Annotated in this window: 50 protein-coding genes (2 of these 50 running past the window's edge); 25 read left to right on the forward strand and 25 right to left on the reverse strand. The window is 66.1% G+C overall.

Translation table 11 applies throughout. The features are described from left to right. On the forward strand, positions 1-437 hold the final stretch of the coding sequence (locus PNI01S_RS19275) for an SdiA-regulated domain-containing protein (RefSeq protein WP_065086549.1). 487 nt of this gene lie to the left of the window's left edge; the window shows 437 of its 924 coding nt (coding positions 488-924); its start codon lies beyond the left edge, outside the window; the stop codon is at positions 435-437. A 21-nt stretch (positions 438-458) separates the two neighbouring features. Here PNI01S_RS19275 and PNI01S_RS19280 read toward each other — a convergent pair whose 3' ends face one another. From PNI01S_RS19280 to rpiA, 3 genes are all read right to left on the reverse strand, one after another. Then, a complete protein-coding gene (locus PNI01S_RS19280) occupies positions 459-2,402 on the reverse strand; it encodes an autotransporter outer membrane beta-barrel domain-containing protein (RefSeq protein ID WP_084358812.1) in 1,944 nt (647 codons plus the stop codon). 213 nt (positions 2,403-2,615) lie between these two features. Continuing rightward, complete coding sequence (locus PNI01S_RS19285; RefSeq protein WP_024762168.1) at positions 2,616-2,948, reverse strand: YegP family protein; 333 nt, start codon at positions 2,946-2,948, stop codon at positions 2,616-2,618. Positions 2,949-3,039: 91 nt separating this feature from the next. Further along, entirely contained in the window at positions 3,040-3,711 is a 672-nt protein-coding gene (gene rpiA, locus PNI01S_RS19290; RefSeq protein WP_024762169.1) for a ribose-5-phosphate isomerase RpiA, read from the reverse strand. A 202-nt stretch (positions 3,712-3,913) separates the two neighbouring features. Between rpiA and ilvA the strand changes: the two genes are divergently transcribed. The 3 genes from ilvA (at position 3,914) to PNI01S_RS19305 (ending at position 6,442) form a co-directional block, all read left to right on the forward strand. Further along, positions 3,914-5,428, forward strand: coding sequence for a threonine ammonia-lyase, biosynthetic (gene ilvA, locus PNI01S_RS19295; protein WP_084358813.1), 1,515 nt, complete (start codon positions 3,914-3,916; stop codon positions 5,426-5,428). 68 nt (positions 5,429-5,496) lie between these two features. Continuing rightward, positions 5,497-5,964 carry a DUF2269 domain-containing protein gene (locus tag PNI01S_RS19300; RefSeq protein ID WP_084358814.1) on the forward strand — a complete coding sequence of 156 codons (468 nt, stop codon included), beginning with the start codon at positions 5,497-5,499 and terminating at the stop codon, positions 5,962-5,964. A gap of 10 nt (positions 5,965-5,974) precedes the next feature. Continuing rightward, entirely contained in the window at positions 5,975-6,442 is a 468-nt protein-coding gene (locus PNI01S_RS19305; protein ID WP_084358815.1) for a DUF2269 family protein, read from the forward strand. 4 nt (positions 6,443-6,446) lie between these two features. Here PNI01S_RS19305 and PNI01S_RS19310 read toward each other — a convergent pair whose 3' ends face one another. Beyond that, the gene (locus PNI01S_RS19310) at positions 6,447-7,103 is read right to left on the reverse strand and encodes a histidinol-phosphatase (RefSeq protein ID WP_065086544.1); all 657 of its coding nucleotides are present in this window, start codon (positions 7,101-7,103) and stop codon (positions 6,447-6,449) included. A gap of 147 nt (positions 7,104-7,250) precedes the next feature. Between PNI01S_RS19310 and PNI01S_RS19315 the strand changes: the two genes are divergently transcribed. From PNI01S_RS19315 to PNI01S_RS19325, 3 genes are all read left to right on the forward strand, one after another. After that, positions 7,251-7,730 (forward strand): RNA pyrophosphohydrolase, encoded by a 480-nt coding sequence (locus tag PNI01S_RS19315; RefSeq protein ID WP_017520843.1) that lies wholly within the window; start codon positions 7,251-7,253, stop codon positions 7,728-7,730. A 30-nt stretch (positions 7,731-7,760) separates the two neighbouring features. Beyond that, positions 7,761-10,040 (forward strand): phosphoenolpyruvate--protein phosphotransferase, encoded by a 2,280-nt coding sequence (gene ptsP, locus PNI01S_RS19320; RefSeq protein WP_024762172.1) that lies wholly within the window; start codon positions 7,761-7,763, stop codon positions 10,038-10,040. Positions 10,041-10,125: 85 nt separating this feature from the next. Beyond that, complete coding sequence (locus PNI01S_RS19325; RefSeq protein ID WP_065086543.1) at positions 10,126-11,151, forward strand: sensor domain-containing diguanylate cyclase; 1,026 nt, start codon at positions 10,126-10,128, stop codon at positions 11,149-11,151. On the opposite strand, the gene PNI01S_RS19330 is transcribed toward PNI01S_RS19325, so the two are convergent. After that, the gene (locus PNI01S_RS19330; protein WP_084358816.1) at positions 11,148-11,894 is read right to left on the reverse strand and encodes an NRDE family protein; all 747 of its coding nucleotides are present in this window, start codon (positions 11,892-11,894) and stop codon (positions 11,148-11,150) included. The genes PNI01S_RS19325 and PNI01S_RS19330 overlap by 4 nt on opposite strands. A gap of 114 nt (positions 11,895-12,008) precedes the next feature. Here PNI01S_RS19330 and PNI01S_RS19335 point away from each other — a divergent pair, with 114 nt between their 5' ends. Together PNI01S_RS19335 and lgt are read left to right on the forward strand one after the other, a co-directional pair. Then, positions 12,009-12,791, forward strand: coding sequence for a sulfite exporter TauE/SafE family protein (locus PNI01S_RS19335; protein WP_037012499.1), 783 nt, complete (start codon positions 12,009-12,011; stop codon positions 12,789-12,791). 20 nt (positions 12,792-12,811) lie between these two features. Further along, positions 12,812-13,612 carry a prolipoprotein diacylglyceryl transferase gene (lgt, locus tag PNI01S_RS19340; RefSeq protein ID WP_024762176.1) on the forward strand — a complete coding sequence of 267 codons (801 nt, stop codon included), beginning with the start codon at positions 12,812-12,814 and terminating at the stop codon, positions 13,610-13,612. A 131-nt stretch (positions 13,613-13,743) separates the two neighbouring features. Here lgt and PNI01S_RS19345 read toward each other — a convergent pair whose 3' ends face one another. Together PNI01S_RS19345 and PNI01S_RS19350 are read right to left on the reverse strand one after the other, a co-directional pair. Continuing rightward, a complete protein-coding gene (locus tag PNI01S_RS19345; protein ID WP_024762177.1) occupies positions 13,744-14,190 on the reverse strand; it encodes an NfeD family protein in 447 nt (148 codons plus the stop codon). Next, positions 14,190-15,116, reverse strand: coding sequence for an SPFH domain-containing protein (locus PNI01S_RS19350; protein WP_024762178.1), 927 nt, complete (start codon positions 15,114-15,116; stop codon positions 14,190-14,192). The genes PNI01S_RS19345 and PNI01S_RS19350 overlap by 1 nt, the downstream gene beginning before the upstream one ends. Positions 15,117-15,418: 302 nt before the next feature. Between PNI01S_RS19350 and PNI01S_RS19355 the strand changes: the two genes are divergently transcribed. Then, positions 15,419-16,642 (forward strand): glycosyltransferase family 4 protein, encoded by a 1,224-nt coding sequence (locus PNI01S_RS19355; RefSeq protein WP_084358817.1) that lies wholly within the window; start codon positions 15,419-15,421, stop codon positions 16,640-16,642. Positions 16,643-16,687: 45 nt separating this feature from the next. Here PNI01S_RS19355 and tfpB read toward each other — a convergent pair whose 3' ends face one another. Both tfpB and PNI01S_RS19365 read right to left on the reverse strand, forming a co-directional pair. Then, positions 16,688-18,472 carry a type IV pilus assembly ATPase TfpB gene (gene tfpB / locus PNI01S_RS19360; RefSeq protein WP_037012496.1) on the reverse strand — a complete coding sequence of 595 codons (1,785 nt, stop codon included), beginning with the start codon at positions 18,470-18,472 and terminating at the stop codon, positions 16,688-16,690. A gap of 55 nt (positions 18,473-18,527) precedes the next feature. After that, positions 18,528-19,892 carry a CYTH domain-containing protein gene (locus PNI01S_RS19365; RefSeq protein WP_038803547.1) on the reverse strand — a complete coding sequence of 455 codons (1,365 nt, stop codon included), beginning with the start codon at positions 19,890-19,892 and terminating at the stop codon, positions 18,528-18,530. Between the two features lie 187 nt (positions 19,893-20,079). On the opposite strand from PNI01S_RS19365, the gene argE reads away from it, so the two are divergent. Continuing rightward, positions 20,080-21,219: an acetylornithine deacetylase gene (argE, locus tag PNI01S_RS19370; protein WP_084358818.1), complete on the forward strand. Its 1,140-nt coding sequence runs from the start codon at positions 20,080-20,082 to the stop codon at positions 21,217-21,219. Between the two features lie 170 nt (positions 21,220-21,389). Continuing rightward, positions 21,390-22,688: an amino-acid N-acetyltransferase gene (argA, locus tag PNI01S_RS19375; protein ID WP_024762181.1), complete on the forward strand. Its 1,299-nt coding sequence runs from the start codon at positions 21,390-21,392 to the stop codon at positions 22,686-22,688. On the opposite strand, the gene PNI01S_RS19380 is transcribed toward argA, so the two are convergent. The 4 genes from PNI01S_RS19380 to PNI01S_RS19395 form a co-directional block, all read right to left on the reverse strand. Next, the gene (locus PNI01S_RS19380) at positions 22,689-22,949 is read right to left on the reverse strand and encodes a ribosome modulation factor (protein WP_084358819.1); all 261 of its coding nucleotides are present in this window, start codon (positions 22,947-22,949) and stop codon (positions 22,689-22,691) included. Positions 22,950-23,087: 138 nt separating this feature from the next. Continuing rightward, positions 23,088-24,674: a glutamate--cysteine ligase gene (gene gshA, locus PNI01S_RS19385; protein WP_065086538.1), complete on the reverse strand. Its 1,587-nt coding sequence runs from the start codon at positions 24,672-24,674 to the stop codon at positions 23,088-23,090. Positions 24,675-24,840: 166 nt separating this feature from the next. Continuing rightward, a complete protein-coding gene (locus PNI01S_RS19390; RefSeq protein ID WP_045216869.1) occupies positions 24,841-25,203 on the reverse strand; it encodes a PaaI family thioesterase in 363 nt (120 codons plus the stop codon). A 36-nt stretch (positions 25,204-25,239) separates the two neighbouring features. Beyond that, entirely contained in the window at positions 25,240-27,579 is a 2,340-nt protein-coding gene (locus PNI01S_RS19395) for a Tex family protein (protein ID WP_084358820.1), read from the reverse strand. A gap of 222 nt (positions 27,580-27,801) precedes the next feature. Between PNI01S_RS19395 and ompR the strand changes: the two genes are divergently transcribed. Next, positions 27,802-28,542, forward strand: a complete 741-nt coding sequence (gene ompR / locus PNI01S_RS19400; RefSeq protein ID WP_024762186.1) for an osmolarity response regulator transcription factor OmpR — start codon at positions 27,802-27,804, stop codon at positions 28,540-28,542. 61 nt (positions 28,543-28,603) lie between these two features. Beyond that, positions 28,604-29,923 carry an ATP-binding protein gene (locus PNI01S_RS19405; protein ID WP_024762187.1) on the forward strand — a complete coding sequence of 440 codons (1,320 nt, stop codon included), beginning with the start codon at positions 28,604-28,606 and terminating at the stop codon, positions 29,921-29,923. Positions 29,924-30,061: 138 nt separating this feature from the next. On the opposite strand, the gene PNI01S_RS19410 is transcribed toward PNI01S_RS19405, so the two are convergent. From PNI01S_RS19410 to rimB, 3 genes are all read right to left on the reverse strand, one after another. Further along, on the reverse strand, positions 30,062-30,991 hold the full coding sequence (locus tag PNI01S_RS19410; RefSeq protein ID WP_065086536.1) for a S66 peptidase family protein: 930 nt from the start codon (positions 30,989-30,991) through the stop codon (positions 30,062-30,064). A 156-nt stretch (positions 30,992-31,147) separates the two neighbouring features. Beyond that, positions 31,148-32,053, reverse strand: coding sequence for a 30S ribosomal protein S6--L-glutamate ligase (gene rimK / locus PNI01S_RS19415; RefSeq protein ID WP_038803545.1), 906 nt, complete (start codon positions 32,051-32,053; stop codon positions 31,148-31,150). After that, on the reverse strand, positions 32,050-32,526 hold the full coding sequence (gene rimB, locus PNI01S_RS19420; protein ID WP_024762189.1) for a retropepsin-like aspartic endopeptidase RimB: 477 nt from the start codon (positions 32,524-32,526) through the stop codon (positions 32,050-32,052). Before rimB ends, rimK begins: the two co-directional genes overlap by 4 nt. A 101-nt stretch (positions 32,527-32,627) precedes the next feature. Between rimB and PNI01S_RS19425 the strand changes: the two genes are divergently transcribed. Then, the gene (locus PNI01S_RS19425; protein WP_065086535.1) at positions 32,628-33,020 is read left to right on the forward strand and encodes an RNA-binding S4 domain-containing protein; all 393 of its coding nucleotides are present in this window, start codon (positions 32,628-32,630) and stop codon (positions 33,018-33,020) included. A gap of 45 nt (positions 33,021-33,065) precedes the next feature. On the opposite strand, the gene PNI01S_RS19430 is transcribed toward PNI01S_RS19425, so the two are convergent. Next, positions 33,066-33,866 carry a phosphatase PAP2 family protein gene (locus tag PNI01S_RS19430; RefSeq protein ID WP_084358821.1) on the reverse strand — a complete coding sequence of 267 codons (801 nt, stop codon included), beginning with the start codon at positions 33,864-33,866 and terminating at the stop codon, positions 33,066-33,068. A gap of 118 nt (positions 33,867-33,984) precedes the next feature. Here PNI01S_RS19430 and hslO point away from each other — a divergent pair, with 118 nt between their 5' ends. The 5 genes from hslO to PNI01S_RS19455 all read left to right on the forward strand — a co-directional run bounded on the left by hslO (position 33,985) and on the right by PNI01S_RS19455 (position 41,142). After that, the gene (gene hslO, locus PNI01S_RS19435) at positions 33,985-34,878 is read left to right on the forward strand and encodes an Hsp33 family molecular chaperone HslO (RefSeq protein WP_038803544.1); all 894 of its coding nucleotides are present in this window, start codon (positions 33,985-33,987) and stop codon (positions 34,876-34,878) included. 168 nt (positions 34,879-35,046) lie between these two features. Next, positions 35,047-36,588 carry a phosphoenolpyruvate carboxykinase gene (locus PNI01S_RS19440; RefSeq protein WP_024762192.1) on the forward strand — a complete coding sequence of 514 codons (1,542 nt, stop codon included), beginning with the start codon at positions 35,047-35,049 and terminating at the stop codon, positions 36,586-36,588. A 247-nt stretch (positions 36,589-36,835) separates the two neighbouring features. Beyond that, on the forward strand, positions 36,836-38,761 hold the full coding sequence (locus PNI01S_RS19445; protein WP_084358822.1) for a RecQ family ATP-dependent DNA helicase: 1,926 nt from the start codon (positions 36,836-36,838) through the stop codon (positions 38,759-38,761). Positions 38,762-38,895: 134 nt separating this feature from the next. Next, positions 38,896-40,395: a flavin-containing monooxygenase gene (locus tag PNI01S_RS19450; protein WP_024762194.1), complete on the forward strand. Its 1,500-nt coding sequence runs from the start codon at positions 38,896-38,898 to the stop codon at positions 40,393-40,395. A 144-nt stretch (positions 40,396-40,539) separates the two neighbouring features. Further along, a complete protein-coding gene (locus tag PNI01S_RS19455) occupies positions 40,540-41,142 on the forward strand; it encodes a nitroreductase family protein (RefSeq protein ID WP_024762195.1) in 603 nt (200 codons plus the stop codon). Between the two features lie 227 nt (positions 41,143-41,369). On the opposite strand, the gene PNI01S_RS19460 is transcribed toward PNI01S_RS19455, so the two are convergent. After that, positions 41,370-42,269 carry a LysR family transcriptional regulator gene (locus PNI01S_RS19460; RefSeq protein WP_084358823.1) on the reverse strand — a complete coding sequence of 300 codons (900 nt, stop codon included), beginning with the start codon at positions 42,267-42,269 and terminating at the stop codon, positions 41,370-41,372. Between the two features lie 104 nt (positions 42,270-42,373). Here PNI01S_RS19460 and PNI01S_RS19465 point away from each other — a divergent pair, with 104 nt between their 5' ends. Both PNI01S_RS19465 and PNI01S_RS19470 read left to right on the forward strand, forming a co-directional pair. After that, a complete protein-coding gene (locus tag PNI01S_RS19465) occupies positions 42,374-43,609 on the forward strand; it encodes a 3-hydroxyacyl-CoA dehydrogenase (RefSeq protein WP_084358824.1) in 1,236 nt (411 codons plus the stop codon). 2 nt (positions 43,610-43,611) lie between these two features. Continuing rightward, a complete protein-coding gene (locus tag PNI01S_RS19470; protein ID WP_084358825.1) occupies positions 43,612-45,402 on the forward strand; it encodes an acyl-CoA dehydrogenase C-terminal domain-containing protein in 1,791 nt (596 codons plus the stop codon). A gap of 253 nt (positions 45,403-45,655) precedes the next feature. Here PNI01S_RS19470 and PNI01S_RS19475 read toward each other — a convergent pair whose 3' ends face one another. From PNI01S_RS19475 to PNI01S_RS19485, 3 genes are read right to left on the reverse strand one after another with little or no spacing between them, the layout of a single operon-like run. Then, positions 45,656-46,168 carry a dihydrofolate reductase gene (locus PNI01S_RS19475; protein ID WP_024762199.1) on the reverse strand — a complete coding sequence of 171 codons (513 nt, stop codon included), beginning with the start codon at positions 46,166-46,168 and terminating at the stop codon, positions 45,656-45,658. 20 nt (positions 46,169-46,188) lie between these two features. Then, the gene (locus PNI01S_RS19480; RefSeq protein WP_084358826.1) at positions 46,189-47,256 is read right to left on the reverse strand and encodes a hypothetical protein; all 1,068 of its coding nucleotides are present in this window, start codon (positions 47,254-47,256) and stop codon (positions 46,189-46,191) included. After that, entirely contained in the window at positions 47,253-48,275 is a 1,023-nt protein-coding gene (locus PNI01S_RS19485) for a hypothetical protein (protein WP_084358827.1), read from the reverse strand. Before PNI01S_RS19485 ends, PNI01S_RS19480 begins: the two co-directional genes overlap by 4 nt. A gap of 179 nt (positions 48,276-48,454) precedes the next feature. Between PNI01S_RS19485 and PNI01S_RS19490 the strand changes: the two genes are divergently transcribed. Together PNI01S_RS19490 and PNI01S_RS19495 are read left to right on the forward strand one after the other, a co-directional pair. Further along, positions 48,455-49,831: a DUF2868 domain-containing protein gene (locus PNI01S_RS19490; protein ID WP_084358828.1), complete on the forward strand. Its 1,377-nt coding sequence runs from the start codon at positions 48,455-48,457 to the stop codon at positions 49,829-49,831. Continuing rightward, positions 49,824-51,197: a GTPase/DUF3482 domain-containing protein gene (locus PNI01S_RS19495; protein ID WP_084358829.1), complete on the forward strand. Its 1,374-nt coding sequence runs from the start codon at positions 49,824-49,826 to the stop codon at positions 51,195-51,197. The genes PNI01S_RS19490 and PNI01S_RS19495 overlap by 8 nt, the downstream gene beginning before the upstream one ends. 40 nt (positions 51,198-51,237) lie before the next feature. On the opposite strand, the gene hisD is transcribed toward PNI01S_RS19495, so the two are convergent. After that, positions 51,238-52,497, reverse strand: coding sequence for a histidinol dehydrogenase (gene hisD / locus PNI01S_RS19500; protein WP_084358830.1), 1,260 nt, complete (start codon positions 52,495-52,497; stop codon positions 51,238-51,240). A 12-nt stretch (positions 52,498-52,509) separates the two neighbouring features. Continuing rightward, positions 52,510-53,559: an ABC transporter substrate-binding protein gene (locus PNI01S_RS19505; RefSeq protein ID WP_084358831.1), complete on the reverse strand. Its 1,050-nt coding sequence runs from the start codon at positions 53,557-53,559 to the stop codon at positions 52,510-52,512. Between the two features lie 296 nt (positions 53,560-53,855). Here PNI01S_RS19505 and PNI01S_RS19510 point away from each other — a divergent pair, with 296 nt between their 5' ends. Next, positions 53,856-54,458 (forward strand): cupin domain-containing protein, encoded by a 603-nt coding sequence (locus tag PNI01S_RS19510; RefSeq protein WP_084358832.1) that lies wholly within the window; start codon positions 53,856-53,858, stop codon positions 54,456-54,458. Here PNI01S_RS19510 and PNI01S_RS19515 read toward each other — a convergent pair. Further along, a complete protein-coding gene (locus PNI01S_RS19515; RefSeq protein ID WP_084358833.1) occupies positions 54,455-54,925 on the reverse strand; it encodes a metallophosphoesterase family protein in 471 nt (156 codons plus the stop codon). The genes PNI01S_RS19510 and PNI01S_RS19515 overlap by 4 nt on opposite strands. Positions 54,926-54,974: 49 nt before the next feature. After that, positions 54,975-55,957, reverse strand: the 3' portion of a protein-coding gene (locus tag PNI01S_RS19520) for a nucleobase:cation symporter-2 family protein (protein WP_024762204.1). Its footprint extends 409 nt past the window's final position; the window shows 983 of its 1,392 coding nt (coding positions 410-1,392); its start codon lies beyond the right edge, outside the window; the stop codon is at positions 54,975-54,977.

Genomic DNA, 55,957 nt, shown 5'->3' on the forward strand with positions numbered 1-55,957 from the left:
GGCGTGGCGGTAACAGTGGCTTCGAGGGGCTGGCCTACGACTCGGTCGGCAAGCGGCTGTTCGTCGCCAAGGAGCGCAAGCCTGTGCATATCTACGAAGTGCGCGGCTTCCCTTACGAGCAGTCCGAGCAGCCCATCGCCGTCCACGTGGTGGAAGACCTCCAGCACAATCGCAACCTGTTCGTCCGCGATCTTTCCAGCCTGCAGTACGACGAGCGCAGCGGTCACCTGCTGGCGCTGTCCGACGAGTCCCGGCTGGTGCTGGAGCTGAGCGCCGATGGTGAGCCGATCAGTTCGCTGTCGCTGCTGCGCGGCATGAGCGGCCTGCGTCGCAGCGTGCCGCAGGCCGAAGGTATCGCCATGGACGACCAGGGCACGCTGTACCTGGTCAGCGAGCCCAACCTCTTCTACGTATTCAAGAAACGCGAGGCGCACTGAGGGCGCCTCGCTGTCCCGCGATCAGAACTGCCACTGCACGCCGAGGGAATAGGACGCCTGGCTGCCCTCGCTGTGGGCGAAGCGCGAGTTGGCCTCGGCGAACACGCCCAACTGCTCGGTGACCGCCAGCAGGGCGCCGGCCTGGGCACGGCCGAAGTCCTTGTCCACGCCGCCCAGGTCGGCGACGCGAGTGCGGCCATCGCCCAGGGCGGTCAGCGCGATGTCGTCCAGGCGGCCATCGGCCAATTCCCTCACCCAGCGCACGCTGGCGTACGGCTGCACGGCCATGCGGTTACCCAGCGGCAGCTCGCCGCGCATGCCCCAGCCAAGGCTGGCTTCAACCGAGTCATAGTCCTGCTTCTCGTAGCCCAGCGCGGTGCGCAGGTCGTCATCCTCGTTGAAATCGTCGATCTTGTAGTGCACATAGTCCAGCCCGCCCTGTGGCCCGGTCTTGATGCCGGCGATGTCGAAGTCGTAACCGCCGTCGATCCGCGCGCCCCAGAACCAGGCGTTGGTGTCGCCGTCGATGCGCTGGTCGAGCAGCACCGGGCCGCTCTTTGCCTTCAGGTACACCGCGCGCTTGCTGTCGAAGTCCGCGTAGCCGGCGCTCAGCTCGCCGCCCAGCCAGGCCGGGCCGCCGTCGTTGAGCAGGCCGTAGAGGCCGAGCTGCCAGGTTTCCGCTTCCAGTCGTGCACTGTGGTCGAGGTTGTCGCGGCTGCGCTGGAAGCTCAGGCTGCCGCCGACGGTCAGTGCCTCGCTGGCGCGATAATCACCCAGCAGGTTCACCCCGGCGCGGTGTGAGCGCGGGTCGCCGGGCATATCGAAGCCGCTCTCGGGGGTGGTTTCACCTTCCACGCCAACGGCGCCGTCGAAGCTGCCGACCGGGCGCGAGCTGCCCAGCAGGCTCAGCCAGCGGCGGTCATGCAGGCGGGTCAGGGCCAGGTGCTGGCGCTGCAGCTGGTCTTCCATCTGCCGCGCCATGGCGCCGCCGGAGGCGGTGGAGGCGAGCAGGTCGGCGTTGGTCAATTCCAGCACCAGGCGCGTGAGCAGGCGCGAGAAATCCCGCAGACGCTGGTCGATGCGCTCCTGGCCGAAGGCGCCAGTGAGTACCTGCTCGTTGTCCAGCGCCGGATTGTGCCAGGTGGCGCCGCCGGGGATGGCGGGGTTGTCGGTCTGTTCGTAGCCGTCCAGGTCGCCCAGTTCCCAGTTGGTGGCTTCGATGAACAGCACCGGGACGTTCAGGCCCTCGAAGCTTTCCCCGTCGCTGCAGCAACCGGTACCCGCGGGGTATTCCTCGTTCAGGCCAGGGTTGGTGGACAGCGGGATCTTCAGCTCCTGGGCGATACGCAGCAACTGATCGCGGTAGGCGCCCAGCGCAGGGTTGTCGACGCTGTTGAAGCCGGCGTGGGCGTACATCTTGTCGCCGGTGATCAGGCTGTCGAGGTTGATCATGCCCAGCAGGTTGCTGCGCTGTTCCTCACTGAGCGAGGCGACGTAGGCGCGCGAACCGCGCAGACCTTCCTCTTCGGCTCCAAAGCCGACCACTTCCAAACCGTTCTCCAGCTCGATGCCGCCCAGGTTGCGGGCGATCTCGGTCAGTACGGCTGCGCCTGAGCCATTGTCGTCCAGGCCCTGCAGGGTGGGGCGGCCGTAGTAGGTGTCATAGTGCGCCCCCAGCACCACGTACTGGCCGCTGCTGCCTGGGGCACTGGCGATGACGTTCTGCGAGCGGCGGTTGCCGGCCCAGGTGAAGTCCTGGATCTGCGTCTGGTAGCCGAAGCCCAGGCGCGACTGCATGAGCGCGGTGGCGCCGGCGAAGCTGGCGGTGCCACGGTAACGGCCGGGGTAATCGTTGATCAGGGTGTCGAGGGTGTCCTCGGCGTAATCCCCGTACTCATAGGCGCTGGCGTCGATCGAAAACGCGGCGCATCCCAGGCTGACCGCAACGGCTAAAGGTTTGAACACGGCACTTTCCTCTGTGTCGATTGGAATCGCATCGGTCTTCGATGCGTGCGCCGGAGGAAAGCAGGATGCAGGCCGGTTCGCCGGAGATGGGCGGAATTTGACGCGTCAGTGACCGAGGGTGTCGCGCCACTGTAACAATGTTGATACACGGCCGGCGACTGTGCCGGCCGTGCAAGGCGGCTGTGTGAGAACGCTCACCGAAACGGTGCGCGATCAGGTGTCGTCGCTGATCGGTGCATCCCCCGCGTAGCGTTTGACCGCCGCGATGCCGGCATCGGCGGTGGCCTTGCTGGCGTACATCTGGCTCTGTCCGACGACCTGGCCGTTGGTGGCCTTGAGCACGAAGTAGTGCTTGCCGTTGGTGGCGACCTTGACCTCGAAGGCACCTTCGCGCTGCGAGTTCTTGCGCACCGACTCGATGCCGTCGATGGCCGAGGTCTTGGCCTTGTACAGCTCGCTGGTCAGGACGATCTCGCCATTGCTGGCGTGCAGGTTGAAGTGGAACTGGCCATCACTGGCCTTTTTCAGATGGTATTTGGCGGCCATGCTGCGTCTCCGGTGGGGCTTGAGGTCATCCCAGCGTAGACGGCAGCAGAGGCTCTGGAAGGCGCCATCCGGCGGATGGCGCCTGAGGGTGTCAAACCTTGAGGGTCTTCACGCCTTCGGCGGTTCCCAGCAGCAGCAGGTCGGCCGGGCGGGCGGCGAACAGGCCGTTGGTGACCACGCCGACGATGTTGTTGATCGCCTCTTCCAGTTGCACCGGGCTGTCGATGCGCAGGTTGTGCACGTCGAGGATGATGTTGCCGTTGTCGGTCAGCACGCCCTCGCGGTACACCGGGTCGCCGCCCAGCTTCACCAGTTGGCGGGCGACGTGGCTGCGGGCCATGGGGATGACTTCCACCGGCAGCGGGAACTCGCCGAGGATCGGCACCAGCTTGCTGCCGTCGGCGATGCAGATGAACTTGCGGGCCACTGCCGCGACGATCTTCTCGCGGGTCAGTGCGGCGCCGCCGCCCTTGATCAGCTCCAGGCGCTCGTTGGTCTCGTCGGCGCCGTCCACATAGAACTCCAGCTCGCTGACCGTGTTCAGGTCGTAGACCGGGATGCCATGGCCCTTCAGGCGCTGGGCGGTGGCTTCGGAGCTGGCCACGGCGCCGTCGAACTCGGCCTTGTGCTGGGCCAGCAGGTCGATGAAGAAGTTGGCGGTGGAGCCGGTGCCGACGCCAACGATGCTCTTGCTGTCGAGGTGCGGAAGAATGTGGTCGACGGCGGCCTGGGCCACAGCCTGCTTGAGCTGATCCTGGTTCATGGCGAAGGGTCTTCTTACCTGGAAGGGCGCAACGGCGCCGGAGAAAGTTCGAGTGGGCGGATTATAGCGGCCGATGACGCGCCGGTGTTGCGCCGCCGGGCAACTGTTCTGGTCGTTTCCGCACGGATTGTTCGGTGGCCCGCGCCGCGCCGGCTGGAGTAGACTCGCGATTCCTCGAAAAGCCGCCGATATAGCCCTTCCGATGCTCGAACACTACGTCAAGAAGATCCTCACCTCGCGTGTCTACGACGTTGCCGTGGAAACGCCCCTGCAGCCCGCCCGCCAGCTCTCCGAGCGCCTGGGCAACCAGATTCTGCTCAAGCGCGAAGACCTGCAGCCGGTGTTCTCCTTCAAGATTCGCGGCGCCTACAACAAGCTGGCGCAGCTGAGCCCGGAAGAACTCGCCCGTGGCGTCGTCACCGCCTCCGCCGGCAACCACGCCCAGGGCGTGGCCCTGGCCGCCCGCGAGCTGGGCATCAAGGCGACCATCGTGATGCCGCGCACCACGCCGGAGTTGAAGGTCCAGGGCGTACGCGCCCGCGGCGGCAAGGCCGTGCTGCATGGCGATGCCTTCCCCGATGCGCTGGCGCATTCGCTCAAGCTGGTGGAAGAGAAGGGTTACGTCTACATCCATCCCTACGACGATCCGGACGTGATCGCCGGCCAGGGCACCGTGGCGATGGAAATCCTCCGCCAGAACCCGGGCCGCATCGACGCGATCTTCGTGCCCGTCGGCGGCGGCGGCCTGATCGCCGGCATCGCCGCCTACGTCAAATACCTGCGTCCGGAGATCAAGGTCATCGGCGTCGAGCCGGACGACTCCAATTGCCTGCAGGCTGCCATGGCCGCCGGCGAGCGCGTGGTGCTCGGCCAGGTCGGGCTGTTCGCCGACGGGGTCGCCGTGGCGCAGATCGGTAAGCACAACTTCGAGCTGTGCAAGGACCATGTCGATGAAGTCATCACCGTCAGCACCGACGAGATCTGCGCGGCGATCAAGGACATCTACGACGACACCCGCTCCATCACCGAACCGGCCGGCGCGCTGGCGGTGGCCGGGATCAAGCGCTACGTCGAGCGCGAAGGCGTGAAGGGCGAGACCCTGGTCGCCATCGATTCGGGCGCCAACATCAACTTCGACCGCCTGCGCCACGTGGCCGAGCGCGCCGAACTGGGCGAGAAGCGCGAAGCGATCATCGCCGTGACCATCCCGGAGCGCCCGGGCAGCTTCAAGGCCTTCTGCGAGGCCATCGGCAAGCGCCAGATCACCGAGTTCAACTACCGCTACAACACCGACAGCGAAGCGCACATCTTCGTCGGCGTGCAGACGCACCCGGAGAACGACCCGCGCGCGGCGCTGGTGCAGCAACTGCAGGAGCAGGGCTTCCCGGTGCTGGACCTGACCGACAACGAACTGGCCAAGCTGCACATCCGCCACATGGTCGGCGGCCATTCGCCGCGGGTTTCGGGCGAGCAGGTGTTCCGCTTCGAATTCCCCGAGCGTCCCGGCGCGCTGTTCAACTTCCTCAACCGCCTGGGTGGCCGCTGGAACATCACCCTGTTCCACTACCGCAACCACGGCGCCGCCGACGGTCGCGTGGTGGCGGGCCTGCAGGTGCCGGAGGATGAGCGCCACCTGGTGTCGGCCGCACTGGAAGAGATCGGCTACCCCTACTGGGACGAAACGGACAACCCGGCCTATCGCCTGTTCCTCGGCTGAGGTCAGGCAGAGGCGGCGCGACTGCTGCTAGGCTTGTCGGAAAGCCGCATCGATCACAGGGACTTGAAATGGAAAGCCTGCAGACCTTCCGCATCCTCCACGGCATCGCCGCAGTGCTGCCGTTCCTGGCCATCATCGGCCTGGCCTGGTACGGCTGGCGCAGCTGGCGGAGCGGCGACGCCGGGTTGATCGCCAAGGCGCTGCAGCGCATCGGCCTGATCGGCTGGGTGCTGGTCGCCGGCAGCGTCGCCAGCCTGCCGGTCACCGGTTATCGCATGGTGCAGACCGTCGGCTGGCCGCTGGGGCAGACCTGGCTGCTGGGCAGTGCCTGCCTGCTGATCGTCGCCACGATCTTCTGGCTGCTGTTCACCACCCGCCTGTGGCGCATCCGCGACCTGGCGCTGGTGGCGCAGAGCAGTGGCGAGCCGATCTCCGCGGGTGCGGCACGGCAGTGGAAGTTCGGCCTGGCCTTCTTCGCGCTGGCGCTGCTGAGCGTGGTCGTCATTCTGGTGCTGATGATCAGCAAGCCGGTGTGATGCCCGCCGCGTGAACCTTTACCTGCTGCTCAAGACCCTGCACATCCTGTCCTCCACACTGCTGTTCGGCACCGGGCTGGGCTCGGCCTACTACAGCTGGCGCGCCTGGCGCAGCGGCAACCTGCAAGCGATCCGCATCACCTTCCGCCACCTGGTCACCGCCGACTGGCTGTTCATCGCCACCACGGCGGTCTTCCAGCCGCTGAGCGGCATCGCCATGGCGCATATGGCCGGCTGGCCGCTGGATTCGGGCTGGCTGCTGTGGAGCCTTGGGCTGTATGTGTTCGCCGGCGCCTGCTGGCTGCCGGTGGTCTGGCTGCAGATCCGCGTACGCGACATGGCCGAAGCGGCGCATCGGGAAGGCACGGCGCTGCCGCCGCAAGCCTTCCTCTATATGCGCTGGTGGTTCGCCCTGGGCTGGCCGGCGTTCCTGGCCTTCCTGGCGATCTTCCACCTGATGGTCAACAAGGGCTACTGACGGCTCAGCCGCGCAGGCTGATCACCGGCCAGCCGCGTTCGATGGCGGTGGCGCGCAGGGTGTCGTCCGGGTCGACGGCCACCGGGTTGGCGACCTGCTCGAGCAGCGGCAGGTCGTTGCGCGAGTCGCTGTAGAAGTACGCGTCGTGCAGTGTCAGGCCGGATTCCTCGAGCCAGCTGTTCAGGCGTGTCACCTTGCCGCCCTGGAAGCAGGGCACTCCGCAGGTCTGGCCGGTATAACGGCCGTCCTGCATCGCGCACTCGGTGGCGATCAGGGTTTCCACGCCCAGGCGCTCGGCGATGGGAGCGGTGATGAAACGATTGGTAGCGGTGATGATCACCAGCTTGTCGCCTGCAGCGCGGTGTTCGGCCAGCAGCGCTTCACCCTTGGCCAGGATGATGGGCTCGATCACCTCTTCCATGAACTGGCGATGCCAGACGGCCAGCTGCGCCAGGTCGGTGCGGCCGAGAATGGCCTGGGTGAATGCCTGGTAGGCGAACACGTCGAGGGTGCCGGCGACGTAGTCGGCATAAAAGGCGTCGTTGCGCGCCTGATACTCGCCAGCGTCCACCAGTCCGCGCTGGCACAGCCATTCGCCCCAGCTATGGTCGCTGTCGCCGGCCAGGAGGGTGTTGTCGAGATCGAAGAGAGCCAGTCGCACGTTGGATTACCGCCAGTTGCCAATACCGAAAAGTCGCCTAGAGTAACGGCTTTTGCCCACCCAGCACAGGACGCCGCAGCCCGCGTTGCCGCTGTCACAAGCTTTGTGGAACAATGCGGGCACACGCGATTTCGAGGATGTACCGCCGTGATCGATCCCGATGGTTTTCGCCCCAATGTCGGCATCATCCTTTGCAACGATGTCGGACAGGTCCTGTGGGCACGGCGCATCAACCAGGAAGCCTGGCAATTTCCCCAGGGTGGTATCAACGCCCGCGAAACCCCTGAGGAAGCGCTGTACCGCGAACTGAACGAAGAAGTCGGCCTGGAAGAGCAGGACGTCAAGATCCTCGCCTGTACCCGGGGCTGGCTGCGTTACCGCCTGCCGCAACGCCTGGTGCGTACCAACAGCCAGCCGTTGTGCATCGGGCAGAAACAGAAGTGGTTCCTGCTGCGCCTGACCGGCGAGGAAAGCCGGGTACGCATGGACGTGACCGGCAAGCCCGAATTCGACGGCTGGAAATGGGTGAGCTACTGGTACCCGCTGGGCCAGGTCGTGACCTTCAAACGCGAGGTCTACCGCCGGGCTCTGAAGGAATTGGCACCGCGCCTGCTGGCGCGCGACTAGCACGAAGTTCAAGGAGTTAGACCCCGAGCCATGCTCAACACGCTGCGTAAGATCGTCCAGGAAGTGAACTCCGCCAAGGACCTCAAGGCGGCGCTGGGCATCATCGTGCAGCGCGTGAAGGAGGCGATGGGCACCCAGGTGTGCTCGGTCTACCTGCTGGACCCGGAGAGCAACCGCTTCGTGCTGATGGCCACCGAAGGCCTGAACAAGCGCTCCATCGGCAAGGTCAGCATGGCGCCCAACGAGGGCCTGGTCGGCCTGGTCGGCACCCGCGAGGAGCCGCTGAACCTCGAGAACGCCTCCGAACACCCCCGTTACCGCTACTTCGCCGAGACCGGCGAGGAACGCTACGCCTCCTTCCTCGGCGCACCGATCATTCACCACCGTCGGGTGATGGGCGTTCTGGTCGTGCAGCAGAAGGAAAAGCGCCAGTTCGACGAAGGCGAGGAAGCCTTCCTCGTCACCATGAGTGCGCAGCTCGCCGGCGTCATCGCCCACGCCGAGGCCACCGGTTCGATCCGTGGCCTGGGCAAGATGGGCAAGGGCATCAGCGAAGCCAAGTTCGTCGGTGTTCCCGGCGCCCCCGGCGTGGCCGTGGGCAAGGCCGTGGTGGTGCTGCCGCCGGCCGACCTGGAAGTCGTCCCGGACAAACCCATCGACGACGTCGAGGCCGAAATCGAGCGCTTCAAGCAGGCGCTGGAATCGGTCCGCGAAGACATGCGCAACCTGTCCAGCAAGCTGGCCACCCAGCTGCGCAAGGAAGAGCGCGCGCTATTCGACGTCTACCTGATGATGCTCGACGACGCCTCCATCGGCCTCGAAGTCAAACGCATCATCCGCACCGGCCAATGGGCCCAGGGCGCTCTGCGCCAGGTGGTCATGGAGCACGTGCAGCGCTTCGAGCTGATGGACGACGCCTACCTGCGCGAGCGCGCCTCCGACGTCAAGGACATCGGCCGGCGCATCCTCGCCTACCTGCAGGAAGAGCGTAAGCAGACGCTGACCTATCCGGACCAGACCATCATCGTCAGCGAAGAGCTGTCGCCGGCGATGCTCGGCGAAGTGCCCGAGGGCAAGCTGGTGGGCCTGATCTCGGTGCTCGGCTCGGGCAACTCCCACGTGGCCATTCTCGCTCGCGCCATGGGTATTCCCACGGTCATGGGCGCGGTCGACCTGCCGTACTCCAAGGTCGACGGCATCGACCTGATCGTCGACGGCTACCACGGCGAGATCTACACCAACCCGTCGCCGCAGCTGGTCAAGCAGTACGGCGAAGTGGTCGCCGAAGAGAAGGAACTGAGCAAGGGCCTGGCCGCGCTGCGCGAGCTGCCCTGCGAGACCCTGGACGGCCATCGCATGCCGCTGTGGGTCAACACCGGCCTGCTGGCGGACGTGGCGCGCGCCCAGGAGCGCGGTGCAGAAGGCGTCGGCCTGTACCGCACCGAAGTGCCGTTCATGATCAACGACCGCTTCCCCAGCGAGAAGGAGCAGCTCGCCATCTACCGCGAGCAGCTCTCCGCCTTCCACCCGCTGCCGGTGACCATGCGCACCCTGGACATCGGCGGCGACAAGGCGCTGTCCTACTTCCCGATCAAGGAAGACAACCCCTTCCTCGGCTGGCGCGGCATCCGCGTCACCCTCGACCACCCGGAAATCTTCCTGGTGCAGACCCGCGCCATGCTCAAGGCTAGTGAGGGCCTGGACAACCTGCGCATCCTGCTGCCGATGATCTCCGGCACCCATGAGCTGGAAGAGGCGCTGCACCTGATCCACCGCGCCTGGGGCGAAGTGCGCGACGAAGGCGTGGATATCCCCATGCCGCCGATTGGCATGATGATTGAGATTCCAGCTGCGGTGTACCAGATACGTGAGCTGGCGCGTCAGGTGGACTTCGTATCGGTCGGTTCCAACGACCTGACCCAGTACCTGCTGGCGGTCGACCGCAACAACCCACGGGTCGCCGATCTTTACGATTACCTGCACCCGGCCGTGCTGCAAGCGCTGCGGATCGTGGTCAACGGCGCGCACGACGAAGGCAAGCCGGTGAGCATCTGCGGCGAAATGGCCGGCGATCCGGCGGCTGCCGTACTGCTGATGGCCATGGGCTTCGATTCCCTGTCGATGAACGCCACCAACCTGCCCAAGGTGAAATGGCTGCTGCGCCAGATGACCCTGTCCAAGGCCCGCGAGCTGCTTGGCCAACTGATGACCTTCGACAACCCTCAGGTTATCCACAGTTCGCTGCACCTGGCCCTGCGCAATCTCGGCCTGGGCCGCGTGATCAACCCGGCGGCGACCATCCAGGCCTGACGCCAGCGAAAGCCGCCTTCCGGAGCCGTGCATTTCCGGAAGGTCAGACGATGACTCGGCCGGCACGCCGGCCAGGACGATGCTTATGGAAGAGCTCGACGTCACGCCTTGCACGGAGGCCGATAGCAGCGCCCGCACCCTGCGCTATGCCCTGAGCATCGTCAGCGACGGCATCTGGGACTGGGACATCCGCAGCAACCACGTCACCCGTAGCCCGAGCTGGTACGCCATGCTCGGCTACGACCCCGACAGCCTCCCGGAAAACGTCGCTACCTGGCACGAGATCATCCATCCCGAGGATTTCGGCCGGGTCATGTTCGCCTTCGATGCCTATGTCGAGGGTCGCAGCGGCGTCTACCGCGAGGAGTATCGCTGCCGCTGCCTGGACGGCAGCTACCTGTGGGTCAGCGATCACGGGCGCTTCTTCGAGTTCGACGGGGACGGCAAGCCAACGCGGATGATCGGCGCGCACCGCAACATTCATGAGCGCAAGCTGGCGGAACTGGCGCTGCAGGACAAGAACCACGAACTGCACCAGCTCAACCTGAGCCTGGAGCTGCTGGTGCAGACGCGTACTGAAGCTTTGCGCCAGGCCAACCAGGCACTGGCCGAGCAGGCTGCGGTCGCGCTGCGCCTTTCCGAGATCGATCCGCTGACCCAGATCGCCAACCGGCGGCGCTTCGAGCAGCAATTGCACGCCGAATGGCAGCGCCTGCAGCGGCACCATCACGGTTGCTCACTGATGATGTTCGACCTCGACCACTTCAAGCGCATCAACGACAGCCTCGGCCACCAGGCCGGCGACCGCGTGCTCGTGGCGGTGGCCGAGGTGGTGCGGCGGCGCCTGCGTGAAGAGGATTGCTTTGCCCGCTGGGGTGGCGAGGAGTTCATCGTGCTGCTGCCCGAGACCGAAGCCGAGGCGGCACGGGAGCTGGCCGAGCGCCTGCGCTTGAGCCTGCGCCGGGCGGATGTTTCGTTGCCGACCCAGCTCACCGCCAGCTTCGCCGTGACCCAGATGCAGCCCGGCGAGGACCTGATGGCGATGCTGCGCCGCCTGGATGACGCGCTCTACCGCGCCAAGCGCCAGCGCGACTGTATCGTCGTCTGTTAAATGCTCAGCGCGACCTCGCCCAGGCGTGCGCCACTGGGGCCGAAGCTGTGTTCGAGCAGCTCGCGGCGGCCGTCCGCATGGACGATCAGCGCGGTGCTGGCGCGGGTACCGTAGTTCGGGCTGGCGATGAACACGCTGGACAGCAGGCGCTCGGTGGCCAGGCCGACGCCGGTGTCCGGCAACTCGGCTTCACTGGGCTGACGATTGTCCGCCAGTAGCGCGACCAGGGAGCCGGTATCAGGCTTCACCAACGCTGCCTCCAGAGCGTCTCGCGCGGTAAGAAGCTTGGGCCAGGGCGTGTTCAGCGCTGCATTGGACAGTCCGTGCACCCCCGGAGCCACCGCCACAGGCGCGCCGACGCGGGGATTGAAGTAGCACAGTTGTGCAACGTCGCCGACCAGCAGGTTGAAGCCGCTGTAGTCCGAAGCGCGGCGGGCAACCTGCTGCAGGTATTCCAGCGGCGACTGCTGGCCTTGCAGGAAAGCCGCTACCAGCTCGCCACGGGAACGCGGGCCGATCGGCTGGCCGGGATCGCGCACGTTGGTCAGGGCGGCGAAACGCCCACCCGCGGCCACTCCCATCCAGGTGCCGCCGGCCTCCAGGTCGCGGCCGGCATACACGCCGGGATACTCCTCCCAGGCCGCCAGCGGCAGGGTCGGGCGGGCATAGAATTCATCGCGGTTGGCCGCGACGATCAGGGGCGTGGCGTGCTCGGGGCGCCAGGCGAAGACGATCAGGCACATGGGTCGAACTCCGTAGTGTGCCGGCAGTCTATCAACATCCGCCGATGTCCCGGAGTGGCTGGAGCGCCCGGGAGCCTTCGGCTACCATGCCCGCTTTGTTGCCCGAGGTTGCCCATGGAGTTCGTGCTCTACCTGGTGCTTGGCGCCTGTGCTGGCGTGCTCGCCGGCCTGTTCGGCGTCGGCGGTGGGTTGATCATCGTTCCGGCCCTGGTGTTCAGCTTCACCGCCCACGGCTTCTCGCCCGATGTGCTGACGCAGATGGCGGTCGGGACGTCGCTGGCGACCATCATCTTCACGTCGATCAATTCGATTCTCGAACACCACCGCCGTGGCGCCGTGCGCTGGCGGGTGTTCGCCTGGATGACCGTCGGCATCCTGGTCGGCAGCGCGCTGGGCGCATTGACCGCGTCGAAGATTCAGGGGCCGGTGCTGCAGAAGATCATCGGTACCTTCGCCATTCTGGTGTCGATCCAGATGGCCCTCGGGCTCCAGCCCAAGGGCGGGCGCGACCTGCCGGGCCGCTTCGGCCTTTGCGTGGCGGGCGGCGTGGTGGGCTGGGCTTCGGCGATCTTCGGCATCGGCGGCGGTTCGCTGACTGTGCCGTTTCTGTCCTGGCGTGGCGTCTCCATGCAACAGGCGGTTGCGACTTCTTCGGCGTGCGGCCTGCCGATCGCCATCGCCGGCGCGATATCCTTCATCGCCGTCGGCTGGCACAACGCCAAGCTGCCGGAGCTGAGCCTGGGCTTCGTCTACCTGCCGGCGCTGCTGGGCATCGCCGTTACCAGTATGTTCTTCGCCCGCATCGGGGCGCGGCTGGCGCATCGCCTGCCGGCCAAGGTCCTGAAGCGTTTGTTTGCCCTGCTGCTGTTCAGCGTGGGTTTGAGTTTCCTGATCTGAGTTCCTGCTAGGAGAAGCGGATGCTGCCTTATCCACAGATCGACCCGGTTGCCGTAGCGCTCGGGCCGCTGAAAATCCACTGGTACGGCCTGATGTACCTGATCGGCATCGGCGGCGCCTGGCTGCTGGCCTCGCGCAAGCTGAAGGAGTTCGACCCGACCTGGACCAAGGAGAAACTCTCCGATCTGGTGTTCTGGGTGGCGTGCGGCGTGGTCCTGGGCGGTCGCCTGGGCTACGTGTTGTTCTACAACCTGGACGAGTACATCGCCAACCCGACGCTGATCTTCGAGGTGTGGAAGGGCGGCATGTCGTTCCACGGCGGCCTGATCGGCGTGATGCTGGCCACCTGGTGGTTCGGCAAGCGCAACAACAAGAGCTTCTTCCAGCTGATGGACTTCATCGCGCCGTTGGTGCCGATCGGACTGGGCGCCGGACGTATCGGCAACTTCATCAACGGCGAGCTGTGGGGCAAGGTGTCCGACGTGCCCTGGGCGATGATCTTCCCCACCGGCGGCCCGGAGCCGCGCCACCCGTCGCAGCTGTACCAGTTCGCGCTGGAAGGCGTGGCACTGTTCGTCGTGCTCTGGCTGTTCACCCGCAAGCCGCGCCCGACTGCCTCGGTGTCCGGCCTGTTCGTGCTGTGCTACGGCATCTTCCGCTTCATCGTCGAGTTCGTCCGCGTGCCCGATGCCCAGTTGGGCTATCTGGCGTGGGGCTGGCTGACCATGGGCCAGGTGCTGTGCGTGCCGATGGTCCTGGGCGGCATCGCGCTGATGGTCTGGGCCTATCGTCGCGCCCCGGCGCAGCCGGCCGCGAGCTGAGCATTGCCTGAATGAAAAAGCCCGCCGATTGGCGGGCTTTTTTATTGAGCTTTGTAGGAGCGAGCTTGCTCGCGAACAGACTCCGCTGCGGGGTTTGGTTCGCGAGCAAGCTCGCTCCTACAGGTACTGGCTCAGACGGGTTCCACCAGCAACAGGACACCGTCCTGCCCGATCACGCGCACCTGCGCGCCCACGGGCAGGTCCGGCCCGCTGACCAGCCAGACGCTGTCGCCGACGCGGACCTTGCCGCGTCCGCCGACGATGGCGTCATGCAGGGCGAACTGCCGGCCCACCAGTTCGCTGCCGCGGCGATTCAGGCTGGACGGTTCGGCTGTGCGCTTGTTGATGCGCTGGTGGTTCCACCAGTACAGCGCGGTGAGGATCGCCAGCACGCCGAAGGCCAGGCACTGCCAGACCCAGTCGAGCCCCGGCACGAGGAAGGACAGCACGCCGGTGAGCGCGGCGGCGATGCCGATCCACAGCAGGTAGCCGCCGGCGCCGAAGATCTCCAGGATCAGCAGGACGATGCCCAGGCCCAGCCAGTCCCAGAAACCGAGGTTCTGGAGAAAGGCGGCCATCAGCTACGGCCCTTGGTGTCGCCGAAGGTGGCCTTGACGATCTCGCCGATGCCGGCGACCGAGCCGATCACCTGGCTGGCTTCCAGCGGCATCAGCACGATCTTGCTGTTGTTCGAGCTGGCCAGCTTGCCCAGCGCGTCGACGTACTTCTGCGCGACGAAGTAGTTCACAGCCTGCACGTTGCCATGGGCGATGGCTTCGGAGACCACCTGGGTTGCACGCGCCTCTGCTTCGGCCTGGCGCTCGCGGGCCTCGGCTTCGAGGAAGGCGGCCTGGCGCTGGCCCTCGGCCTTGAGGATCTGTGCCTGCTTCTCACCTTCGGCGGTAAGAATGTCGGCGGCGCGCTTGCCTTCGGCTTCGAGAATCTGCGCGCGCTTGAGGCGCTCGGCACGCATCTGTCCGCTCATCGCTTCCACCAGATCGGCCGGCGGGCTGATGTCCTTGATCTCGATACGGGTGACCTTCAGGCCCCAGGGCGCGGTGGCTTCATCGACGGTACGCAGCAGGCGCTCGTTGATCGAGTCGCGCTGGCTGAGCATATGGTCCAGCTCCATGGAGCCGAGCACGGTGCGGATGTTGGTCATCACCAGGTTGCGCACGGCATTTTCCAGCCCGCTGACCTCATAAGCGGCGCGTGCCGCGTCCACTACCTGGTAGAAGCACACCGCGTCGATCTCGACGATGGCGTTGTCGGCGCTGATCGCCTCCTGCGGCGGGATGTCCAGCACGCGTTCCATCATGTTGATCTTCTGGCCGACGCGATCCACCACCGGAATGATGATGCTCAGGCCCGGCTTGAGCGTGACGGTATAGCGACCGAAGCGCTCGATGGTCCATTCGAAGCCCTGGGGAACGACCTTGAACCCCATGAGCACGATGACGATGGCGAGGATGACGAAGAGCAGGGCAACACTGCCGATTTCCATGTGAAGAACTCCTTGTGGTGCAAGACGGACGGTTTTGCTGCAGGGCATCAGTATAAGGCTGCAGAGCCGGCCGACTGGATAAGCATAGTCCCCGCAACTTCCCGGGATTTCGCCAGTGAGAGGGCGCATTAAGAAATATCCGTGCCCCTGCTTCCAGACTTCTGATTGAGCGCGGCGGCACGGACAGCGGACTCTGCACACCCTTCGGATCATCCTATCAGCGCGGAGGTCGGTCCCGCCCGGCTCCATCGCAATCTATCGGTCGATGCGCGGCGTGCGGGACTCATGGAGCCGGTGTTGTCGTGAAATTGTTGCTCATCCACCAGAACTTTCCTGGCCAGTTCCTCCACCTGGCACACGGTCTGCTCAAGGACAGTCGCTGCCAGCTGCTGGCCATTGCCCGTGATACGGCACGGGGTGTGCAGGGGGTACGTACGCTGCGCTACAGCCCCAGCCGGGCGGTTTCCCCGCAGATCCACCACTATCTGTACACCGTCGAGGACGCCGTCCTGCATGGTCAGCAGGTAGCCAGGCTGTTGCTGCAACTGCGCGGCACTGGCTATCGCCCGGACGTGATCCTGGCGCACCCGGGCTGGGGAGAAACCTTGTATGCCAAGGACGTCTACCCGGATGTTCCGCTGATGCATTTCTGCGAGTACTACGGCGCCATGGAGGGGTCGGATATCAATTTCGATCCGGAGTTTCCGTCGAGTTTCGACGAGTGTGCTCGCAGCCGGACGCGCAATGCCCTGCACCTGCTTAACCTGGAGCATTGCGACCTGGGCATCAGCCCCACCCCGTGGCAGCGCGGCCTGCATCCGCTGGCATACCGGGAGAAAATCCAGGTGGCTCACGAAGGTATTCCCCTCGATATGCTGCGCCCGGACCCGCGAGGTTCCTTGCGCCTACCCTCCGGGCAGGTGCTCAGGGCTGGCGATCCCGTGGTGACTTACGTGGCGCGCAATCTGGAGCCCTATCGGGGCTTCCACATCTTCATGCGCGCGTTGCCGCAGATTCTCGACCGCCATCCGCGGGCACAGGTCCTGATACTGGGGGGCGACGAGGTGAGCTACGGCATGCCTCCCCAGGGGGCGCCCAACTGGCGCACGCGCATGCTCGAGGAGGTGAGGCTGGACCGCTCACGCGTGCACTTCCTTGGCAAGGTTCCCTATGCCACCTACGTGAAAGCGCTGCAGGTTTCCTGTGCACACGTCTACCTGACCTACCCCTTCGTCCTGTCGTGGTCGATGCTCGAGGCCATGGCGTGCGGCTGCCTGCTGGTCGCCTCCGACACGGCACCGGTCCGCGAGGTGGTTCGCGATCGAGAGAATGGCTATCTGGTGGACTTCTTCGCCGTCGACGACCTGGCCGAGCGCGTGCTCGAGGTCCTGCACAATCCGTCGGCGCATGCCGGCCTGCGTCAGATGGCCCGTCTCACTGCACAACGCTTTGACACCCGCAGTGGGGTCAGCGCCTATCGTCGTCTGCTGGAGATGGCCATGGACCCTGCGCGGGCTCAAGGCTGAGGCTGGGTGGCGGCGCGACCTGCGCCGCCGTGGCGTCCAGAGGGGCTACTTCTGTTCGCTCTGCGGGGTCACCCGCATGACTTCCTCGATGGTCGTCAGGCCCGCCGCAACCTTCTGCGCGCCGGACAGCCGCAGGCTGCGCATGCCTTCCTTGAAGGCCTGGCGGCGCAGCGGGATGAGGTCGGTGTCGGCGGTGATCAGCTCCTTCAGCGACTCCGTCAGCAGCATGATCTCGTACACGCCGGCGCGTCCGCGGTAACCGGTGTCGCGGCATTCCAGGCAGCCGACGGCCTGCTGCGCACCGGTGGGCAGCGGGGCGTTCCAGGGGCGGGTGACTTCCTGCCAGTCTTCCTCGTGCAGCTCCATCGGCGCCTTGCAGTGCGGGCAGAGCGTGCGCACCAGGCGCTGGGCCATGACGCCGAGCACGGTGGCGCGGATCAGGTAGTAGGGCACGCCCAGTTCCAGCAGACGGGTGATGGCGGTGGGCGAGTCGTTGGTGTGCAGCGTGGAGAGCACCAGGTGGCCGGTGAGTGCCGCCTGGATCGCCATTTCGGCGGTTTCCAGGTCACGGATCTCGCCGACCATGATGATGTCCGGGTCTTGCCGCAGCAGGGCGCGCACGCCGCTGGCGAAGGTCAGGTCGATGTTGTGCTGGACCTGCATCTGGTTGAACGAGGGCTCGATCATCTCGATCGGGTCCTCGATGGTGCAGAGGTTCACCTCATCGGTCGCCAGCTGCTTGAGCGTGGTGTAGAGCGTGGTGGTCTTGCCCGAACCGGTGGGGCCGGTGACCAGGATGATGCCGTTGGGCTGGCTGGTCATGCTTTCCCAGCGGCGCAGGTCGTCGGGGGAGAAGCCGAGCTGGTCGAAACTCTTGAGCAGCACCTCGGGATCGAAGATCCGCATCACCATCTTCTCGCCGAAGGCCGTGGGCAGGGTGGACAGGCGCAGCTCCACCTCGGCGCCTTCCGGGGTCTTGGTCTTCACCCGGCCGTCCTGCGGCTTGCGCTTCTCGGCGACGTTCATGCGCCCCAGGGATTTCAGGCGGCTGACCACCGCCATGCTGACCTGCGGCGGGAACTGGTAGACGTTGTGCAGCACGCCGTCGATGCGGAAGCGTACCGTGCCCTGCTCGCGGCGCGGTTCGATATGGATATCGCTGGCGCGCTGTTGGAAGGCGTACTGGAACAGCCAGTCGACGATGGTGACGATGTGCGCGTCGTTGGCATCGGGTTCCTGATCGCTGGCGCCCAGGTTGAGCAACTGCTCGAAGTTGCCGACCCCGCTGATCTTCTGGTCCGCCGAGCTGGCACCGGTCACCGACTTGGCGAGACGGTAGAACTCGACGGTGAAGCGCTGAATGTCCGCGGGGTTGGCCACCACGCGTTTGATCGGGCGCTTGAGAACGTGGGTGAGGTTGCTCTCCCAGGCGTGCACGAAGGGCTGTGCACTGGCGATGGTGACTTCGTCCGGCGCTACCGCGACCGCGAGGATATGGTGGCGCTGGGCGAAGGCGTAGGACATCAGCGGCGTGACCGCGGCGACATCGATCTTCAGCGGGTCGATGCGCAGGTAGGGCTGCCCGGCGTAGTCCGCCAGCCACCTCACCAGCGTATCCAGGTCCAGCTTGTGCCCCGGCCGCTGGCGATCCTCGACCTGCTGCGCGGCGAGGAACTCCAGCGGGTGCTGCTGGTTCTTCACCGCGCTGCGGCGGATCGCCAGGCACTGCTCGGCGTCATCCTGGGCGACGCGGCCCTGGGTGACCAGCTCGCGCAGGATGTCGCCCAGGTCGAGCGGACGGTCCTGGGCGGAAGGGGCAAAGACGGACATGCAGACTCCCTACTTCAATGGCGGGTCGACAGGCCCGCGACGTCGCCGGGCCAGCTTATTTCAAAAGCGCCTTCCACGGCTTGAGGGTCAGCACAGTATGGGCCTGGGCCGCGAGGGCATCCAGGCGCCCCTCGGCCTCGGGAGTGGCGAGCAGCTCCTGCAGCTTGGCCAGTTCGCCGTAGAGGCGGTCGGTTTCCGGCAGCTCCAGTACGCTGCGCGCCAGGCGCAGCCAGACCAGCATGCGCTGCAGGCGCGGCAGCTGGTCGGCGAGTACCTCGGGCAACTGCTGGGCGCGTTGCAGCGGCATGGCCTGTGCCTCTTCGGCCAGGGTGCGCTGCAGCCACTTGCCGACGGCGGAGCCGCCCAGCCGGTTGGCACGGTCGTTGCGCTCGGCGGTCCAGGCCTTGCCCAGCAGCCAGCGCGAGGTGCTCAGGGAGAACTGACCCCAGCGCACATTCGCCAGTTCCTCGCGGAAGACTGCCGGCATCTGCTGGCGCAGCGCCTCGTCATCGCGAGCCTGTTCGATGCGCGGTTGCCAGTCGGCGATCAGCGCGTCGAGAGCAGTACGCAGTTCGCGGGTGGTGGCGCGCGGCACGGCCTGGCCAAGACTGCCGAGCAAAGCGCGCAGGTCGAGCAGTTGCTGCAGCCAGCTTTCCAGCAGGCTCCAGTGGCCATTGAAGCGGTATTGCTCGGCCAGGCGCTGGCTGCTGCCCAGCAGCGACCAGGACAGCGCGGCAAAGGCGCCGTCCAGCGGGGTTTCATGCAGCAGCTTCTGGGTGTCGGGCTGGATGCTGTAGCTGGCCGGGTCGAACAGACGGTAACCGCGCTCGGCCTTGCTGATGTCGCAGGGCATCAGCGCGAGGTCGGCGGCCAGTTCGATGGCCAGGTCCAGCAGCGCCTCGGGCTCGCCCTGGCGCAGTTCCAGCTCCAGTTCGCAGATATCCTCTTCCTGTTTGCCGGCGACGACCTTGCCCAGGTCGAGCGCGGCCTCGATCACCACCTTGGTCTTGCCGCGGCCCCAGGCGATCTCGGCGCGCTGGCGGGTGAAGTCGGTGCTGAAGATCGGCTTCAGGGTCTTCTTGTCCAGGTCCGCCAGGGCAGCTGGCCAGCACTGGTCGTCGAGCTTCTTGATATCGAGCTTGTTCTTCTCCAGGTACCAGTCCCATTCGTTGCGCTCGGACAGGCCGGCGATGCTCTGGCCGCGGGTCTTCAGGGTCTGGATGAACTGCTCGCCATCCTTGCGCATGCGCAGCGCCACACGGGCGCGGGCCAGATCGCGGCCAGGGGTGTCGTAGTACTGGTTGAACAGCTCGCGGGGCTCCCAGCCGGATTTGTTGCGCTTCTTCAGCGCCGGGTGATCGCGCAGGGCTTCGAGGGTCTCGCGGCTGACGCGCAATTTGATTTCGGTTTCTTTCTGCATGGCGGGGGTCCGGTTCAGAGCGGCCGCGCCCGGATTCCCGACCTGCTGTAGGAAGCACGGAACGACGGGCGCGAAAAAGACTTCAAAGTCATGCAGTCTACAGGACTTCGGCGTTCCTGCCGGGCGCCGCGAGGTTTTACCGCAGCGTGGCATGGTCCATAGTGGGAGCACATCTTCGGAGGACGCCATGCCGTTGCCGCCCCTGAAACAACGCTTTGCCGAGCTGATCGCGGTTCCTTCCGTCAGCTGTACCCAGCCCGCGCTGGACCAGTCCAATCGCCCGGTGGTCGAGTTGCTCGGCAACTGGCTGGTGGACCTGGGTTTCGCCTGCGAGATGCAGCCGGTGTCACCGGGCAAGTTCAACCTGATCGCGACCCTGGGCAGCGGCCCCGGCGGCCTGGTACTGGCGGGGCATACCGATACCGTGCCCTACGACGAGGCCCTGTGGAAAAGCGACCCGCTGGGCCTGGATGAACGCGACGGGCGCTGGTTCGGCCTGGGCGCCTGCGACATGAAGGGCTTCTTCGCCCTGGCCATCGAAGCGCTGTTGCCGCTGCTGGAGCAGCCGTTCAGGCAGCCGCTGATCATCCTCGCCACCTGCGACGAGGAAAGCTCCATGGCCGGTGCCCGTGCGCTGGCCGACGCGGGGCGGCCGTTGGGGCGCGCCGCGGTGATCGGCGAACCGACCAACCTCAAGCCGATCCGCCTGCACAAGGGCGTGATGATGGAGCGCATCGACATCCTCGGGCAGAGCGGCCATTCCTCCGACCCGAGCCTGGGACGCAGTGCGTTGGAGGCCATGCAGGCGGTGATGGGCGAACTGCAGGGCCTGCGCAGCCAGTGGCAGCAGGAGTTCAACAACCCGCAGTTCAGCGTGCCGCAGCCGACGCTCAACCTGGGCTGCATCCACGGCGGCGACAACCCCAACCGCATCTGCGGCCAGTGCGCCCTGGAGTTCGACCTGCGCCCGCTGCCGGGAATGGCCCCGGAAGCCCTGCGCCAGAGCATTCGCGAGCGGCTGAGGCCGGTTGCCGAGCGCCACGCCGTGAAGATCGATTACGCACCGCTTTTCCCTGCCGTGCCGCCCTTCGAGGAGCCGGCGCAGAGCGAGCTGGTGCGACTCGCCGAAAGTCTGACCGGGCACACGGCGGAAGCGGTAGCCTTTGGCACAGAAGCACCGTATCTTCAGCAGCTCGGCTGCCAGACCCTGGTGCTGGGCCCCGGCGACATCGCCTGTGCCCACCAGCCCGATGAACACCTTGAACTGGACCGCATTGAGCCGACCGTAGCGTTGCTACGCGGATTGATCCGTCATTACTGTCTATAAATAGCCCTGTGTAGGCAGTTGCCTGTAGAGCGCCCGGAAAGCGGGCCCAACGTACCCAAGAGGAGAAACCTGTCGATGTTCCTGCGACGACGATAACCGCGCCGCCACTGGCCGCCTTTCGGCCGCATCCGACAGATTTCCGCCCACTCGAACGACAGGCTTTTCAAGCAATGCACGACTACGTCAACTGGCTGCGCCACGCTTCCCCCTACATCAACTCGCACCGGGACTGCACCTTCGTGGTGATGCTCCCCGGCGAGGGCGTCGAAGACCCCAATTTCGGCAATATCGTCCACGACCTGGTGCTGCTGCACAGCCTGGGTGTGCGCCTGGTGCTGGTGCACGGCTCGCGTCCGCAGATCGAGGCGCGTCTGGCCCAGCACGGGTTGGCGCCGCGTTTCCATCGCGGCCTGCGGGTGACCGATGCGCCGACCCTGGGCTGCGTGATCGACGCGGTGGGCAGCCTGCGCATCACCATCGAGGCACGCCTGTCGATGGACATGGCCGCCTCGCCCATGCAGGGCTCGCGCATGCGCGTGACCTCGGGCAACTTCGTCACCGCACGGCCGATCGGCGTAGTCGATGGCATCGACTACCACCACACCGGCGAAGTCCGCCGGATCGACCGCAAGGGCATCAATCGCCAGCTCGACGAGCGCAGCATCGTCCTGCTCTCGCCGCTGGGTTATTCCCCCACCGGGGAAATCTTCAACCTCGCCTGCGAGGACGTGGCCATGCGTGCGGCCATCGACCTGGGCGCGGACAAACTGATTCTCTACGGGGCCGAGCGCGGCCTGATGGACGAGGCCGGCAAGCTGGTGCGCGAGTTGCGCCCGCAGCAGGTGCCGGCGCACCTGGAGCGCCTCGGGTCGAGTTATCAGGGCGAGTTGCTCGACGCCGCCGCCCAGGCCTGCCGCGCGGGTGTGCGGCGCAGCCATATCGTCAGCTACACCGAGGACGGCTCGCTGCTGTCGGAACTCTTCACCCGCACCGGCAACGGCACCCTGGTGGCGCAGGAGCAGTTCGAACAGCTGCGCGAAGCGGGCATCGAGGACGTTGGTGGACTGCTGGAGCTGATCCGTCCGCTGGAAGAGCAGGGCATCCTGGTGCGTCGTTCCCGCGAGGTATTGGAGCGCGAGATCGAGCAGTTCAGCATCGTCGAGCGCGAAGGGCTGATCATCGCCTGCGCGGCGCTCTATCCCATCGCCGACTCCGACGCGGGCGAACTGGCATGCCTGGCGGTGAATCCGGAGTACCGCCACGGCGGACGCGGCGACGACCTGCTGGAGCGTATCGAACAGCGCGCGCGTAACCTGGGACTGAAAACCCTTTATGTGCTCACCACCCGCACGGCCCACTGGTTCCGTGAGCGTGGCTTCCAGCCCAGCAGCGTCGAGCGCCTGCCGGCGGCGCGGGCGTCGCTGTACAACTACCAGCGCAATTCCCAGGTATTCGAGAAGACGCTCTGATCAGACCCGGTCTTTACCGGATACCGAATGCCTGATCTGCACGCTCAGCCGCGGCGCCTGGCCTGGCTCTGCGCAGGGCCTGGCCTGTTCCTGCTGCTGGCGCAGTCGCTCGCCGCCGTCGCGCCAGCCGGCTTCCCAGCTGGCCGCCAGAATGTCGTGTGGCGGACAGCGCGGGGCGCGGCTGAGCAGCGCTTCCAGGTAGCCTTGCCGGTAGGCGACTTCCAGCTGATGGAGTGTCCAGGAGGGAGAGTGGGGGGACATGCGCGCTTTCCTGCGAGGTCTTGCGCGGATCGCGCCGGCCGGGGCCGGACGATCCGCAGGGAGGGAGGATTCTCCCCCCGCACTCGCAGGTTGCCGATCAGAACTCTATGAGCTGCATGTCAGCGATTTCTTGCACCGTCAGACGCTGAGCAGGCCCAGGATGCTCGCCTGATACGCGGCGACGAAGGTGTCGAAATCGCCTTCGGGCTGCTTCTCCAGCTCCGCCTGTTCGGCCAGGGATTCGCTGGCCATGCTCTCGAAGCGCGCCTGCTCCTCGGCCGGCAGCGGCTCACCCTGCAGGGTGGCGGCATGCTGGCGGCTGTAGCGCAGGGCGAAGGCCTCGAAGCTCTCGCCGCGCTCGCGCATCTCCGCCAGGACCTTCGCCGACGGCGTCAGGCTGGCGTCGGCAACCTTGGTGCGCTGCTCGGCCAGGCTCTGCGCGTGCAGGCCCGTACCGTTGGCGCGGTCGAGCAGTTCGATGATCGGCGCGATGCCGTCGAGCAGGGCGTTCGCCCAGTCCTTCATCTCGAGCTGCTGGCCTGCGCGCTCCAGCTTCAGGCCGGGACGACGACCTTCCTTGACCACCTTGAGGAAGTTGCTGGTGGCCGCGCCGCACTCGCAACCGCCCAGCGGCGGGCTGTCGGACAGCGCGCAGTAGAGCAGGAAGGCGTCGAGGAAGCGCGCCTCGGTGACGTCGATGCCCAGCGGCAGGAAGGGGTTGATGTCCAGGCAGCGCGCCTCGACGTACTGCACGCCACGGGCCATCAGCGCCTGGATCGGGCGCTCGCCGGTGTAGGTGACGCGTTTCGGGCGGATGCTCGAGTAGTACTCGTTCTCGATCTGCAGGATGTTGGTGTTGAGCTGCACCCATTCGCCATCGACCTTGGTGCCGACCTTCTCGTACGGCGCGTAGGGCGTGCTCACCGCGCGGCGCAGGCTGTCGATGTAGCTGTCCAGGTCGTTGTAGCAGGGCGTCAGGCCGGCCTGGGCGTTGTTCTGGTAGCCCAGGTCGCTCATGCGCAGGCTGGTGGCGTAGGGCAGGTAGAGCGTGTGTTCGTCGAAGGCTTCCAGGCCGTGCGGGCGGCCGCGCAGGAAGCCGGCGTCCAGCGCCGGCGAGGCGCCGAACAGATACATCAGCAGCCAGCTGTAGCGGCGGAAGTTGCGGATCATCGCGATGTAGCGGTGCGACTGGAAGTCCCGCGCGCTCTTCTCGCTGCCTTCGTCCTGGCGCAGCAGCTCCCAGATGCCTTCGGGCAGGGAGAAGTTGTAGTGGATGCCGGCGATGCACTGCATGGTCTTGCCGTAACGCAGGGCCAGGCCCTTGCGGTAGACGTACTTCAGGCGGCCGATGTGCGAACTGCCGTAGCGAGCGATCGGGATGGTCTCTTCATCCGGCAACTCGCAGGGCATGGACGGGCTCCACAGGTATTCGCCGTCGAGCTTGCCGCTGGCGAAGCGGTGGATTTCATCCAGTTCTTCCAGGGTCTTCTCGACGCTGGTCGAAGTCGGCGTGATGAACTCCAGCAGCGACTCGGAGTAGTCCGTGGTGATCTGCGGGTTGGTCAGTGCCGAGCCCAGGGCGCGCGGATGCGGGGTCAGGGCAAGCTTGCCGTGCCCGTCGACGCGCAGGCATTCGCGCTCGATACCGTGCAGGCACTGGGTGAGCAGGGACAGGTTGGCGGCATCGCCCAGCAGGGCCAGGCGGCGGGAAAGTTGGTCGCTCAAGTTGGAAGTCCTTCACACGGCAATCGCCCCACTATGGGGGTGGACTGGGCGGTCTACAAGGGGAGAACACAACCGGCGTGGTCGCCTGGCTTCATCGAGGCGCTGCGCCGGCGCCCGCAAATCCGGGGCTCCGGCGTACAGCATAGGTCAGTTGTCACGGCGCGAATTACAGCTGGGCGAAGGTGCCTTGTCCCTTGGCGACCAGCTTGTCGCCCTGGTGGATGTCGGCCTCGACCACCAGCGAGCGCCGCCCGGCATGCAGGACTTTCGCTACACAGCGCACTTCGCCCTCGGCGACCGCGCGGATGTAGTTGATCTTGCATTCCAGGGTGACGCTCTGTCGGTCGAAACCATGGGCGCTGGAGCAGGCCAGGCCCATGGTCATGTCCATCAGCGTGAAGAGCGCGCCGCCGTGCATGACGTTGCCGCGATTGCGCAGGTGCTCGGCCATCGGCAGCAGCACCTCGGCTTCGCCGTCGGCGACACGGATCGGCTGCACGCCAAGGGTGTCGCTGAAGCGGCTGATCATCAGCTCGCGGGCGGGCATCTCGCTCATGGACCTTCCTTACTTCTTCTTCAGTTGCTTGGCGTTGGCGAACAGCGAGGCCATGGCATTGTTCGCCGGGGCCTTCTCCTGCTGGCGCGGAGCGCTGCGCTCGCCACGCGGCGCGCCGTTGCCGGGGCGGCCGCCGCCACGCGGGCCGTCGACCTTCTCGCCGGGGGTGTCGCTCATGCGCATGGACAGGCCGACGCGGTTGCGCGGGATGTCCACTTCCATGACCTTGACCTTGACGATGTCGCCGGCCTTGACCACTTCGTACGGGTCCTTGACGAACTTCTCCGACAGCGCGGAGATGTGCACCAGGCCGTCCTGGTGGACGCCGATGTCGACGAAGGCGCCGAAGTTGGTGACGTTGGTCACCACGCCCTCGAGCACCATGCCGGGCTTCAAGTCCTTCAGGCTCTCGACGCCTTCCTGGAACTCGGCAGTCTTGAACTCCGGGCGCGGGTCGCGGCCGGGTTTGTCGAGTTCCTTGAGGATGTCGGTGACGGTGGGCAGGCCGAACTGCTCGTCGGTGAACTTCCTCGGGTCCAGGCGCTTGAGGAAGCCCGAATCGCCGATCAGCGAGCGCACGTCGCGGCCGGTATCGGCGGCGATACGCTGCACCAGCGGGTAGGTTTCCGGGTGCACCGCGGAGGCGTCCAGCGGGTTGTCGCCGTTCATCACGCGGAGGAAGCCGGCGGCCTGTTCGAAGGTCTTCTCGCCCAGGCGGCTGACTTTCTTCAGTTCGTCGCGGGTCTTGAAGGCGCCGTTAACGTCGCGGTGCGCGACGATGTTCTGCGCCAGGGTGCTGTTGAGGCCGGAGATGCGCGCCAGCAGGGCGGCGGAGGCGGTGTTGACGTCCACGCCGACGGCGTTCACGCAGTCTTCCACCACCGCGTCCAGGCTGCGGGCGAGCTGCAACTGGGACACGTCGTGCTGGTACTGGCCGACGCCGATGGATTTCGGCTCGATCTTCACCAGTTCGGCCAGCGGGTCCTGCAGGCGACGGGCGATGGACACGGCGCCGCGCAGCGACACGTCCAGCTCCGGGAATTCCTTGGCGGCCAGTTCGGAGGCCGAGTACACCGAAGCGCCGGCCTCGCTGACCATGATCTTGGTGCACTTGAGCGCCGGGTATTTCTTGATCAGTTCGGCGGCCAGCTTGTCGGTCTCGCGGCTGGCGGTGCCGTTGCCGATGGCGATCAGCTCCACCTGGTGCTTGGCGCACAGCGCGGCGAGCACCGCGATGGTCTGGTCCCACTGGTTCTTCGGCGCGTGCGGGTAGACGGTGGCGGTGTCCAGCAGCTTGCCGGTGGCGTCGACCACGGCGACTTTCACGCCGGTGCGCAGGCCCGGGTCCAGGCCCAGGGTGGCGCGCGGGCCGGCCGGAGCGGCCAGCAGCAGGTCGTGCAGGTTGCGCGCGAACACGTTGATCGCCTCGAGGTCGGCGCCTTCGCGCAGCTCGCCCAGCAGGTCGGTTTCCAGGTGGGTGTAGAGCTTGACCTTCCAGGTCCAGCGCACCACTTCGGAGAGCCACTTGTCAGCGGCGCGGCCCTGGTTACTCACGCCGAAGCGCTCGCCAATCATGATTTCGCAAGGGTGCGAGGTGCCCGGCAGTTCTTCGCCGACCTTCAGGGCGACGCTGAGGATGCCCTCGTTGCGCCCACGGAAGATCGCCAGTGCACGGTGCGATGGGGCGTTCTTCAGCGGTTCGTCGTGCTCGAAGTAGTCGCTGAACTTGGCGCCTTCGGTTTCCTTGCCCGGCACCATGCGCGCGGTGAGGGTGGCGTTGTCCTTGAGGAAGCTGCGCAGGCGGTCGAGCAGCGTGGCGTCCTCGGCGAAGCGTTCCATGAGGATGTACTTGGCGCCTTCGAGCACGGCCTTGGTGTCGGCGAAGCCCTTCTCGGCATCGACGAAGCGCGCGGCTTCGCTTTCCGGGGTCAGGCTCGGGTCGGCGAACAGCGCGTCGGCCAGTTCGCCCAGGCCGGCTTCCAGGGCGATCTGGCCCTTGGTGCGGCGCTTCTGCTTATAGGGCAGGTAGAGGTCTTCGAGGCGGGTCTTGGTGTCGGCCAGGTTGATCTCACGGGCCAGTTCCGGGGTCAGCTTGCCCTGTTCCTCGATGCTGGCGAGAATCGCGCCGCGGCGCTCGTCCAGTTCGCGCAGGTAGCGCAGGCGCTCTTCGAGCATGCGCAGCTGGGTGTCGTCCAGGCTGCCGGTGACTTCTTTCCGGTAGCGGGCGATGAAGGGGACGGTGGAGCCTTCGTCGAGCAGGGCGACGGCAGCGGCGACTTGCTGCGGTTGAACGCGGCCGGAGGGCAGTGCGGAAAGCTCTTCGGCGATACGGGTGTTGATGCTGTCCATGAATCCACCTGACAAAACAATCGAATTACGGGACGTCAGGACCGGAGTTCCGGCCTCACGACAGGCTCTGTGACAACGCCCCGCCGCAAAAGCGCCGCATTATACCCACGACAATTTCACCGGGTGGGCGGCTGGTCGGGGAAAAATCTGCTAACAATGGACAAGCCGTGATGCGCGGCTGCTGGGCGATAATGCCCGCCGAATCAGATTCTGGGAGTTTCCATGAGCAACGCTGCCACCCTGCCCGAAGGCGAAAAGATCCTCGTGGTCGATGACGACGCGCGCCTGCGCCGTCTGCTCGAACGCTTCCTCGACGAGCAGGGTTATCGCGTCCGCGCCGTCGAAAACACCGAGCAGATGGACCGCCTGCTGGCCCGCGAACTGTTCCAGCTGGTGGTGCTCGACCTGATGATGCCCGGCGAGGATGGTCTCTCGGCGTGCAAGCGCCTGCGCGAGTCGAACAACCAGATCCCGATCATCATGCTCACCGCCAAGGGCGACGAATCCAGCCGCATCTCCGGCCTGGAACAGGGCGCTGACGACTACCTGGCCAAACCCTTCAATCCGCGCGAATTGCTGGCGCGGATCAAGGCCGTGCTGCGCCGCCAGGCGCCGCTGGTACCGGGCGCGCCGGCGGGAGAAGACGAGATCGTCACCTTCGGCGACTATGAACTGCACCTGGCGACCCGCGAACTGAAGAAGGGCGAGGAAGTGCACATGCTCACCACCGGTGAGTTCGCCGTGCTCAAGGCCCTGGTACAGCACGCCCGCGAGCCGCTGACCCGCGACAAGCTGATGAACCTGGCCCGCGGCCGCGAGTGGGATGCCCTGGAGCGCTCCATCGACGTGCAGATTTCCCGCCTGCGCCGGCTGATCGAGCCCGATCCGTCGAAGCCGCGCTACATCCAGACCGTCTGGGGCGTGGGCTACGTATTCGTACCGGATGGCGCCGCTCGCAAGTGATCGACCTCGCCGGGGCGAAGCCCTTCGCCCCGGCCGTTTGTGTTTCCCTGGTAACGCCTTCTTGAAGACACCCCTCTGGTTCCCGCAAAGCTTCTTCGCCCGCACCCTCTGGCTGGTGCTCATTGTCGTGCTGTTCTCCAAGGCACTGACCCTGGTCTACCTGCTGATGAACGAAGACATGCTGGTCGACCGCCAGTACAGCCACGGCGCAGCGCTGACCGTGCGCGCCTACTGGGCGGCCGACGAGAAGTCGCGCGAAGCGATCGCCCAGTCTGCCGGGCTGAAGTGGGCACCCCACGAACAGGGGCAGCCGGAGGAAGTGCACTGGCCATACACGGAAATCTTCCAGCGGCAGATGCGCATGGAGCTGGGCATCGATACCGAGACGCGCCTGCGCATCCATCATCCGTCGATGCTCTGGGTGCGCGCGCCGACCCTGGGCGATGGCTGGATCGGCGTACCGCTCTACCCGCACCCACTGCGCGGCCAGCAGATCTGGAGCGTGCTGGGCTGGTTCCTCGGCATCGGCCTGTTGTCCACCGCGGCGGCGTGGATCTTCGTGCGGCAGCTCAGCCAGCCGCTCAAGCGCCTGGTCTTCGCCTCCCGCGAGTTCGGCAAGGGGCGCAGCGTGCGCCTGCCGCTGGGGCAGGAAACGCCCAGCGAGATGGCCGAGGTGTACCGCGCCTTCAACCAGATGGCCGACGATGTCGAGCAGGCCGGGCGTGAACGCGAGCTGATGCTGGCCGGCGTCTCTCACGACTTGCGCACGCCGTTGACGCGTCTGCGCCTGTCGCTGGAGCTGATGCCCGAAAGCGACCGCGAGATGGTCGAGGACATGGTGCGTGACATCGAGGACATGGATGCCATCCTCGACCAGTTCCTCGCCTTCATCCGCGATGGCCGCGACGAGCCGGTGGAGGAGGGCGACCTCGCCGACCTGATCCGTGAAGTCGCCGACGCCTTCAACCAGACCGGCAACCGTGTGCGCCTGTGCCTGGAGACGCTGCCGCTGTTCCGCTTCCGTCGCGTATCGATCAAGCGCCTGCTGGGCAACCTGATCGAGAACGGCCTCAACCACGGCGGTGGCAAGGTCGAAGTGGCGGCCCACGTCGCCGGTGGCGGCGGTGCGCCCTACGTGGTGCTCAGCGTGCTGGACCGTGGCGCGGGCGTCGATCCGCAGGAGTTGGACAACATCTTCAACCCCTTCTTCCGTGGCGACAAAGCGCGCGGCGGCAAGGGCACCGGCCTGGGGCTGGCGATCGTCAAGCGTATCGCCGAACAGCACGGCGGCAGCATCGAACTGCGCAACCGCGAGGGTGGTGGCGTGGAAGCGCGCGTCTGCCTGCCGCTGGGCCTGCTGCTGCCGCGCGACGCGCATTGAGAGCCTGCTTGCGATCTGCTGCGCGTCGGCATAACTGTGTTGAGGCCAGCCGAGAAGTGCTCATTGACTGCAGTCAACTCCGCTTTCTCAGCTGTCCTCGCCTTGTTCTGCTCTAGCTCGCGAGATCGTAAACAGACTCTAATCCCAGCGCAGGGATTTTCCTTCCAGCACCGCCCTGCGCCCATAGGGCCAGGCGCGGTTGTGCGCACCGTGGCCGCTGGGCAGGCCGTGGTAGAGCGGGGCGCCCAACCGCGCAGCGTACTCGGCGAAGATTTCTTCCAGGCTGTGGGCCACGCCCTTGCGCGGGCAATCGGTGAAGGTGCCGAGGCAGATCGCGCCCAGGCGCGCGCCGTTCAGGCTGTTGAGTAGCTGCCAGAGGCTGCGTTCGATTCGGTAGTAGGGCTCGCCGACGTCCTCGAGGATCAGGATCGCGCCATCAGGCACATACAGCGCACCGGCGGTGCCGGCCATGCAGGCCAGTGCGGTGAGGTTGCCGCCGATCAATTCGCCTTCCACCGCTGTCTTCGGCCCCGCCAGATGCTGTGTCGCCAGCTTGCCGGGGCCGCCGGCCAGTACGTGGCTGATCGAGGCCAGGGAAGCCAGGCGCTCACGCTGCTCGCTGGGCGCGCTCAGCGGTTGCAGGCCCAGCCCGGTGGCGACCATGCCGTGGATCGCTGGTAGGCTCTGGCGGTGGAAAGCGCTGAGCAAAATGGAGATGTCCGAGAAGCCGATCAGCGGGCGCGGTGAGGCTGCCTTGAGGCGTTGCCAGTCCAGTTGCGGGATGAGTTGTCCACAGCCGTAGCCGCCACGCAGGCACCAGACGGCGCTGACGCCATCCAGCTCGAAGGCGGTGTGGAAGTCTTCCAGGCGTTGCTCAGGCGTGCCGGCCAGGTAGCGATAGCGTGCGTCGGCGTGGGTGCCCAGGTGGTAGTCCACGCCCAGCACTTCAAGTTGGCGCAACGTGGCTTCCAGCACCTCTTCTGCGATGGCCGAGGCTGGCGCCACCAGGGCGACACGGCGTTCGATGGGCGACCATTGGAGTTCGGAGAAGCGCGGTGATTTGGGCATAGGGGCATTCAAAGGCGTGCAGTGGTTCAGTTTGAGGGTGGGAGTGCCTTATGAGGCGTCTGAGTGGACATCCCTGCCGAGACATTGTGCCCGTCGGAATCCCCGGCCTGGCCATCCCTGGCCAGTCGTTCGCCGGGATGACGCATGCGCCCCGGCTCACCCCTTGCCCTTGGTCCGCGCCAGGTGCGGCCCGCCGTTCTTCTCCAGGTACTCGATGATCACCCCGGCGATGTCCTTGCCGGTGGTGGTCTCGATGCCCTCCAGGCCCGGCGAGGAGTTCACTTCCATCACCAACGGCCCGTGGTTGGAGCGCAGGATGTCGACGCCGGCGACGTGCAGGCCCATCACCTTGGCGGCGCGGATGGCGGTCATGCGCTCCTCGGGGGTGATCTTGATCAGGCTGGCGCTGCCGCCGCGGTGCAGGTTGGAGCGGAACTCGCCGGCTGCGGCCTGGCGCTTCATCGATGCGATCACCTTGTCGCCGACCACGAAGCAGCGGATATCGGCGCCACCGGCTTCCTTGATGTACTCCTGCACCATGATGTTGTGCTTGAGCCCCATGAACGCCTCAAGCACGGATTCGGCGGCCTTCTCCGTCTCGCAGAGCACCACGCCGATGCCCTGGGTGCCTTCCAGCAGCTTGATCACCAGCGGCGCGCCGCCGACCATCTCGATCAGGTCCGGTACGTCATCGGGGGAATGGGCGAAGCCCGTCACCGGCAGGCCGATGCCCTTGCGCGACAGCAGTTGCAGCGAGCGCAGCTTGTCGCGGGAACGGGCGATGGCCACCGATTCGTTGAGCGGGAATACCCCCATCATCTCGAACTGACGCAGCACGGCGCAGCCATAGAAGGTCACCGAGGCGCCGATGCGCGGGATCACCGCGTCGAAACCTTCCAGCGGCTTGCCGCGGTAGTGGATCTGCGGCTTGTGGCTGGCGATGTTCATGTAGGCGCGGAGGGTGTCGATCACCACCATCTCGTGGCCGCGTTGCTGCCCGGCCTCCACCAGCCGACGGGTGGAATACAGACGCGGATTGCGCGACAGCACAGCAATTTTCATTGATCACCTGGAAGGGTGGCGGGAACCATGATGAGGGGTTTGTCTTGTACGTAGGTGAGGCCGGGGTTGACCACGAGCTGGCCCTGAACCAGCGCCTTGGAGCCTAGCAGCACGCGGTAGCGCATGGTCTTGCGGCACGCCAGGGTGAATTCCACTGACCAGGCGCGATCGCCGAGGGCCAGCAACGTGCGGATCACGTAGCGGGTCTGGGCCTGGCCGTTGGAGCTCTTGATGGTCTTCATCGTCACCACCGGCGCTTCGCAGCGGTGGCGGCGCTGCACCTGGGTACCCAGGTGGGCGATGAAGCGTACCCAGTCCTGGCCGCCACGCTGGAACGGCACGATGTCACTGGCATGCAGGGTGGAGGTGCTGGCGCCGGTATCGATCTTCGCACGCAGGCCCACCATGCCCAGTTCGGGCAGGGCGATCCATTCGCGCAGACCAATTACCGACAGCTGGTCGAAAGTCTTCAAGGCAGGCGTCCCCGGCGTTTGCCGGCATTCTAGTCAGGCCGGTTGTGCCCCGCCAGCGGGGTGCACGGTACACTCGCAGGCCCGCATGACGAGGTTGTGACGTGAGCGAGAAAGACGACGACAAGGTCCGCCTGGACAAGTGGCTGTGGGCGGCGCGCTTCTACAAGACCCGCTCCCTGGCCAAGGAAGCCATCGACGGTGGCAAGGTGCATTGCCGGGGCGAGCGCTGCAAGCCGGGTAAGGAACCCAAGGTTGGCGACGAATACGTGATCCGCACCGGCTTCGACGAGCGCACGGTCGTGGTGAAGGCGCTGTCGATGGTGCGTCGTGGCGCACCTGAGGCGCAGTTGCTCTACGAAGAGACCGCCGACAGCGTGAAGCGCCGCGAGGATGCTTCTGCCATGCGCAAGGCCGGCGCGCTGGGCGTGCAGACCGACGGGCGGCCGACCAAGAAGCAGCGTCGCCAGCTGTTCAGCTTCCGCGATCAGGAGTGAGCAGCCGGCGAGGGCCGCAGGCGCCTCGCCGGGGGCGAACGGCCCTCAGGCCGCGACGACGCTCAGGCGCTTGAGCAGCGGTATTTTCGCCGCCAGGCGGAACAGCGGATCGGTCCAGCGAACCAGCGCGGCGCTGGCCACGGCGGCGAAGGGCGTGAAGCAGCTCCAGGCCAGGGCCACCAGCGCCATCTGCACGCCGCCGATGTAGTCATCCTGGCCCCAGTGGGCGCCGGCTACCAGGCGCGGCAGCATGAACAGCAGCGCGAGGCCCCAGATCACCACCCATTGCAGGGCGGTGCGGGCGAACAGGGTGAGGAACAGCGCCCAGATCAGCAACACCGAGGCGTGGTCGCCAGGGAAACTGCGGGCCGACTCGTCCTTCACCTCGAAGGGCGTGTCTTCCCACTGCGGGAAGAAGTGCTCCAGGCGCACGGCATCCGGCGCAATGCTGGAAATGCTTGCATGCTGCCAGCCCAGCTTGTGGGCAAGCTTCGCGTAAAGGATGCGGACCACCACCAGAACCACGGCTGCGCATAAAAAGCCGAAAGTCGCGGCGCGGGCCTGGCTGGCCTTGAAGATCCAGTCACCACGGATCAGCAGAAGCAGCAGGATCACCCCGACCAGCAGGTCGAACGGCCGGGTGCTGGCCACGGCCCAGGTCAGGCGCCAGGCTTCGTTGGTCGCCAGCGGCTGGTTGAGCAGGCTGAACAGGCTGAAATCGAACAGGTCCATCGCACTGCGAGTAGGCTCCCAGAGCCACAGCAGAAGCAGGGCGAGGGCCATCAGGTGACAGGCGATGAAGGGCTTCCAGGACCAGGTGGCTTGGAACGGCGTGGTTTTGTCCATAAAATCGATTCCCCCTTCTGACAACGGTTCCGGGTTGCCGGATACGACAAAGCGCGCTTTATAGGCCTTTGCCATCAACTTGTCATTTATTTGTGCCTATCGCAGCGTTGTGCCCAGCATGTCTCAGATCGATCAAAGTCAGCGTTTCCTGTTCGACAACACCGATGTTCGCGGTGAGCTGGTGGAGCTCGACCGCAGTTATGCCGAAGTGTTGGCCAAGCACCCCTATCCGCAGCCGGTCGCCCAACTGCTGGGAGAAATGCTAGCCGCGGCCGCGCTACTTTGCGGCACTCTCAAATTCGACGGTCTGCTGGTGCTGCAGGCGCGCTCCGCCGGCGCCGTTCCGCTGCTGATGGTGGAGTGTTCCAGTGCTCGTGAAGTGCGTGGCCTGGCCCGCTACGACGCCGAGGCCATCGGTGACGCCGCCGGCCTTGCCGAGCTGATGCCCCATGGCGTGCTGACGCTCACCGTCGATCCGAAGAACGGCAAACGCTACCAGGGCATCGTGCCGCTGGAGGGCGCGACCCTGGCCGAGTGCCTGTCGACCTACTTCGCCACCTCCGAGCAGTTGCCGACCCGCTTCTGGCTCAACGCCGACAGCCGCCGCGCCCGCGGCCTGCTGTTGCAGCAATTGCCAGCGGACCGCCAGCGCGACATCGAGTCGCGGGAAGCCAGCTGGCAGCACGTCACCACCCTGGCCGATACCCTCACCGCCGAGGAACTGCTGGGCCTGGACAATCCCACCGTGCTGCATCGCCTGTACCACGAAGACGACGTGCGCCTGTTCGAGCCGCAGCCGCTGGTATTCCGTTGCAGCTGTTCCCGGGAACGCTCGGCCAATGCGCTGGTCAGTCTTGGGCAGGACGACGCCGAGCGTCTGCTGGCCGAAGAGGACGGCGAAATCGTCATCGACTGCCAGTTCTGCAACCAGCGCTACCGTTTCGACGGCTCCGACGTTGCCCAGCTGTTCTCGGGTGGCGGAAGCCAGACGCCGTCAGAAACCCGCCATTGACCGCTTCGATTTGTCCGATAGCCGAACCAATGGCGCTCTCGCCAGATCAGAGGCTGCACGAGAACAGTTCTTTTCTGGCATAATCCCGCGACTTTTTTCCGCGGTAGTGGGAATCAGAAGTCACTACGCAATGTTTGGAGGACTCGGCTTCGGCCGACGGGGACCCACATGACGCAAGCCAACAAAGCCGTTTACACCGATATCAGCGTTGCCCAACTGGTTGAAGAAGCCATTCGCCGCGGCGAAGGCGAACTCGCCGACAACGGCTCGCTGGTCGTGAAAACCGGCCACCGCACCGGCCGCTCGCCTGCCGACCGTTTCATCGTCGAAGAGCCGGGCAGCAAGGATTCCATCGCATGGGGCGCCATCAACCGTCCGTTCCCGGCCGACAAGTTCGATGCCCTGTGGGACCGTGTCCAGGCGTTCAATAACGCCCAGGAACACTTCGTCTCCCACGTTCATGTAGGTTCCGCCGCGGATCACTACCTGGCCGTCAAGATGACCACCGCCACTGCCTGGCAGAACCTGTTCGGCCGCGCACTGTTCATCGAGCCCGAGCAGTACAACCCGGCCGGCCGCGAAGAGTGGCAGGTGCTCAACGTCGCCAACTTCGAGTGCGTGCCCGAGCGTGACGGCACCAACTCCGATGGCTGCGTGATCCTCAACTTCGCCCAGAAGAAAGTGCTGATCGCCGGCATGCGCTACGCCGGTGAAATGAAGAAGGCCATGTTCGGCGTGCAGAACTACCTGCTGCCGGAAAAAGACGTGCTGCCGATGCACTGCGCCGCCAACATCGGTGAAGCCGGCGACGTGACCCTGTTCTTCGGTCTGTCCGGCACCGGCAAGACCACCCTGTCCGCCGACGAAAGCCGCTACCTGATCGGCGACGACGAGCACGGCTGGGGCGAAGGCGTTGTCTTCAACATCGAAGGCGGCTGCTACGCCAAGTGCATCGACCTGTCCGAGAAGAACGAGCCGGTCATCTGGAAAGCCATCAAGTTCGGCGCCGTGCTGGAAAACGTCGTCCTCGACGAAAACCGCACCCCGAACTACGCCGATGACAGCCTGACCCAGAACTCCCGCGCGGCCTACCCGCTGGAAAACGTCGAGAAGCGTTCCGAGAAGAACCTCGGCGGCGAGCCCAATGCCGTGATCTTCCTGACCTGCGACCTGACCGGCGTTCTGCCGCCGGTGTCGATCCTGAACAACGAGCAGGCGGCCTACCACTTCCTGTCCGGCTACACCGCGCTGGTGGGTTCCACCGAAATGGGTTCGGGCGGCGGCATCAAGTCGACCTTCTCCACCTGCTTCGGCGCACCGTTCTTCCCGCGTCCGGCTGGCGTTTACGCCGAGCTGCTGATCAAGCGCATCCAGGCCTTCGGTTCCAAGGTCTACCTGGTCAACACCGGCTGGACCGGCGGTGGCTACGGCGTCGGCAAGCGCTTCAACATCCCGACCACCCGTGGCGTGATCGCCGCCATCCAGAGCGGCGCTCTGGTCGGCGCCGAGACCGAGCACCTGGACATCATCAACCTGGACGTACCGAAGGTCGTTCCGGGCGTCGAGACCAACCTGCTCAACCCGCGCAACACCTGGGAAGACAAGGCTGCCTACGATGAAGCTGCCAAGGGCCTGGCCAGCAAGTTCATCGAGAACTTCAAGAAGTTCGACGTGAGCGACGCCATCAAGAACGCCGGCCCGCAGCTGTAAGCGAGCCTGTTCTGGAAAGAGCCGCCTTCGGGCGGCTTTTTCATTGGTGCCTGGGATCGGTCATGCTCCTGGTGCTCTGCGTACGAGCGAGCCTGTGCCCAACAAGGGTGTGGGGCAATGCCGTTATCCATGAGGAATGGATTCGGCCTCGGCAACCGGCGTTTGGCTGTTCGCGAGCAAGCTCGCTCCTACAACAGACATCCTTAGGCTCAAGGCATCGTCCATGACAGGCAAGGGAGTTATCCACATGCACGACACCCTCGAACGCGTCTTCGGTTTCCGCCAGTTCCGCCCCGGCCAGGAGGCGGCGGTCAGCGCCGTGCTGGCCGGGCGCTCGGCTGCCGCGATCTTTCCTACCGGCTCGGGCAAGTCGTTGTGCTACCAGTTGCCTGCGCTACTGCTGCCGCACCTGACGCTGGTGGTCTCGCCGCTGCTGGCGTTGATGCAGGACCAGCTCGCCTTCCTCGCCCGCCACGGCATCGCCGCCGCGAGCATCGATTCGGCGCAGAGCCGCGAGCAGACCGCGCAGACCATGGCCCGCGCGCGTAGCGGCGAGCTGAACGTGCTGATGATTTCGGTCGAACGCCTGAAGAACGAGCGCTTCCGCCACTTCATCAGCGAGGTGCCGATTTCCCTGCTGGTCGTGGACGAGGCGCACTGTATCTCCGAATGGGGCCACAACTTCCGCCCCGACTATCTGAAGCTGCCGGACTACCAGAAGCAGTTCCGCATTCCCCAGGTGCTGCTGCTCACCGCCACGGCGACGCCCGCGGTGATCGCCGACATGCGCAGCAAGTTCGCCATCGCCGAGAGCGACGTGGTCACCACCGGTTTCTACCGAGCCAACCTCGATCTGCAGGTAGAGCCGATCTCCAGCGCCGCTCGCCGTGCCCGGCTGGTGGAGTGGCTGCGCGAGCGTCCGGGCAGGCCGGCCATCGTCTACGTCACCCAGCAGAAGACCGCCGAGGAGATCGCCGCGCATCTGGCCGAGCGCGGTATTCCCGCCTGTGCCTACCACGCCGGGATGGAACACCCGGAGCGCGAGAGTATCCAGCGCCGCTTCATGGAGGGCCGGCTGAACTGCATCGTCGCCACCATCGCCTTCGGCATGGGCATCGACAAGAGCGACATCCGCCAGGTAGTGCACTACGACCTGCCCAAGTCGCTGGAGAACTACAGCCAGGAAATCGGCCGCGCCGGGCGCGACGGCCAGCGCTCGGAATGCCTGGTGCTGGCCAACCGTGACAGCCTCAACGTGCTGGAGAACTTCGTCTACGGCGACACACCCGAGCGTGAAGGCATCCGCAGCGTACTGGAGGACATCCGCCAGGCGCCGAACGGCCAATGGGAGACCATGCTGGTGCCGTTGTCGGACCAGTCGAACATCCGCCAGCTGCCACTCAAGACGCTGCTGGTGCAGCTGGAGCTACGCGGCATCATCGCGCCACGCTTCGCCTATTTCGCCGAATATCGCTACAAGCTGCTGATCGATTCCTCCGCGCTGCTGAGCCACTTTGAGGGCGAGCGGCGGCAGTTCGTCGAAGCCATCCTCACCACTTCGGCCCGCGCGCGAACCTGGGCGACCCTGGACTTCGACACACTCTACAGCCGCCATGGCGCCGAGCGCTCACGGGTGGTGAAGGCGCTGGATTACTTCCAGGAGCGCGGCTGGGTGGAGCTGGAGAGCAAGCAGATGACGGAGGTTTACTCGGTGCGCGACGCCTCCTTCGCTGTGGATCAGTTGAGCGAGGAGCTGCACGGTTACTTCAAGCGCCACGAGGAAAGCGAGATCGCCCGCATCGGCGCCATGCTCGATCTGCTGGGCAGCTCCGAATGCCTGAGCTGGCGCCTCGCCCAGTACTTCGGCGACCAGCAGGCGCCGCGCCAGTGTGGTCACTGTTCGGTATGCGCCGGCCATGTCGCCCGCCTGCCGGAACCGCCTGCACTGCCGGCTCTGGATGGCCAGTCGCTGCACAACCGATGCGACGCCTTCCTGGAGAAGTACCGCAGTGCCCGAGGCACCGCGCCCAGCGCCGACTGCATCACGCGCTTCCTCTGTGGCATCAGCGTGCCGGCCTTCACCCGCATGCGCGCGCGTGGATTGCCGGGCTACGCCACGCTGGAAGACTACCCCTACGCCCAGGTGCGCGACTGGGTACAGGCGCAGCTCTGAACGGCTGAATTCGGCGGTGCCACGCACGACTAAAGGTCGGCGTGATGCCGCCCGGGCTGCTTGTAGGGTGAGGGGAGGAAATTCCTCCTAGACTCACCAGGCACTGCCTGCCCAACGGCCGAGGAGCCCCAAGCATGTCCGTCGAGCACCTGGATGTACTGATCATCGGCGCCGGCCTGTCCGGCATCGGCGCCGCCTGTCACCTGCAGAAGCAATGCCCCGGCAAGTCCTACGCCATCCTCGAAGGCCGCGAGGCCATGGGTGGCACCTGGGACCTGTTCCGCTACCCGGGCATCCGCTCCGACTCGGACATGTACACCCTGGGCTACAACTTCAAGCCCTGGACCGATCCCAAGGCCATCGCCGACGGCCCGTCGATCCTCAACTACATCCGCGAAACCGCCCGCGAGTACCGCGTCGAGGACAAGGTGCGCTACCGCCACCGCGTGCTCAAGGCCGACTGGGACAGCAACACCGCGCGCTGGAACCTCAGCGTGCAGCGCGGCGATGAAGAGGAACCCGTGCGCATGAGTGCGCAATTCCTCTTCATGTGCACCGGCTACTACCGCTACGACGCCGGCTACACCCCGGACTTCCCGGGCCGCGAAAGCTTTGGCGGGCAGGTCATCCACCCGCAGCTGTGGCCGGAGAATTTCGACTACAGCGGCAAGCGCATCGTGGTGATCGGCAGCGGCGCCACCGCCGTCACGCTGATCCCCTCGCTGACCGACAAGGCCGCCCATGTCACCATGCTGCAGCGCTCGCCGTCCTACGTGATCACCCTGCCGGCGAAGGACCCGATCTCCAACTTCCTGCGCAACTTCCTGCCGGAGAAGTGGGTGTACCGCCAGGCGCGGGCGCGCAACGTGACCATGCAGATGATCTTCTTCATGGCTTCCAAGGCGTTCCCCGGCGCGGTGCGCAAGCTGATGCTCAAGCTGGCCAACCTGCAACTGGGCAAGGATTTCGACATGCGTCACTTCAGCCCGCGCTACAAGCCGTGGGACGAGCGCGTGTGCTGCGTGCCCGATGGCGACCTGTTCAAGGCACTGCGCCAGGGGCGAGCCTCGGTGGTCACCGAGCACATCGAGCGCTTCACCGAGAAAGGCATCCTGCTCAAGTCCGGGCAACTGCTCGAAGCGGACGTGATCGTCACCGCCACCGGGCTCGACCTGGTGATGTTCGGCGGCGCGGAACTGGCCATCGACGGCAAGCCGTTCGACGTCACCCAGAGCATGGGCTATCGGGGCATCATGCTGCGCGATCTGCCCAACCTGGCGGCCATCGTCGGCTACACCAACGCCAGCTGGACGCTCAAGGCGGACCTGTCCAGCGAGTACTTCTGCCGCCTGATCAACCACCTCGATGCCATCGGCATGCGCCAGTGCACGCCGCGTCAGACCGATGGATCGGTGAAGGAAGAACCCTTCCTCAACCTCAATTCCGGCTATATCCAGCGCGCTGCCGACCGCATGCCCAAGCAGGGCGACCGCACGCCGTGGAAGCTCTACCAGAACTACGCGCTGGATCTGGCCCTGCTGCGCTTCGGCAAGGTCGAGGATGGCTACCTGAGCTTCACCTCGCCCAAGCAGCGCCAGGCCACGGCCGCGCCGGTGGAAGCGCTGGAGAGCTGATCGGCATTCGGAGCCCGCCGGTCCTGGCGGGCTTCGTTCTATCGAGGCAGCGGATAGACATTATCGATATGCCGCTCTGCCACGGAGCTGCCTCTGGGCTTACCATGCGCGCCATTCCCGCCCATGCCAGCCAGAGGATTTTCCATGCTGATCGAAGACGCCATCCGCAGCCGCCGCTCCATCCGTGGTTTCGACACTTCCTACGTGATGAGCCGCGAGGAGAAGGACGACCTGCTGCAACAGGCGCTGCTCGCGCCCACCTCGTTCAACCTGCAGCACGTGCGCCTGGTGGAAGTCAGCGACCCGCAGCTGCGTGCGCAGATCCGCGAAGCCGGCTGGGACCAGGTGCAGATGACCGACGCTTCGATGCTGGTGATCGTCTGCGCGCAGGTCGACAGCTGGGAGAAGAATGCCGAACGCGTGTGGGACGGCGCCCCGGTTGAAGTGAAGAACTACATGGTCGGCGCCATCGACGGCTACTACAGAGGAAAACCGCAGACCCAGCGCGACGAAGCCATGCGCAGCAGCGGCCTGGTGGCCCAGACCCTGATGCTCGCCGCCCGTGGTCGTGGCCTGGACAGCGTGCCGATGGTCGGTTTCGATTTCGACGCCGTGGGCAAGCTGATCAACCTGCCGGCCAACCATGCCATCGGCCTGATGATCGCCGTGGGCAAGCAGGCGGTTGAAGCCAAGCCGCGCATCGGTCGCCTGCCGCTGGAAGAGACGATCGTTCGCGATCGCTTCTGATCCCCACGAAACGCGCCTCCGGGCGCGTTTATGCTTTCTTCTGCACACCGCCCGCCTCCGAGCCTGTGTCTTCCCTCACCCTAACCCTCTCCCAGAGGGAGAGGGGACTGGAGCGTGCCGGCTGTAACCGTGCCATCAGCCGGTGCGGACAGCTCCCTCTCCCTCTGGGAGAGGGCGGGGGTGAGGGTAGCCCTCGAGCGCAAGGTTCACATTTGCGTGCCCCGCCCTCAATCCGGCGCCGCCTCGACGACCCGCTCGACCAACCATTGCAACGCCGCATCCCGCTCGCGCTGGGCGAGGTACACCAGCTCCAGATGGAACTGCCCCACGTCGAACGGCAGCTCCAGCACCTGCAACGGCAGCAACTCGGCGAAGTAGGCCGCCAGCCGCGTCGGCAGCACCGTCAGCAAATCCGTGGTTGCCACCAGATGCGCCGCCTGCAGGTAGTTGGGCGTGGTGTAGGCGATTTCCCGCTTGAGTCCCTGGCTGGCCAGCCACTGGTCGACCATGCCCTTGGTCTGCCCGCCGGAAACCCAGAGGTGCCTTTGCTGGAGAAACGTCTCCAGATCGATCCCTCCATCCACCTGCGAATGCCCGCGCCTGGCTAGCAGGCGCAGCGTCTCGCTCACCCAAGGGCGGCGCTGGAAGCGCGCTGGCAAGTCTTCGAAGCGGCCCAGCACGAGATCGAGATTGCCCTTGTCCAGCGCCTCGGCCGGTAGCGTTGGTGTCAGGTGCTGGATGGCCAGGCCCATGCCCGGCGCCGTACTGCCCAGACTTTCGAGCAGGTGTGGCATGCACAACGCTTCCACATAGTCGGTCAGTGCCAGGGTGAAGCGCTGGCGGCTGCGCGCCGGGTCGAAGCTGTCGCCGCCGGCCAGGCTCTGGCCGATGCGCTGCAGCGCATCGCGGATCGGCGCTTCCAGCTCCAGCGCCCGGGGCGTCGGCTGCATCGCCCGGCCGACACGCACCAGCAGCGGATCATCGAGCAGCTCGCGCAGGCGGTTCAGCGCGTTGCTCACCGCCGGCTGGCTCAGCGACAGGCACTCCGCCGCGCGCGAGACGTTGCGCTCGCGCAGCAGCGCGTCCAGCACCCGCAGCAGGTTGAGGTCGAAGGTGTTCATATTCATCGGCTGAATGCCACTTATCACAACTCAAAATTTCAAAAATAGTACCGCCTTCCCTAAGGTGAGTGGTCTTCAAACGAGCGTTTCAGGCTGACAAGAGGAACAACATGAGCCAGAACATCCGCATCGCCAGCGCCGCCGTCATTGGCGCCGGCACCATGGGCCGGGGCATTGCCATGTGCCTGGCGAACGCCGGCGTGCAGGTCCTGTGGCTGGACAACAACCCGCAGATGCTGACCCAGGCCCTCGGCGCCGTGGCCGACACCTACGCCCACAACGTCCGCCAGGGCCGCATCGACGAGGCCGAGGCGGCGCGCCGCCGCGCGCGTATCTCCCAGGTGGTGAACTACGCGGCGATCCGCGAAGTGGACCTGGTGATCGAGGCGGTATACGAGAACCTCGAACTCAAGCAGTCGATCTTCCGCGAGCTGGACGCAGCGCTGAAACCCTCGGCGATCCTGGCCTCCAACACCTCCTACCAGGACGTCGACGCCATCGCCGCCGTGACCTCGCGGCCGTCCCAGGTGCTCGGCCTGCACTTCTTCAGTCCGGCACACATCATGAAGCTGCTGGAAATCGTGCGCGGCGCGAAGACCGCGCCCGCCGTGCTCGAAGCCGCGCTGGAGCTGGGCGAGCGCATGGGCAAGGTCAGCGTGGTGGCCGGCAACTGCCACGGCTTCATCGGCAACCGCATGCTGGAGAAGTACGTCCAGGAGTCGCGCCGGTTGATCCTCGAAGGCTCGCTGCCGCACCAGGTGGACGCGGCGATCCAAAGCTTCGGTTTCGCCATGGGGCCGTTCCGCATGTTCGATGTGGTCGGTATCGACCTCGAATGGCGCGCCCGCGAGTTGGCCGGCAAGGGCCAGGACGCGCCGACCGTGCAGGTGGATAACCGCCTGTGCGAGATGGGCCGTTTCGGCCAGAAGAGCGGCAACGGCTTCTATCACTACGAGCCGGGCAGCCGCCAGGCCGAGCATGACCCGGAAGTCGACGCCCTGGTGGTGCGCGAATCCGAGCGCCTGGGTTACTCCCGCCGCGATATCGGTGCCGAGGAAATCCTCGAGCGCTGCCTGCTGGCCCTGGTCAACGAAGGCGCGAAGATCCTCGACGAAGGCATCGCCTCCACCAGCGCCGACATCGACACCGTTTACCTCAATGGTTATGGCTTCCCCAAGGACAAGTCCGGCCCAATGGCCTGGGCCGATGCCCAGGGCCTGCAGAGCGTGCTGGCGCGCCTGCGCGACCTGGCTGGCGAGCACGGCGCGCACTGGCAGCCGGCCGCGCTGATCGAGCGCCTGGCCGCCGCCAATGGTCGCTTCGCCGACGTCAAACAGGAGCATTGAACATGAGTTACCAGGCACCCTTGCGCGACATGCGCTTCGTCCTCCACGAACTGTTCGACGTCAGCGCCCACTGTGAGCTGCTGGGCAACGGCCTCGACCGCGAGCTGATCGACGGCGTGCTGGAAGAAGGTGCGCGTTACACCGGCGAGGTGGTTGCACCGTTGAACCGCAACAGCGACGAGCAGGGCGCGACCCTGCTGAACGGTGAAGTCACTACCCCCGACGGTTTCCGCGACGCGTACAAGCAGTACTGCGACAACGGCTGGGCGAGCATGACCGGGCCGACCGAGTTCGGCGGCCAGGGCTTCCCGCAGATGGTCTCGGCCAGTTTCCACGAAATGCTGATGGCCGCGTCGCTGTCCTTCCGCGTCTATTCCGGCCTCACCGAGGGCGCGGTGCTGGCGCTGTACAAGCACGGCGCGCCGGAGCTTCAGCGCGACTACCTGGCGAAGATGGTCAGTGGCGTGTGGAGCGGCACCATGTGCCTCACCGAGCCGCAGGCCGGTACCGACCTCGCGCTGCTGCGCACCCGCGCCGAGCCGCAGGCTGACGGCTCCTACAGCGTCAGCGGCAGCAAGATCTTCATCAGCGGCGGCGAGCAGGACCTGTCGGAGAACATCGTCCACCTGGTGCTGGCGCGCCTGCCGGATGCTCCGGCCGGGGTGAAGGGCATCAGCCTGTTCCTCGTACCCAAGTTCATCGCCAAGGCCGACGGCACGCCGGGTGCGCGCAACTCCCTGAGCTGCGGCGCCATCGAGCACAAGATGGGCATCAAGGGCGCGTCCACCTGCGTGATGAACTTCGACGGCGCCACCGGCTGGCTGATCGGCCAGGCCAACCAGGGGCTGGCCTGCATGTTCACCATGATGAACGACGCGCGCTTCCAGGTCGGCCTGCAGGGGCTGGGCATCGCCGAGCGCTCCTGCCAGGGCGCGCTGGCCTACGCCCGCGAGCGCCTGCAATCGCGCGCGCTGACCGGCGCGGCCGAGCCGTCGAAAGCTGCCGATCCGATCATTGTCCACCCGGACGTGCGGCGCATGCTGCTGACCCAGAAGACCCTGACCGAGGGCTGCCGGATGGTGTCGGCGCTCTGCGCCCGCGAGCTGGACCTGGAGCACGGCCATCCCGAGGCGCACGGCCGCAAGGCCGCGGGCAAGCGCGCCGCATTGCTGATCCCCATCGTGAAGTCGTTCTTCACCGACGTCGGCCAGGAGGTTTCCAGCCTCGGCGTGCAGGTCTACGGCGGTCACGGCTACATCCGCGAATGGGGCATGGAGCAGTTGATGCGCGACAGCCGCATCACTCAGATCTACGAAGGCACCAACGGTATCCAGGCGCTCGACCTGATCCGTCGCAAGCTGCTGGGCGATGGCGGCGCGGAGTTGAATGCGCTGATCGGCGAACTGGCGGCGGCCTGCGAAACCGCGGGTGCGCGAGCTGAACTGGCTGGCCTGGCGGAAACCGTACGCCAACGCCTGCTGGAATGGCGCAGCCTCACCAGCGAAGTGATCGCCGCCTGCCAGCGCGACCCGCAGGAAATCGGCGCCACCTCGGTGGACTTCCTGCAGTACTGCTCCTATGTGCTGCTGGCGGGCCTGTGGCTGCAGGCCGCTGGCGTGGCCCAGGCGAAGCTGGCGGCCGGCGAGGGCGATGCGGACTTCTACCGCGCCAAGCTCGCCAGCGCCGAGTTCTACGTCAAGCGCATCCTGCCGCGCGCCAGCATGCACCGCGAGGCGCTGCTGGGAGGTGCGGATTGCCTGATGGGGCTGGATGCGGAGCACTTCGCGTTCTGATGCGCCGGTAATGAAAAACGCCGCGCCGGGTGACCCGGGGCGGCGTTTTTCTTTGTGGGTTCGGAGTTGGGCGTTCCCTCACCCTAACCCTGGCTGCGCGCCCCGCTCAGAGGGAGAGGGGACCGTTCAGTGCGCTTTGAAAGCTTTGAGTGAGCCGGAGGGGCCAGGGAACGCAGAGTTCATCTCGGCACATTCGGCTCCCTCTCCCTCTGGGAGAGGGCTGGGGTGAGGGGGCTCTGAATACGCTGAGCGTTCAAGCCCGCTCCCACACCTCGAACGCATAAGCCGGCGTCTCGCCCTCGGCGTCATGCTCGATGCTCGACGCCAGATGCCAATGCGCTTCGTCCACTTCCGGGAAGTGCGCATCACCCGCCGGGCTCAAGCCCACGCGGGTCAGGTACAGCCGCTCGGCACGTTCCAGCGCCTCGCCATACAGCTGCGCCCCGCCGATCAGCATCAGTTCCTCGGCCTCTTCCTGCTTCGCCCATTCGGCGGCGCGCTCAAGGGCGGCGTCGAGGCTGGTGAAGACTTCCGCGCCTTCCAGCTGCAGCCCGGCCTGGCGGGTGACCACGATGTTCAGCCGGCCCGGCAGCGGGCGGCCGAGGGAGTCCCAGGTCTTGCGGCCCATGATCACCGGCTTGCCCAGGGTCATCGCCTTGAAGTGCTTGAGGTCCTGCGGCAGGTGCCAGGGCAGGCGGTTGTCGACGCCGATCACGCGGTTGTCGGCAAGGGCGGCGATCATCGCCAGGGGCAGGGCTTCGGACATCGTGACTCCAGTGCTGAACATCAGTGGGAACTCCCAGTGCCAGAGGATACCAGCCGCTCACCCTCGGTGGGGCCGGCGGCCTGCGGAACGCGCATGAAGAAGGTGCCGTCCTCGTTGACCTGGGTGATGCCGGTGGAGAGCACCTTGCGATAGTCCTTGAGGTTGAACGACAGCGTCTGCTCGGGCCGCTCGGCCTTGAGCAGAACCTGAGAGTAGGTAATCAGGATCTCGAAGATCTTCAGGTCCCCCGATTGCAGCCAGATATAGGACGGCCCCGCCTGGCGCGGCGGTTCGAAGGCCAGCGAAGCGGCGCCGGGCTTGGGCGCGAACTTCAGGTGCAGTCCCTTGGCGTCCAGCCAGCTGGATTCGACGCGGCCATCGATGCCCACCAGCGGGAAGACCTGGTGGTAGTTCAGGTGCATCACGTTGTCCTGCAGCACCGCGCCGGGACGCTCCAGGGTTACCAGCGAATCCAGGCGCAGGCCGACCAGGCTCATGGCGCCGTAGCTGGGCACGCCGAGCACCTTCACGCTGTCGGGCTGGTAGTCGAGGTTGTCGCCGTCGAGCTTCACCGTGCCGGACAGCCGCAACGGCAGCCAGGGCCCGACGCCCAGCGGCTGGACCTCGCCGGAGACCAGCAGGCGGTCGCCTTCGACGCTCAGCTGGAAGCCCCGCAGCATGGTCTCCGGGTAATCGAGGATGTGCTGGTTGAACAGGTTGGCGAGCTGCTCGGGGCTGAGGATCACCTCGCCCTCGGAGACGTTGATGCGCATGTCCTGCGGGCGGTCGAAGTCGATGGGCTCGCCGGCCTTGAGCGGCACCAGCCAGCCCTTGAGCTGCGGGCTGTGGAAGCCGATGCCGCCCTGGAAATAGAGGTCCACGTTGTTCAGCAGGATGCCCACGCCGTCCTGGCCGGAGTCGCGCAGGCCGCCCGGCCGGCTGGCCTTGAAGTCCGCTGCCGGCGGCGTCTGCTGGAACCAGCCCTGGCGCAGCACGCCCAGTTCGCGCTGCTGCTTGTCGATGGCGCTCTCGGCGGTGGCGTGGCCGGCAACTGCCAGCAGGAGCAGGGAAGCGAGGAGGGTTCTCATCGGATTTTCTCCTCCGGGGCGGGCGCCTTCACCGGCGAGACGGCGATGTGCACCATGCCGTCCTCGCGCAGGCGGATTTCGCCGTACTGCAGCTGGCGGCGATAGTCGTAGAGATTGAACAGCAGCGGGGCATCGGGGCTCAGGCTGGTGAACAGCGCGTAGGCCTTCACCAGGATGGTCCGCGCCATCTTGATGTCGCCGCCCTCGATGAACATGTAGCTTTTCGGCGCCTTGAGCTGCGGCCATTTCAGCTCGGCCAGCTCGCTGCCCAGCAGCAGGTCCATGCCGCCGTCGGCGAGTTTCAGGCAGCTGACGGTGAAGTCCAGGCGCGGCGGCGGGAACAGGCCGTCGAGGTCGACCAGGATGCGGTTGCCGATCAGCTGCATGTGCGCGGTGTGCAGTTGCAGCACCTCGGACATCTCGATGGACGCGGCGCTCAGCGACGGCGTGACGTCCACCCCGTCGACGAAGATCCGCTGTGGCACCAGCGCCACCTTCAGCGGCCCGGCCTGTTCGATTCCGGTGACCATCCGCAGCGGCCGCCAGCGGCCCTTGCGCAGCAGCTCGCCGTGGACTTCCTGGCCGTCGGCGCGGGTGCTGAGTTTGAGGTTGCGTACCGGCGCGTTGGCGTTGCGCAGCTCCTCGTTGAGCAGGCTGGCGAGCGTGGCGTCGGCAACGAAGATGTCCCCGGCCTGAATGTGCGCGACCATGGATTTCGGGTCGTCCAGCATCAGCGGCGTACCGGCGCCGGCCACCGGGCTCATTCGGATCAGCATCTTGCGGATGAAGAAGCCGATGTCATCGTGCAGGCGGAAGTCGGTCTGGCTGATCCACAGTTGCGAGGTATTACTGGCGGACTGCCGGGCGCCGACGCTGGCGTCCAGCTGGCGCGGCGGCACGGCCTGCATCAGCGGGGTGTCCGGGCCCCAGTCGGAGGGGCGCACCGGTGGCGTTTCCACGGCCGCCGCGGTGGCGGCGACGAACAGCAGGGGCAAGGCACTGAGCAGCGAGCGCAGCATGGCGAGGCCTCATTGTTGTTTTTATAGGGGCAGTGCTATTCGCCGAGTCTGAGCCTGACCGCGCCCGGCGAGAGCCCCTCCTTGGTTTGGTTGACGATACCGGGTGTTACCGGCGGCGCCGGGACGCCGCAGCGCACAGCGGTTATCCTTGCTGGCGAATACCGATTGCCGGAGACGCTGTGAGCGAGTCCCCCCTCCAATCCCTGTGGCTGTGCGAGGCCGTACGCCTGCGCGAGGAACAGGTCGGTCCCCTGGAAGACAGCGAAGCCAACCGCCGCGCCGTCGTCGGCGGCGGCGACCTCGCGCAGCGCCTGCAGAGCCGCGCACTGCTGCTGGCCGAGCGCGACGGCCAGCGCGCTGCGCTGCGCACCTGGGCCCAGGGTGCGCGCCTGTCGATCTACCTGCTGCTGGCCCTGGCGCTTTTCACTGGCGGTGGCCTGGCCTTCGCCGCGCTCGGCGACGGGCAGCGCCCGGTCAACGTCTTCTGGGCTTTGGCGAGTCTGCTCGGATTGCACCTGATTACGCTGGTTGGCTGGACGCTGGCCTTCTTCGCCGGCGGCGAGGCAGCCGGCGCGCTCGGGCGCCTGTGGCTGTGGCTGAGCGGCAAGCTCGCCCGCGATGCCCACGCGGCGCAGTTGGTGCCGGCGTTGCTGGTGCTGCTGGATCGCCAGAAGCTGACCCGCTGGGCACTCGGCCTGCTGGTCCACGGTCTGTGGTTCGTCGCGCTCACGACTGCGCTGGGCGTGATGCTGGCGCTGCTGGCCACGCGGCGCTACGGCTTCGTCTGGGAAACCACCATCCTCGGCGGCGACACCTTCATTGTCCTGACCCACGGCCTTGGCGCGCTGCCGTCGCTGCTCGGTTTCCCCCAGCCGGATTCGGAACTGGTGCGCGCCAGCGGCGATGCCCTGGTGGCCAGCGAAAACGCGCGGCATGCCTGGGCCGGCTGGTTGGTGGGTATCCTGCTGGTGTATGGCGTGCTGCTGCGCGGCGCGCTCTGGCTGCTCTGCCTGTGGCGCTGGAAGCGCGGGCGTGCGCAGTTGGCACTGGACGTTTCGCTGCCCGGCTACGCACTGCTGCGCGAACGCCTGATGCCGGCCAGCGAACGGCTGGGCGTCAGCGATGCCGCACCCGATGAACTGGTCGAGCCGCAGGCGCAGGCCCCGGCTTCCAGCGCCGACGGCGCGCTGCTGGTGTCCATCGAATTGCTCGACCGGCCCAACTGGCCGCCGAAGCTGCCCGAAAGCATCGCCAATGCCGGCGACCTCGACGACGGCGCCCAGCGCCGCCGCCTGCTTGAACAACTCACCCGCTATCCGCCGGCACGCCTGGTGATCGCCTGCGATCCGCGCCGCTCGCCGGACCGCGGCACCCTGGCGCTGATTGCCGAGCTGTCGCGCTGCGCCGCCGCCACCCGCGTCTGGCTGCTGCAGGCGCCGCCGGGCGAAGCGCTGGACGCCGAGCGCCTGGGCGACTGGCACGCCGGCATCGAGCGCCTGAATTTGCCGCACACCTCGGCATCGCCACTGGGTTGGCTGGAGACCGGGCATGACTGATGCGCTGAAACTGGCCGTGGTCGGCCACACCAACGTCGGCAAGACTTCGCTGCTGCGGACCCTGACCCGTGATGTGGGCTTCGGCGAAGTCTCACACCGTCCCAGCACCACGAGGCATGTGGAAGGTGCACGCCTGTCTGTGGACGGCGAGCCGCTGCTGGAGCTGTATGACACGCCGGGCCTGGAAGACGCCATTGCCCTGCGCGACTTCCTCGATGGCCTGGAGCGCCCCGGCGAGCGCCTGGATGGACCCGAGAAGCTGCGCCGTTTCCTTGATGGCAGCGAGGCTCGCGGCCGATTCGAGCAGGAAGCCAAGGTGCTGCGCCAGTTGCTCGCCTCCGACGCCGGCCTCTACGTGATCGACGCTCGCGAACCGGTGCTGGCCAAGTACCGCGACGAACTGGCGGTGCTCGCCGCCTGCGCCCGGCCGTTGCTGCCGGTGCTCAATTTCGTCGCCAGTCCGCAGCACCGCGAAGAACAGTGGCGCGAGGCGCTGTCCCGCCTCGGTCTGCACGCGCTGGTGCGCTTCGACAGCGTGGCGCCGCCGCTGGACGGTGAGCGCCGCCTCTACGAAAGCCTTGCACTGTTGATGGAGCGTGCGCGCCCGCAACTGGATCGACTGGTGGCCGATCACGAAGCGCAAGCCGTTGCCCGCCGCGAGGCCGGAGCGCGGTTGATCGCCGAATTGCTGGTGGATGTTGCCGCCTGCCGCCAACTGGTGCCGGCAGGCGATGCCGCCGTGCGCGCCGCCACCGAGACGCTGCGCAACCAGGTGCGCCAGCGCGAAGATACCTGCGTCAAGGCGCTGCTCAGCCTCTACGCCTTCCGCAAGGACGATGCCCGTGCGGCTGATCTGCCATTGATGGACGGCCGCTGGGGCGATGACCTGTTCAACCCGGAAACCCTGCGTCAGCTGGGTATCCGACTCGGCGGCGGCGTTGCGGCCGGCGCGGCGGCGGGGGCGGGGATCGATCTGCTGGTGGGTGGACTGACCCTCGGCGCAGCCACTGCATTGGGCGCCATCGCCGGTGGCGCCTGGCAGACCGTCGGCCACTACGGCCAGCGCCTGCTGGGCAAGCTCAAGGGCAGCCGCGAGCTATCGGTGGACGACAGCGTGCTGCGCCTGCTGGCGCTGCGGCAGCGGCAATTGCTGGCGGCGTTGCAGACTCGCGGGCATGCGGCGGTGGAGGCGATCCACCTGCAGTCGCCGGAGGACAAGCAATGGCGCGAGGGCAAGCTGCCCGAGGCGTTGCGCAAGGCGCGGGCGCATCCGGAGTGGTTGGGTCTCAATGGCAAGCGGCGCAGTGAGAAGAGCGAGCGGCAGGAGGCGGTGGCGCAGTTGGCCATGCAGTTGCTGGAGCCTTGATGAAGCTGCGCACGGCAGGGCGCCGTGCGCAGTTACTTACTCAGACGACATCGTAGTGGTAGCGAATCTCCGCCGCCTTGCGATGCCCTTCCAGGCCCTCGCGGGTCGACTGGCGCACGGCCACCGGGGCCACGGCCTCCACGCCCCGCTGGTCGAGCCACTGGTGGGTACAGACCTTGATGAAGGTACCCACCCAGACGCCGCCGGTGTATTTGCCGGCGCCGCCGGTGGGTAGGGTGTGGTTGGTGCCGCTGATCTTGTCGGAGTACACCACCGAGGCTTCCACGCCGATGAACAGCGAGCCGTAGTTGCGCAGGCGTTTGCCCACGCCGTGCGGATCGCGGGTATGCACCTGCAGGTGTTCGGCGGCCACCTCGTCGGAGTAGGCGATGGCCTCTTCCAGGCTGTCGCAGAGGACGATCTCGCCACGCTTGCGCCAGGACTGCTCGGCGACCTCGCGGGTGGCCAGCAGGGTCAATTGCCGCTCGACCTCGGCGAGGGTCTTCTCCGCCACGTCACGCGAGGTGGTGATCAGCCCGACGCGGGTTTCCACGTCGTGCTCCGCCTGCCCGAGCATGTCGGCGGCGAGAATCTTCGGATCGGCGCTGTCGTCGGCCAGGGTGAAGATTTCCGAAGGGCCGGCCAGTTGGTCGATGCCGACGCTGCCGATGGCCTGGCGCTTGGCCTCGTTGACGTACATGTTGCCCGGGCCGCAGATCTTGTCCACCTGGGGAATGCTCTCGGTGCCGTGGGTGAAGGCGGCGATCGCCTGCGCGCCGCCAACGCGGAAGATGCGCGTGGCGCCGGACAGGTGCGCGGCATAGAGCACCGCCGGGTGCACCTTGGGCGGGGTGCAGACGATGATCTCTTCGACCCCGGCCACCTTGGCTGGAATGATCGACATCTGCGCGGTGGACAGCAGCGGATAGCGGCCGCCGGGCACATAGGCGCCGACCCGCTGGATCGGGATCAGCCGGTGTCCCAGGTGCAGACCGGGGAGGGTTTCCACCTCCAGCGGTTGCAGGGTCTTCAACTGGGCCTCGGCGAAGGCGCGGATGCGCTCGATACCGAAGCGCATGTCGGCCAGCAGTTGCTCGTCGCAGGCCTGGCGCGCCGCCTCGATTTCTTCGGCGGTGACTTCGAATTGCTCCAGGCGCATGCCGTCGAACTTTTCGCTGTAGTCGCGCAGCGCGGCGTCGCCACGCTCCTGCACGTCATTCATCAGGGCGGCGATCATCTCGCGCAGTTCGCGGGATTCCTGCTCGCGCTTGGGTTCCGGGGCTTTGATGTAGATAGGCATGTGTTCCTCGTCTTACTGAGCGATCCAGGCGTTGAAGCGCTGGTTCAGGTTTTCGATGTTGTCGACCCAGAAGTCGACATCCAGCGGCAGGGATTGGGCGAGGTTGGCCGGGGTGGTCGGCAGTTCCTCGCGCAGTTCGGCCGGGATCAGGTCGTTGGCGCGGGTGTTGGTCGGGCCGTAGGCGATGAAGGGCGGCAGCTTGGCTTGGTTTTCCGGCTGGCTGGCGTAGCCGATGAAGCGCATGGCGGCGTCCTTGTTCGGCGTGCCCTTGAGCACCACCCAGGAGTCGATGGCGTAGATGCTGCCGGGCCAGACCAGCTTGAAGTTGCGCCCTTCGTTGCGGTTGAAGCCGCTGATCCGGCCGTTGTAGGCGGAGGTCATCACCACGTCGTTGGCCGACAGCAGTTGCAGCGATTGGGCACCGGCTTCCCACCAGACCAGGTTGGGCTTCAGCTCGTTGAGCTTGTTGAAGGCGCGGTCCACGCCTTCTGGCGTGCGCAGGACCTTGTAGACATCGGCGGGCGCCACGCCGTCCGCCATCAGGGCGATTTCCAGCGCGTATTTCGGCCCCTTGCGCAGGCCGCGCTTACCGGGGAATTTCTTCACGTCCCAGAAGTCCGCCCAACTGCTGGGTGCGGTCGTCAGGCGGCTGGCGTCGTAGGTCAGCCCGGTGGACCAGACCATGGCGCCGACACCGCAGTCGCTCACGGCGCCGGGGAGGAAGTCGGCACGGTTGCCGACCTGGTTCCAGTCGATGGGTTCGTAGATCCCGGCCTCGCAGCCCAGCGCGAGGTCTTCGGCTTCCACCTCCACCACATCCCACGGCGGCGTGCCGACCTTGGTCTTGGTTTCCAGGATGCCGATGCCGCCGTCCCAGCTCTGGTCCAATACACGCTGTCCGGTGAGCGTGGCGAAGGGTTTGAAATAGATTTCCCGCTGTGCATCCTGGAAGTTGCCGCCCCAGGATATGACGGTGAGATCGCGGGCTTGGGCGGCGAGGGCCGCGCCAAGCAAGGCCACGCCGACGAGCGTGGACGAAATCGAGCGTGCTACCGGGTACATGGAGTTACCTCAGGCGAAGTGGATTGTTCTTGTCGTTTCACTCGAGTGGTAAAAATATTTACCAGTGAAGATCGGCGGCGGCAATCCCCCATGCCCGAGCCATGGCCCGTATTTCGTTGTTTTTCTCCTATAACCTATTGATAAGTAATGAAATAAAATCGGTAAAAATATTTACCACTTAATCCTCGAACACCGTGGCGTGCACCTCGATTGCTCTCAGAGTGGGGCGGGGGAAGGATGCTAGACTGCGCGCCGCCGGTGCCTTTCCCTGCGTCGGCTGGAACGAGGAAAGCAGCATGTCGGATGTTCATCGCACTGTGGTCGGCGTCGCCGACACGCCATCTCCTGCCGAAGAGAGCCTCGGCAGCCGCCTGCGCGACCTGCGCCAGGGGCAGGGCTTGTCCATCCGGCAACTGGCGGAGCGGTGCGGTGTCTCACACCCCAACATCTCGCTGATCGAACGCGACATGCAGAGCCCGTCGGTCAGCGTGCTCAAGCGCATTCTCGAGCCGCTGGGCGTGACCCTCAGCAACTTCTTCTCCGCGGCGCCGGTGCGCGACCGCGCGGTGTTCTATCGCGCCGACGAACTGGTGGAGCTGGCCGATGGCAAAAGCCTGTCCTACCGCCAGGTCGGCGCCAACCTGAGGGGGTCGTCGATGATGATCCTCCACGAACGCTACGCACCGAACGCCGATACCGGCCTGGAGCCCTACAGCCATGAAGCCGAAGAGGGCGGCGTGGTGGTCAAGGGGCGGCTGGAGATGACCGTGGGCGACGAGGTGCGAATCCTCGAAGCGGGGGATGCCTATTACTTCGACAGCCGGCTGCCGCACCGCATGCGCAACCCATTTGAGGAAGAGTGCGAGGTGATCAGTGCGGTGTCGCCGCCGACCTTCTAAGGCGCCAAGACCAGCAGCTCGGCATGCGCCCGGCGGTTTTCCAGATGGAGCACCGCCACGCTGATCGGCAGCTTGAAGCGCCGTGGGCCCGCGCTCCCCGGATTCAGGTAGAGCACGCCCTCGCGCACCTCGTTCAGCGGCTTGTGTGAATGCCCCGCGAGCACCACGTCGATGCCTTCGGCAGCCGGATCGATGGCCAACTGCTTGAGGTCGTGGATCAGGTACAGCCGCAGCCCGCCCAGCTCCAGAAGTAGCGTTTCCGGCAGCGCTCCGGCCCAGTCGTCAGTGTCGTTGTTGCCGCGCACTACTTCCAGCGGGGCGAGTTCGCCGAGCTGATCGAGCAGCGAGGCAGGGCCGATGTCGCCCAGGTGCAGGATGCGCTCACAGCCGCGCAGCGCCTCCAAAGCTTCGGGGCGCAGCAGGCCATGGGTGTCGGCGATGACGCCGATGCGCAGGGATGTGGTCATACCAGGGAGCATAAACGACGACGCCACCCGAAGGTGGCGTCGTGGCGGCTCAGCCGTTGTGCGAGGCCTTGGCGGCGTCGGACTCGGGCAGGAACCAGTTCAGCAGCAGGGCGCAGATGCCGCCGGTGGCCACGCCTGATTCCAGCACATTGCGGATTGCGTGGGGCATGTGCGCGAGGAACTCTGGTACCTGGGAAATGCCCAGGCCCAGCGCCAGGCTGACGGCGATGATCAGCAGCGCGCGGCGGTCCAGATGGGTGCCGGCGAGGATGTTGATGCCCGAGGCGGCAACCGCGCCGAACATCACCATTACCGCGCCGCCGAGCACAGGCTCGGGAACGGCCTGGATCACCCCGGCGACGCTGGGGAAAAGGCCCAGCACGATGAGCATCGCGGCGATCCACAGGCCGACGTGGCGGCTGGCGACGCCGGTCAACTGGATCACGCCGTTGTTCTGCGCGAACACCGAGCTGGGGAATGTGTTGAACAGGCCGGCCAGCAGCGAGTTGGCGCCGTTCACCAGCACGCCGCCCTTGATGCGCTGCATCCACAGCGGGCCTTCGACCGGCTGCTTGGAGATCTTGCTGGTGGCGGTGACGTCGCCGATGGCTTCCAGCGAGGTGACCAGGTAGATCACCAGCATCGGGATGAACAGGCTCCAGGAGAAGCCCAGGCCGAAGTGCAGCGGCACCGGGACCTGGAAGGCCGGCGCCTCGTGCATGCCGGTGAAGTCCAGGCGGCCCAGGTAACCGGCCAGCGCATAGCCCACGGCCAGGGCGATGACGATGGCGCCGCTGCGCATCCACACCACCGGGATGCGGTTGAGGATGACGATGATCGCCAGCACCAGGCCCGACAGCATCAGGTTCTCGCCGTTGGCGAAGGTGCCGTTGGACATGGCGGAGAAGCCGCCGCCCATGCTGATCAGACCGACCTTGATCAGGGTCAGGCCGATCATCAGCACCACGATGCCGGTGACCAGAGGGGTGATCAAGCGCTTCACGAAGGGCAGGATGCGCGACACGCCCATTT

Source organism: Pseudomonas nitroreducens NBRC 12694 (assembly GCF_002091755.1).
Lineage (GTDB): Bacteria > Pseudomonadota > Gammaproteobacteria > Pseudomonadales > Pseudomonadaceae > Pseudomonas > Pseudomonas nitroreducens.

What these genes read in the sequence shown, in the direction of transcription:
- PNI01S_RS19285 (WP_024762168.1), bottom strand. Translation starts at nt 2,948, where the DNA reads ATGGCCGCCAAATACCATCTGAAAAAGGCCAGTGATGGCCAGTTCCAC.
- rpiA (WP_024762169.1), bottom strand. Translation starts at nt 3,711, where the DNA reads ATGAACCAGGATCAGCTCAAGCAGGCTGTGGCCCAGGCCGCCGTCGAC.
- ilvA (WP_084358813.1), top strand. Translation starts at nt 3,914, where the DNA reads ATGCTCGAACACTACGTCAAGAAGATCCTCACCTCGCGTGTCTACGAC.
- PNI01S_RS19300 (WP_084358814.1), top strand. Translation starts at nt 5,497, where the DNA reads ATGGAAAGCCTGCAGACCTTCCGCATCCTCCACGGCATCGCCGCAGTG.
- ptsP (WP_024762172.1), top strand. Translation starts at nt 7,761, where the DNA reads ATGCTCAACACGCTGCGTAAGATCGTCCAGGAAGTGAACTCCGCCAAG.
- PNI01S_RS19325 (WP_065086543.1), top strand. Translation starts at nt 10,126, where the DNA reads ATGGAAGAGCTCGACGTCACGCCTTGCACGGAGGCCGATAGCAGCGCC.
- PNI01S_RS19330 (WP_084358816.1), bottom strand. Translation starts at nt 11,894, where the DNA reads ATGTGCCTGATCGTCTTCGCCTGGCGCCCCGAGCACGCCACGCCCCTG.
- PNI01S_RS19335 (WP_037012499.1), top strand. Translation starts at nt 12,009, where the DNA reads ATGGAGTTCGTGCTCTACCTGGTGCTTGGCGCCTGTGCTGGCGTGCTC.
- lgt (WP_024762176.1), top strand. Translation starts at nt 12,812, where the DNA reads ATGCTGCCTTATCCACAGATCGACCCGGTTGCCGTAGCGCTCGGGCCG.
- PNI01S_RS19345 (WP_024762177.1), bottom strand. Translation starts at nt 14,190, where the DNA reads ATGGCCGCCTTTCTCCAGAACCTCGGTTTCTGGGACTGGCTGGGCCTG.
- PNI01S_RS19350 (WP_024762178.1), bottom strand. Translation starts at nt 15,116, where the DNA reads ATGGAAATCGGCAGTGTTGCCCTGCTCTTCGTCATCCTCGCCATCGTC.
- tfpB (WP_037012496.1), bottom strand. Translation starts at nt 18,472, where the DNA reads ATGTCCGTCTTTGCCCCTTCCGCCCAGGACCGTCCGCTCGACCTGGGC.
- PNI01S_RS19365 (WP_038803547.1), bottom strand. Translation starts at nt 19,892, where the DNA reads ATGCAGAAAGAAACCGAAATCAAATTGCGCGTCAGCCGCGAGACCCTC.
- argE (WP_084358818.1), top strand. Translation starts at nt 20,080, where the DNA reads ATGCCGTTGCCGCCCCTGAAACAACGCTTTGCCGAGCTGATCGCGGTT.
- argA (WP_024762181.1), top strand. Translation starts at nt 21,390, where the DNA reads ATGCACGACTACGTCAACTGGCTGCGCCACGCTTCCCCCTACATCAAC.
- PNI01S_RS19380 (WP_084358819.1), bottom strand. Translation starts at nt 22,949, where the DNA reads ATGTCCCCCCACTCTCCCTCCTGGACACTCCATCAGCTGGAAGTCGCC.
- PNI01S_RS19390 (WP_045216869.1), bottom strand. Translation starts at nt 25,203, where the DNA reads ATGATCAGCCGCTTCAGCGACACCCTTGGCGTGCAGCCGATCCGTGTC.
- PNI01S_RS19395 (WP_084358820.1), bottom strand. Translation starts at nt 27,579, where the DNA reads ATGGACAGCATCAACACCCGTATCGCCGAAGAGCTTTCCGCACTGCCC.
- ompR (WP_024762186.1), top strand. Translation starts at nt 27,802, where the DNA reads ATGAGCAACGCTGCCACCCTGCCCGAAGGCGAAAAGATCCTCGTGGTC.
- PNI01S_RS19410 (WP_065086536.1), bottom strand. Translation starts at nt 30,991, where the DNA reads ATGCCCAAATCACCGCGCTTCTCCGAACTCCAATGGTCGCCCATCGAA.
- rimK (WP_038803545.1), bottom strand. Translation starts at nt 32,053, where the DNA reads ATGAAAATTGCTGTGCTGTCGCGCAATCCGCGTCTGTATTCCACCCGT.
- PNI01S_RS19430 (WP_084358821.1), bottom strand. Translation starts at nt 33,866, where the DNA reads ATGGACAAAACCACGCCGTTCCAAGCCACCTGGTCCTGGAAGCCCTTC.
- hslO (WP_038803544.1), top strand. Translation starts at nt 33,985, where the DNA reads ATGTCTCAGATCGATCAAAGTCAGCGTTTCCTGTTCGACAACACCGAT.
- PNI01S_RS19440 (WP_024762192.1), top strand. Translation starts at nt 35,047, where the DNA reads ATGACGCAAGCCAACAAAGCCGTTTACACCGATATCAGCGTTGCCCAA.
- PNI01S_RS19445 (WP_084358822.1), top strand. Translation starts at nt 36,836, where the DNA reads ATGCACGACACCCTCGAACGCGTCTTCGGTTTCCGCCAGTTCCGCCCC.
- PNI01S_RS19450 (WP_024762194.1), top strand. Translation starts at nt 38,896, where the DNA reads ATGTCCGTCGAGCACCTGGATGTACTGATCATCGGCGCCGGCCTGTCC.
- PNI01S_RS19455 (WP_024762195.1), top strand. Translation starts at nt 40,540, where the DNA reads ATGCTGATCGAAGACGCCATCCGCAGCCGCCGCTCCATCCGTGGTTTC.
- PNI01S_RS19460 (WP_084358823.1), bottom strand. Translation starts at nt 42,269, where the DNA reads ATGAATATGAACACCTTCGACCTCAACCTGCTGCGGGTGCTGGACGCG.
- PNI01S_RS19465 (WP_084358824.1), top strand. Translation starts at nt 42,374, where the DNA reads ATGAGCCAGAACATCCGCATCGCCAGCGCCGCCGTCATTGGCGCCGGC.
- PNI01S_RS19470 (WP_084358825.1), top strand. Translation starts at nt 43,612, where the DNA reads ATGAGTTACCAGGCACCCTTGCGCGACATGCGCTTCGTCCTCCACGAA.
- PNI01S_RS19475 (WP_024762199.1), bottom strand. Translation starts at nt 46,168, where the DNA reads ATGTCCGAAGCCCTGCCCCTGGCGATGATCGCCGCCCTTGCCGACAAC.
- PNI01S_RS19480 (WP_084358826.1), bottom strand. Translation starts at nt 47,256, where the DNA reads ATGAGAACCCTCCTCGCTTCCCTGCTCCTGCTGGCAGTTGCCGGCCAC.
- PNI01S_RS19485 (WP_084358827.1), bottom strand. Translation starts at nt 48,275, where the DNA reads ATGCTGCGCTCGCTGCTCAGTGCCTTGCCCCTGCTGTTCGTCGCCGCC.
- PNI01S_RS19495 (WP_084358829.1), top strand. Translation starts at nt 49,824, where the DNA reads ATGACTGATGCGCTGAAACTGGCCGTGGTCGGCCACACCAACGTCGGC.
- hisD (WP_084358830.1), bottom strand. Translation starts at nt 52,497, where the DNA reads ATGCCTATCTACATCAAAGCCCCGGAACCCAAGCGCGAGCAGGAATCC.
- PNI01S_RS19505 (WP_084358831.1), bottom strand. Translation starts at nt 53,559, where the DNA reads ATGTACCCGGTAGCACGCTCGATTTCGTCCACGCTCGTCGGCGTGGCC.
- PNI01S_RS19510 (WP_084358832.1), top strand. Translation starts at nt 53,856, where the DNA reads ATGTCGGATGTTCATCGCACTGTGGTCGGCGTCGCCGACACGCCATCT.
- PNI01S_RS19515 (WP_084358833.1), bottom strand. Translation starts at nt 54,925, where the DNA reads ATGACCACATCCCTGCGCATCGGCGTCATCGCCGACACCCATGGCCTG.